Raw genomic sequence first — 57034 nt, 5'->3', positions numbered from 1 at the left:
CGGCTTCTTTCTCAGAGTTAGAGTTATCCTTCTGAAGCGTGTTGTAGATAATAGCGTAATCAGCGATGTTCACGTTCTCGCGGTGCAGGATAATGGACTGCACCCCTGAGTTAAGTATAACATCAATATCGTCCGGACTGATCTCAGAGTCGCGCTCCAGAAGTACTTCGTTACGATCGATAGAAACTACCTCTCCTGTATCCTCATCCACGAAGTCCTCTGTCCATGTGCGCAGAACACGGGCAGCCAGTCGGCGTCCGATGGAGTTCTTCAATGTGCTCTTATCTGCCGGCACCTCCTCAGACAGCCCAAACAGGTCAAGGATGTCTTTGTCTGTACCGTAGCCGATGGCGCGTAGCAGCGTCGTTACCGGGAACTTCTTCTTACGGTCGATATACGCGTACATCACGTTATTCACGTCTGTCGCGAATTCTACCCAAGAGCCTTTGAAAGGTATGATTCTGGCGGAATAAAGCTTTGTTCCGTTAGTATGCTTGCTTTGTGCAAAGAACACGCCCGGGGAGCGGTGCAACTGCGATACAATAACACGTTCAGCCCCATTGATCACAAAGGAGCCTTTTTCGGTCATGTATGGAATGTTGCCCAGGAACACCTCCTGTTCAATCGTCTCAAAATCCTCGTTATCCTCATCGTTGCAGATCAGGCGAAGCTTTGCTTTTAACGGAACAGAGTAGGTAAGGCCCCTGTCGATGCTTTCATCCACAGAGTATTTTGGAGGATCTATATGATAGTCGATAAACTCCAGTACGAAGTTCTCGCGTGAATCTGAGATAGGAAAGTTCTCGGCGAACACCTTGAACAATCCTTCCTGCGCTCTATTCTCGGCCGGTGTCTCCAGCTGAAAGAAGTCCTGGAATGACTGCACCTGAACATCCAGAAAGTCAGGGTAGTCAATCACCGACTTTATAGAGGCAAAATTGATTCTATCTGTCGTTTTATTCTTAGCCAAAGCTTTGGAATTTTACGTTTATAATCATTTACAAGCACACAGAGTCCAAAACAGCTGTGGGCAAAAAAAAGATCCAATTAATTTGAATCTGTATACAAACAGGAAAAGACCTGACGAATATGCCAGGTCTACCTGTTTTCGGTATGTTGATAAAGCGGGATTATTTTACCTCCACTTCAGCACCAGCTTCTTCCAAAGATTTCTTCAGTGATTCAGCTTCGTTCTTGTCAACACCTTCTTTCAGTGCTTTAGGGGCGCTGTCAACTAATTCTTTAGCCTCTTTCAGACCAAGACCAGTCAGTTCTTTTACAAGCTTAACTACTGCTAGTTTCTGAGCACCAGCTGCCTTCAGGATTACGTCAAAAGAAGTTTTCTCTTCTGCAGCAGCTCCTCCTTCAGCAGCACCACCACCAGCAACCATCACTGGAGCAGCAGCAGCAGGCTCAATGCCATACTCATCCTTAAGGATAGTAGCTAGTTCGTTAACTTCTTTAACAGTCAAGTTTACTAACTGCTCAGCGAATGCTTTCAAATCTGCCATTTTTATAGAAATTAAAAGTTACTTATTGATTACGTTTTTTTAAATTATTCTTTTTCTGATAATGTTTTCAAGATGCCCGCTAGCTTACCGCCGCTGCTCTGAAGTGCGGAAACCACATTCTTAGCAGGCGACTGAAGAAGACCGATGATCTCGCCAATCAGCTCGTCCTTAGACTTAATCTCCGTGAGGGTCTTCAGTTGCTCATCGCCAACGAAGATCCCGCTGTCGATAAAAGCTCCTTTCAGGAGAGGTAGCGGATTGCCTTTTTTTCTGAAATCCTGAATCAGTTTCGCTGGTGCATTGCCTGACTCTTTTGAGAACAGGATACCGGAAGCGCCCTTTAAAACATCATCAAGCGCAGAAGTATCAGCTTCTAAAGTATCTAGCGCTTTCTTAATAAGTGTATTTTTGTACACTTTGTATTCGATACCACGATCGAATGCCATTCTTCTGAACGCGTTGATACCAGCTACGCTCATAGTAGAGGCATCAGTAATATAGAAGTAGTTTGTATTAGCTAACTTCTCGCTCAGGTCTTTAACAATTATCTCTTTTTCTTCCCTGGTCATGTTCTTAGATAGTTGCGTTCTTGTCAACGATTACGGCCGGGCTCATTGTACTGGACAATGTGATGCTCCTGATGTAAGTACCTTTAGCGGAAGAAGGCTTCAGACGGTTAAGTGTCTGAATTACCTCGTGTGCGTTGGCAGCAAGCTGCTCTGCAGAGAAGGAAACTTTACCAACACTCGTGTGGATGATACCGAATTTATCAACCTTAAAGTCGATCTTACCGGCTTTCACCTCTCTCACAGCTTTAGCTACATCCTGAGTTACTGTACCCGACTTAGGGTTTGGCATCAGGTTACGAGGACCCAGAATTCTTCCCAGACGACCAACTTTGGCCATTACGGCAGGCATGGTGATGATCACATCAACATCTGTCCAGCCTTTCTCGATCTTCTGGATATAGTCATCAAGGCCAACGTAGTCAGCGCCGGCGTCTTTTGCCTCCTGCTCTTTGTCAGGGGTAACTAACGCAAGTACCTTTATTTCTTTACCAGTTCCGTGCGGGAGCGTTACGATTCCACGAACCATTTGATCGGCCTTGCGTGGATCTACGCCCAAACGTACATCAATATCAACAGAGGCATCAAATTTTGTGAAGGTAATGTCCTTTACAACTGAAGCGGCATCTGTTAAAGAATACTCTTTTGCTAGATCGGCTTTGGCTAAAGCCGCTTTTCTATTTTTTGAAATCTTCGCCATTATCCTTTAACTGTTATTAAGCGTTCCACGGAGCTGTACCAGAAACTGTGATGCCCATGCTTCTTGCTGTACCGGCAACCATTTTCATAGCTGAGTCCAGTTCGAAAGCGTTCAAGTCAGGCATCTTCAGTTCCGCTATCTCACGAACCTGATCCCATGTAACTGAACCCACCTTGTTACGGTTTGGCTCTTTCGAACCACCCTTAATCTTAGCAGCATCCATTAACAATACCGGAGCAGGGGGCGTCTTAATAACGAAGTCGAAAGACTTATCTGCATATATTGTAATCAACACTGGTAACACTTGCCCGGGCTTATCCTGTGTTCTGGCGTTGAACTGCTTGCAGAACTCCATGATGTTAAGGCCTTTAGAGCCAAGTGCAGGTCCAATCGGTGGCGATGGGTTCGCGGCACCTCCCTTTACCTGAAGTTTCAGGTAACCTTTTATTTCCTTTGCCATTCTATGTATTTACTACGATTCTTTTTCTACTTGCATGTAGTTCAGCTCAACCGGTGTGTTTCTTCCGAAAATTTTCACCATCACGTTAAGCTTCTTACGCTCTTCAAACACTTCCTCCACTGTACCGGAAAAACCGCTGAACGGACCGTCCATTACCTTCACGATCTCTCCCACTACAAAAGGCGTGTCCAACACTTCTGCCTGCTCTTCTGCCTCATCCACAGTGCCCAGTATCCTGTTCACCTCCGATTGACGCAATGGAACCGGCTTCTTGCTAGGTGAGCCCTTCTCATCTGTCCCCAGAAACCCTATGACTCCTGGTGTACTGATAATGATATGCTCTGCTTCTCCATGTGATAGATCTGCATGAACTAATACATACCCTGGAAAGAAGCTACGCTCTCTGATCCTTTTCTTCCCGCCACGCATCTCGTATACTTTCTCAGCAGGGATAAGCACCTGCGGGACGTACTCCCCGAGATTGTGGCGCATGATTTCGTTCTCCAGGTAAGCTTTTGCTTTTTTCTCCTGGCCACTAACGGCGCGCACTACATACCACTTTAAATCAGTCATGTATCTCTAATTTAAAACTGGTTGTAAAACCAAGTCAGCACGGTATCGAACCCAAAGTCCATAGCGCCAACAACCAAAGCGAAAATCAAGGAACCTATTAACACCAGCACGGAGCTGTTCTGCAACTCTGCATAAGAAGGCCAGGAGACCTTGTTCTTCATCTCCTCTACAGTGTCGTTAATATAAGTTCTAATATTGCTCATCGCTTCGCTTACCAGATAGTGAAAATAATTGCACGGGTGGAGAGACTCGAACTCCCAGCCAATGGTTTTGGAGACCACTACTCTACCAATTGAGCTACACCCGTAAAAAAATGCACGCCAATTTTAATTGGAGTGCAAATTTATTCATAAGTTTTATGAAAACAAACCCGATCTCGAAAAACTTTCAAGATCGGGTCTGAAACATAGTATTAGCTAAGGATCTCTGTTACCTGGCCGGCACCTACAGTTCTACCACCCTCACGGATAGCGAAGCGCAGACCTTTCTCCATGGCTACAGCGTTGATCAGGTTTACCTCGATGGTGATGTTATCACCTGGCATAACCATTTCTACACCTTCTGGCAGCATGATCTCACCAGTAACGTCTGTCGTTCTGAAATAGAACTGTGGACGGTACTTGTTGAAGAATGGCGTGTGACGACCACCTTCTTCTTTAGAAAGTACGTAAACCTCCGCCTTGAATTTCGTGTGAGGCTTCACTGAACCTGGCTTACAGATTACCATACCACGACGGATATCGGTTTTCTCAATACCACGCAGCAACAGACCTACGTTGTCACCAGCTTCACCTCTGTCAAGGATCTTACGGAACATCTCCACACCAGTAACTACTGACTTCAGGTTCTCAGCACCCATACCCAGTATCTCTACTGCTTCACCTGAGTTGATTACACCACGCTCGATACGGCCAGTTGCAACTGTACCACGACCAGTGATAGAAAACACGTCCTCTACAGGCATCAGGAATGGAAGGTCAACCAGACGCTCTGGAAGTGGAATCCAAGAGTCAACGGCAGCCATCAGCTCCTCGATTGTCTTCACCCACTTCTCGTCGCCGTTCAGGCCACCAAGAGCAGAACCCTGGATCACCGGAATGTTATCGCCGTCGAAGTCATAGAAGGAAAGAAGCTCACGGATTTCCATCTCAACAAGCTCAAGAAGCTCCGGATCGTCCACCATGTCTACTTTGTTCATGAACACTACAAGCTGAGGAACACCTACCTGACGGGCAAGCAGGATGTGCTCACGCGTTTGTGGCATTGGGCCATCAGTTGCAGCAACTACCAGGATAGCGCCGTCCATCTGGGCAGCACCAGTAACCATGTTCTTCACGTAGTCAGCGTGACCTGGGCAGTCAACGTGAGCATAGTGACGGTTTTCTGTAGCGTACTCAACGTGTGATGTATTGATAGTAATACCTCTTTCTTTTTCTTCAGGAGCGTTGTCGATTGAAGAGAAGTCACGCATTTGAGCAAGGCCTTTCTTTGCCAGTACAGTAGAAATTGCAGCTGTCAAAGTTGTTTTGCCGTGGTCAACGTGACCGATAGTACCGATATTTACGTGCGGTTTGGAACGGTCAAATGTTTCTTTAGCCATTGTATGATATTAAATTAAGGTTAAAACGTTTAAGTTTATGTCGCGCTTTTAAATATACACGTAACGGACTGTGAGCCAACGATGGGAATTGAACCCACGACCCCTTCCTTACCAAGGAAGTACTCTACCCCTGAGCTACGTCGGCTTTTAAATCCGCCAGAAAACTACACCTCTATTTACACTAAAAAGGAAGCTCATCTGCATGAATTTCCTTCTCCAGTTCTTTAGTAGCAAGCATTTCTGACTTTAAAGAGCGGGAGACGAGGGTCGAACTCGCGGCCTATAGCTTGGAAGGCTATCGCTCTACCAACTGAGCTACTCCCGCTTACTTTACAATTCTGAATGGGTGAATAAACTTCACTTAACTCACTCATTCAATTACTCTAAATCAAACTGTGGGGAGAGCAGGATTCGAACCTGCGAAGTCGTAAGACAACGGAGTTACAGTCCGTCCCATTTGGCCGCTCTGGAATCTCCCCGAAGCTAATTCTACATCAAATCAGCAGAACTTTTCCTTAGCGACCCATCGCCTTCGCCATGTTCTTTGTTCTAAGGAGATGCAAAATTAAGCCCTTTTTGTTTCAAGTCAAATATTCGTGCAAAAAAATGCGAAAAAATTTCCTGCCGCCTACATTTCATACATCTGCAGAAGCCGCTCATCCTTCTCCTGGGCCTTAATTTCCTGCATCAGCCGCTCTACCTCCGGGTTCTCCGACATCACCATAAGTGCCTGATAGGCAGCGGCCCGCACGTAGTAGAGACGATGCTCCTTGGCAATACCGCCCAGTATGGCGATCACCTCCGGCGTGTTGGTCTCGCTGTTGCTGGCCAGGTAGGCGCCGAAGCTCTGCAAGAGGTAGTATAACTCCCCGCTACTGGCAGATTTCAGTTTCTGCAGGAACCAGTCATACTTCTCCGGCCCTGCCTGCACGGCATAGATGGTGGCCAGGGCCAGCACCACTTCCTCGTTGCTCTCGTCCTCAAACTGGGCCATCCGCTGCTTTGCATCGGCGGCGCCCGTGCTAGCGTAGCCAAGTATGGCTGCTGCCGCAACCTGGTAGGAGCTGTCGTTCATGGCCTGCCGGAACAGGTCCTGATACTTACCTCCGCCCCATCCTGCCAGAGCAAGTATGGCCTCGGCGCGCACGGAACCCTTCTCGTCATTTACCGCCATTTGCTTTATCGTTGGTTCCAGCGATGCCACCTGCCCTTCTTTTAGCCTGCTCAATATACTTAACGCTGTGCTGCGCACTGCCCAGTAATCGTCCTTCAGCGCCTCCTTGTAAATGCTTTGCACCTGCGGTCGGCTCACCTGCTCCTGCAGCTCCGACAGCGCGTCCAGCTTTGGAGCCAGGTGCCCGGCATGGCGGAACTGGAATAGCAACTCCTCCTCTGTCTTCTCGTGCTCCACCGTTCCCAGCAATTGCTGCTCCGCGTCGAACAGCACCAGCTGCGGCTGCGCGGCTACATCAAACGTGAAGGTTTGGTTCGCCTTCTCGACCACAACCGGGTGCAGCTGCTTTTTCCCCTCTGCCCAGATGGCTATCTGCAGGGGCAGGCGGTATACAGGTGAATAGGTGGTATCCTGCAGCTGCTGCACGTTTAGCTGCAGTTGGCCTTTGTTGTAGCGTTGCGTTACGAGCAACTCGGGGTGCCCGGGCTTCATGAACCATTGGTCGAAAAACCACATCAGGTCATGCCCCGTCACATCCTCAAAGGCCATGCGCAGCTCCGCCACCTCCACGTCGCTATACTTGTTGCGCGTTAAGTATAAGTTGAGGGAGGCCCACCAGGCGTCGTCGCCTACGATTTTGCGCAGCATGTGCAGCACGCGGCCGCCCTTGGCGTAGGAGTGGCTGTCGAACATGTCCTCGCGGTCTTTGTAGTGATAGCGGATGAGCGGCTCACGCTTCGTCTGGGCTTCATCCAGGTACTGCCCCAGTTCCTCCAGGTGCAGGTAAGCGGCCTCGTCCGCGCCATACTTGTGCTCCGCCCACAGGTACTCCGAGTAGTTGGCGAAGGCCTCGTTCAGCGGCAGGTTGGCCCAGGACTCCGTCGTAACCAGGTCGCCGAACCACTGGTGGAACAGCTCATGCGCAATGATGCCGTCCCAGCTCTTGTCCAGCACTTCGCGCTCATTCAACTGCAGGTCCTCCATAAAGGTAGAAGCCGAAGTGTTCTCCATCGCCCCGGACACGAAATCGCGCACCACCACCTGCGCGTACTTGGCCCAGGGGTAGTCCACACCCAGCTTCTGCGAGAAGAACTCCATCATTTCCGGGGTGTTGCCAAACACCTTTCTGGCGGTGCTTTCATACGCCGGCTCCACATAGTAATTCACTTCCAGGTCGCGCCACTTATCCTCCACCACGGCAAACTCGCCTATGGCCAGCATGGCCAGGTAGGGCGCGTGCGGTTTCTCCTGCTTCCAGTAGTCGGTCTTGGTGCCGTCGGCGTTCTGGCGCGAGTAAACGAAGGTGCCGTTGGAGAGCGTGGTATACTTTGGGTCGATGTTGATGTAGATGTCCTGGGTCATGCGCTCGTTCGGAGCATCGATGGTCGGGAACCAGGCGGAGCTGGCCTCCGTTTCGCCCTGCGTCCAGATCTGCTGCGGCTTGTTCGGCTCCTCCCCCAGCGGGTTGATAAAGTATAGTCCCTTATCTTCGGTGATGGCATCGGAGCCGCCAGAGGCCAGTTCGTTCGGCTTGGCCGTGTAGTCTATCTCCAGTTTATACTTTTCATCGCGGGTGTATTCCTTGCCCAGGTCGATGGTGAGTTTCTGGCCGTCATACTTGTACTCCAGCGCGGTCCCGTCAAAGCCCTGCATCAGGTGCACACTATGGATGTCCATGCCCTTGGCATCGAGCGTGAGCTGGCGCTGAGGATAGAAGTATGGCTTCAGGGTGAGTTCGGCCAGGCCGTGCAGATACTGCTTCTCCCAGTCGAAGCTGACGCGCAGGGTGGTGTGCAGCAGGTCGTGCTCGCGGGTGCGCGAGGGGTTGAAGGCATGCTTCTTAGGCGCCCAAGCTGGTAAAGCATCAGCTAAAGCAGGTGCTGTTTTACCTACAATTACCTTCTCTGCACCTGCCTCGCCAGTGCCCCGCGGTTTGAACACGCCACAACCACCTGTAAAAGTCATGGCCGCAACCAGCCCAACTATACTTAGAAACCTATGATTCATGCGCTGAAAGTTTTAAAATTTGAGGTGAAGTTCTAAAATTACTCTGAGAAAACACTAACTTTAAGGTCGAAACCACACGAAAAGAAGATGCTCCAGGTAAAAACCGGTAACGGCAAAACATGGCAGGTTGATATCCAAAAAGATACTATACTTCTCAACAATACTCCTTTCGACTGGGACATCTCCCCTATCGGGCCTAACACGTTTCACATCATCAAAGGCGCGCGCTCCTTTACCGCAGAGGTGGTTTCAGCCAACTACCAGGAAAAATCCTTTACGTTTAAGATAAACGGCGCCATACAAACCGTTAGCGTGAAAGACCGCTTCGACCTGCTGCTCGACCAACTGGGCATGAGCAACGCCAACGCCCACAAGGTAAACGACGTAAAAGCGCCCATGCCAGGACTTATACTTGACGTGAAGGTGCAGCCGGGCCAGGAGGTGCAGAAGGGCGACCCGATCATGATCCTGGAGGCCATGAAGATGGAGAACATCCTCAAGTCGCCGGGCGATGGCGTGGTAAAGGAAGTAAAAGTGCAGGTAAGGCAGAACGTGGAGAAGAACCAGGTGCTGATCCTTTTCCATTAACTTAGATACCCGCGCGTAAGCGGCTGCCACGGTAGCCGCTTTGTTGTGTTAAAAAGAATTCATAACCTATACAGATAGTTTACCGTGAAGTATAAACGAATTTTGCTGAAGCTGAGTGGCGAGGCGCTGATGGGCGAGCAGCAGTATGGCATCGACTCCAACAGACTGCTGCAGTATGCCAAAGAGATTAAAGAAGTAGCCGCCCTGGGTGTGGAGGTGGCCGTGGTGATAGGCGGAGGCAACATCTTCAGGGGGGTGCAGGCCGAGCAAGTGGGCCTGGACCGCGTGCAGGGAGACTACATGGGCATGCTGGCCACGGTGATCAACAGCATGGCGCTGCAGAGCGCCCTCGAAAAGCTGGGCGTTTACACGCGCCTGCTCTCGGGCATCAACATCCAGCAGGTATGCGAGCCCTACATCCGCCGCCGTGCGGTACGCCACCTGGAGAAAGGCCGCGTGGTGATCTTCGGCGCCGGCACCGGCAACCCATACTTCACCACAGACTCTGCCGCCTCGCTCCGGGCCATCGAGATTGAGGCGGACGTGGTACTGAAAGGCACCCGCGTGGACGGCATCTACTCCGCTGACCCGGAGAAGGACCCGGACGCCGTGTTCTACCGGAACATCTCCTTTAAGGATGTGTTTGAGAAGGGCCTGAACGTGATGGACATGACCGCCTTTACGCTTTGCAAGGAAAACGGCCTGCCGATCATCGTATTCGACATGAACACACCGGGCAACCTGAAACGACTGGTGGAGGGCGAGCAAGTGGGCACCCTGGTAAGTATGGATGACCTGGGCGACACGCTGAAGGAAACCGTAGACAAACTGCAGCCAAGTGCCAAGACGGACAAAATATAATTTGCTATTTTTGACCCTAAATTTTTCAGAACTCAATAAGTAAACCGATATGACGGAAGAAATTCAGTTTTACCTAAGCGAGGCAGAGGAGTCTATGCAGAAGGCGGTGCAGCACACCGGCAACGAACTGTCTAAAATCAGGGCGGGCAAGGCCTCGCCTGCCATGGTCGAGCACCTGCGCGTGGATTACTACGGCAACCCGACCCCCATCTCTCAGGTGGCGAACATTGTTGCACCCGATGCGCGCACCCTGCTCATCAAGCCTTGGGAGAAGAACATGCTGGGCGAGATCAACAAAGCCATTAAGAACAGCGACCTGGGCCTGAACCCGCAGCAGGAGGCCGACGCGGTGCGTCTGAGCATCCCGGCCCTGACCGAGGAGCGCCGCCGTGACCTGGTGAAACAGGTGAAGGGCGAAACGGAGAGCGGCAAGGTCAGCATCCGCAACATCCGCAAGGATGTGAACGACACGCTCAGGAAACTGCAGAAGGAAGGCACCGCCGAGGACGCCGTTCGCGACGCAGAGGGCAAGGTGCAGAAGCTGACAGACAACTACATCGTGAAGATCGACGAGCTGCTGGCCAAGAAAGAGGCCGAGATCATGACGATCTAAACTCGTATCTCGTAGAACGTATCAAGACACACGATAATAGAAAAGCCCTTCGATCAAGATCGAAGGGCTTTTCTATTTTTCCCTCAAGCTTTTATACCTGGTCGTGCTACGTGCGTCGTGCTACATGATACGCAGAAGAGCTACAGGTATAGCCGATGCACCTTTATATACTCGGCTACCTCGTCGGGCAGCAGGTATTTTATACTTTTCTCCTCGCGGATGCACTGCCGGATAAACGTGGCCGAAATGTCCAGTATGGGTGCTTTCACGAACGTGATGCCGGGCATGTCCGGCAAATCGGTAGTGATGGAGCCGGTGCGCGGGTACACGTATACTTTATGGTACTCCAGGATGCGCTCGTAGTTCTTCCACTTCGGAAACAGCGGCAGGTTGTCCTCCCCCATGATCAGCACAAACTCATAACTGGGGTACTTCTCCTGCAGGTACGTAAGCGTGTCGATGGTGTAGCTGGGCTTGGGCATGCTGAACTCGATGTTCGACACGCCCAGGTTCGGGTTATCCGCTATTGCCAGGCGTGCCATGTGCAGCCGGTCGAACTCGTGCTGCAGCGTGTTGCTGGGCTTGAACGGATTCTGCGGCGAGACCACCAGCCACACCGTGTCCAGATCGGTGTTGGTGGCCATGAAGTTGGCAAGTATAAGGTGCCCGATGTGGATGGGGTTAAAGGAGCCAAAGAGCAGCCCTACCTTCATACGATCGCAGGTTCTGACTTCAGGAAATCGTTGACCAGCTTCTGGGCCTCGGCGCAGGCACGCTCCAGGTCATCGTTCACGATCACCTCATCGAACTGGTCCTCGAAGCCCATCTCGAACTTTGCCTTGAAAACGCGGCTGCTGATGCTGGAGGCCGAGTCGGTGTTGCGGGCGGTCAGGCGCTTGGCCAGTTCGTCTATACTTGGCGGCTTCACGAAAACGGCCAGTGCTCTATCTCTGTAAAAATGCTTTATACTTAATCCTCCTTTTACGTCTACGTCCAGTATCACATGCCTGCCGCTTTTCCAGATGCGCTCTATCTCCGACTTAAGCGTGCCGTAAAAAGCACCCTCGTATACTTCCTCCCACTCCACGAACTCGTCGTTGGCGATCTTCTGTTTGAATTCCTCCGGTGTTATGAAGTAATAGTCTTTGCCGTTTTCCTCGGAGCGGCCGCGCTTGTCGCGGGTGCAGGCCGAAATTGAAAAGCTCAGCTGGGGGTTTGTGCTGAGCAGGTGCTTTACAATAGTGGTTTTGCCGGCGCCGGACGGCGCCGAGAAGATGATAATCTTGCCTTGCATTAGGGGTTATAACGTTTCTTGAATCCTCGCTTTAATTGACCGCACCAGGCTTTGTGGCACAATCACGCGCTTCAGGTGGCCGGAGACCAACCCTTTCAAGAGCTTCTGTTTCTGATGGTTCTCAAAGCAGTTGACACACTCCTCAATGTGGTCGTTAAAGAACCTTTGCTCCTCAGAGGAGGCTTCACCGTCAATCATCAGGTCCAACATGTCGGACACTCTCCCGCATTCAGCCTCCCTGGCCGCATCTGGTGCCTTTGGATACGCTTCTGTAAATTTTGCTTCCATCTTAGCTCAAACTCTTAAATTTCTTGTCTAACTGTTATATCCCATGCTTTTCGCATACTTCTCCAACTTCTCTTTCAAAGAGTTCCGGGCCCTATGCAGCCTTGAGCGAACGGTACCGATCGGGATATCCAGTATCTTGGCCATCTCCTCGTAGGTAAAGCCCTCCAGGTCGCAAAGTATGATCACGGTCCTGAAGTCCACAGGGAGTGCGTTCAGGGCACTGGCCACCTCGTCGCCGATGAGGTCCTGCACACTTTCGGTGCGCATGTCGGTGGTGGTGGCCACGCCGCCCTCACCCTCTACGTCGTCGGTGTTGTAGTACCCCTCTACCTCGCTGTAGTCCACTTTGGCGGGCTGCTTGCTCTTTTTCCGGAACTCGTTAATGAAGGAGTTCTTCAGGATTCGGAACAGCCACGCTTTTGCATTAGTTCCTTGCTCGAAGTAGTCGAAAAAGCGATACGCCTTGAGATAAGTCTCCTGCACCAGGTCGTTGGCGTCGTCCTCGTCTAAGGTAAGCCTGTAGGCAAAATTGTACAGGGGGTCGAGCACGGGCAGCAACTCGGCCTCGAACCGTGCGTCTTTTTCCTCCTTACTCAGCTGTTTACCTGTTTGATCGCTCATCTACTTAACTGGATTTTGTACTTTGGTGAAGCCCTCCATCGCGCGTTAGACGCAAATATAGGAATTTTAATTACATACCTCGCTTGGCGCTTTAGGGTTGCACTACGGGTAATGAAACGGCACGGCACATCTGACTTGTTGCACGAGGCACGAGCATATTGTTAAAGCTTTTACGTGTATACGGTTTATTCGATGAAGTTTATGCACGAAATGCGTCTAACTTCGCCAATGCGTCTACATTTATGGTACTTTTACATCCCGGAACTCCCTTGAGTGTTCCTGCATCAAAAAGATAGCCCATGCGCATATTACACATAGCTTCCGAGAAAACATGGAGAGGGGGTGAGCAGCAGATAGCCTATCTGATAGAGGAACTGCAGCAGCAACAGGTATACAACTACGTCGCCTGCCGTTCCGGCTCCGCTTTTGAGGCTTACTGCAAACAACATGGCATACCTCACATATCACTTTCTTTTGCCAAGCCCCTCCTGCCCCTGAGCGCCCTACGGCTAAAGCAATATATAAAGACTAACGGCGTACAGCTCGTACACATGCACTCCAGCCTGGCTCACACGCTGGGCGTGCTGGCTCACCTGGCGGGTGCCCGGGCCGGACTTATCCTCAGCCGCCGGGTAGAGTTCAGTATCGGCACGAATCCATTTTCAACCTTCAAGTATAATTACAGCGGCGTGAAGCGCATCCTCTGTGTAGCCGATAATGTTCGCAGGGCAATGGTAGCTAGCATAGCGGACGGGAGCAAGTGTGTGACGGTGCACAGCGGCATTGACCTGAACATATTCAGCCGCTATAACAGACAGAATGCCTCCTTCCTGCGAATCACTTACAACATTGAGGAAGGCTATACTTTGATTGGGAATGTTTCGGCTCTGGACAAGCACAAAGATTACTTTACCTTCCTGGACACAGTATACTTGTTAAAGCAGAACGGATTAAAGGCGAAATACTTTGCCATCGGGAGCGGATCGCTGGAACAGGAGATAAAGGCATACGCCAGCAAGCGCGGCCTACAGGACGATGTTATATTCACTGGCTTTCTAAACAATGTAAGTGAGGTGCTCCCAGAGCTAGACCTTTTCCTTACCACCACGCTTAAGGAGGGCTTGATGAACAGTGTATTGAACGCCTTCGCCTGCCGAACCCCTGTTGTGGCCACCAGCGCCGGGGGCATACCGGAAATGGTGATTGACGGTGTGACAGGCATGCTAGCCCCCATAAAGTCGCCTGAGGTTCTGGCACATAAATGCCTGCAGGTGTTACAAAACCCGCGCTTGCGCGAGCAACTCATTGAAAATGCCTCTCTGAAGGTACTAGAGTTCACCAAGCAGCAAACTGCTATTAAGACACTGGCCGTTTACAAAGATGTTTTGTCTTCCTGATCTTTCTGCAGCATGTGCAGCTTCATATACTTGGTGTACACCACAAAGGCGGAGCTGACGGCAATGTAAAAGCCTTCCTTCCCATCCAGGAAACCCAGCTTTAGGATGTAGGATTTAAAAAAGCGGAATGGCGCTTTTATGAGCAGTGCAGCCCACGTTGCTTTCTTCCCCTTTTGGGCCATAGCCTTAGACGAGGCATCCGTAAACTTGTTGATCTGCCCCAGGTGCTGCGACACGCTATAGTAGGAGTAGTGCAGCAGATCGCCGGGAAGGTGCTGCAGCGTGGCTCCCTGGCTCAGGATAATCTTGTCGTGCGGGTTCTCGCCGCCCCAAACGGCCTTGCTGCGGTCGAACAGGCGCACCTTGGTGTCGGGGTACCAGCCGGAGTGGCGGATCCATTTGCCGCAGTAGTTAGTGAGGCGGTTCATACTATAGGCATCAGCCTGCCAGTTATTTTTAGCCGCCAGCACCGCCTGCTCCAGCTCGGGTGTCAGCGCCTCATCCGCATCCAGCGACAGCACATGCGGGTACGCCGCCTGCGTAAGGGCGTAATTCTTCTGCTCAATGTGCCCCTCAAAGGAATGCTCCACAAACCTGGCGCCGTAACTCAGACAGATCTCCCTGGTGCGGTCTGTGGAGAAGGAGTCCACCACCACGATCTCATCCGCCACGTTTTTAACGGACTCCAGGCAGCGGGCAATGTTGCGTTCCTCGTTAAAGGTGATGACAACGACAGAAAGTTTTACAGGCATAACAGGGGGCTCCGGCAAGGGAAGCAAGTATAGTTCGTCTTTTTCTGATGCCAGGCAGCGCCGGCACCTTCATACTTCAAAGCTATATAAAATCGGGACTAGTTCCCCTCACCGGCTAAAACTATACCTTTTACACGATAGTTGTTCCTCATCGCCATTAAAATGTAACCCTTGCCGCCATACTTTTTAGCCTTTCCTGCGTAAGCATTTATACTTTAACTGCTCCTGTGTTGGATATTGGAAAGAAACACCTGCCACCCAGGCTTTTGTACGGAGACTGACGATGTACCTACCGCGTATTTTCCTAATCCTGTGCCTGCTGCTGGCCACTGCCGCCGCGCATGGGCAGCAGTACAACATCCGCAGCTGGACACTGGAGCAGGGCTTGCCGCAGTCGCAGGTGATGGCCATACAGCAGGACCACAGCGGGTTTCTCTGGCTGGCCACCCGGGCGGGCCTCAGCCGTTTTAACGGCATCAACTTCCATACCTACACCAAAGACGATGGCCTGAGCAGCCACAACATCGCCACCTTATACATAGATAGCCGCCGTCGCCTCTGGATCGGCACCTCCGACGCCGGGCTGCAGCTTTTCGATGGCTCCTCGTTTGAGCAGTATGGCCCGGACCAGGGGCTGGACGCCCAGAACATCGCCGGCATCGCCGAGGGCAAGGATGGCAAAGTATGGCTGGCCACCGACAAGGGCGTTTACTACCTCACCGACACCCGCGTACAGAAGTATGATGCCCTGCCTGCCATCAGCTATACGTCCATCCTGCATACCCCCTCCGGCGATATGTGGGCCGGCAGCCAGCAGGACGGACTTTACAAGGTGTCGGGAAACAGTATCTCGCATTATACTTCTGAGGAGAGCGCGCTGCCGCACAACCAGGTTACGGCCCTCACCTATGCCAGGGGCGGCACCGTTTGGGTAGGCACGGCAGCGGGCCTGGCAAAGGTCAGCGGCGACACGCTCAGCCAGGCACAGCTGCCCGGGCAACTCGACAACAGCCACATCACCAGCTTCACCCACGACCGCTACGACAACCTCTGGATAGGGATGCAGCGCGACGGCCTGCTGAAGTATGACGGCAGCAGCTTCACGTACATCACCCGCCGCAGCGGCCTGCGCACCAGCCGCATCACGGCGCTGGCCGCCGACACGGAAGGCAATGTATGGATTGGCACGAACGGCTACGGTCTGCAGCAGTACAGGGCGCCCTGGTTTGTGCATTACTTTGATTTCGGGGCGATCTCGGAACCGCGCGTAACGGCTGTGGGCCAGGACAATAACGGCGTCGTTTGGTTTGGCACCGACGAAGGGGAACTGGCCCGGATGCTGCCGCAGGGGCCCGAGTGGCTCGCCTCCACGCCATGGCCTCGCGGCGCCACGATCTACAGTTTTCTGCCCACGGCTGATGCAATGTGGGTGAGCACCAGCAACGGCATCTGGCGCCTGGGCCGCGGGGCTCCCAAACGCTACGCCGACGAGCAGGGCCTCCCCTCCCCCGACGTATACCAGGGCGCCACCGGCCCCGACGGCAAGCTATACTTTGCCACCGCAGGCGGCGTGGTTACGCTGGCGCAAGACTCGCTCAAGCCTGTTCCCTATGCCAACGGCAGCATCAAGGCCAACACCCTCTTCCGCGACAGCCAGGACAGGCTGTGGGTGGGCGCCGACCAGGGGGCTTTCCTGGTGGAGCAGGGGCGCCTGGTGCAACCGCCGGCGCTACAGGATCTTCACCTGACCGAGATCCGCTCCATCACGGAAGACAAAGAAGGAGTGCTATACTTTGCCGCCTTCAATAGCGGGCTGCTGCTGCTCCGGGATAACAAGCCAACGCTTTATACTTCCTCCGAAGGATTACCGAACGAGGCCATCAAGAGCGTGTATGCAGATGCCAAAGACAACCTGTGGGTAGCCACCAACCGCGAGCTGCTGAAGGTGCAGCTGCCGTTGTTGCGCCGGCAGGGCAAGTTCGCTTACCGCCTCTATACCAGCCCCAGCGGCTTCCGGGGCCAGGAAGTATGCGACAACGCCATGCTGCAGACACCCGACGGCCACATGTGGTTTGGTACGACCAAGGGCCTCTCGCATTACCTTCCAGACCTGGACCGCCAACACCCGCTCTACCCCCAACTGGTGCTTACCAACGTGTTGCTCCACTCCAGCCCCACCAACTGGCAGGCCCTTGGCTACAGCCTGGACAGCCTTACCGGCCTGCCCCGAGACCTGCGCCTGCGCCACACCCAAAACCACCTGTCGTTCAACTTCCACGGCATCTCCCTCTCAGACCCCGAGCAGGTGGTTTACAAGTATAGGCTGAAGGGCTACGACGATACCTGGTCGCAGGTGACGGAGCGGTCCTTTACCACCTACGCCAACCTCTCGCCGGGAGACTATACCTTTGAGCTGCTGGCCCGCAATACCGACGGCGACTGGACACCCCAACCCCTGACCTATACCTTCTCCATTGTGCCCCCCATCTGGCGCCGCGAGTGGTTTGTGGGGGTGCTGCTGCTGGTGTTTGCCGGTGCCGTGCTAAGCGTGGTGCGGCTGCGCGAGCGAAGCCTGGTAAAGATGAACTCCCTGCTGGAGATGAAGGTGGACCACCGCACCCGCCTGCTGGAGCGCCAGAACCGCGAGAAGGAGATCCTGTTGCAGGAGATCCACCACCGGGTGAAAAACAACTTGCAGATCGTGATCAGCATGCTGAACCTGCAGGCCCGCCACGTGCAGGACCCCGAGGCCAAGGACGTGATGCAGGCGCTGCGCAGCCGGGTGCGCTCCATGTCGCTGCTGCACGAGCGCCTTTACCGCCACGACGACCTGGAGCAGATCAGCCTAGAAGAGTACTTTCTGGAGATTTGCGAAAGCCTTTATGCCTCGTATGGCGTAAGTATGGATAGAGTTGAGTTAGAATTAGATATTCCTTATACAAAAGTAGACTTAGACGCCGCTATTACGTTAGGCTTAATTGTAAACGAACTGGTATCCAATACTTTGAAATATGCCTTCCCAGATGGGAAGCACGGGGTGCTGTGCATCAAGTTGGTAAAACACGACGAGGTGCAGTACACACTAACTATCAGCGACAACGGGCGTGGTCTGCCAGAGGATTTTTTCGAGAAACAACAGAACGGACAGTCGTTTGGGCTCAAGCTGGTGCAGTCGCTAAGCAGGAAGCTTGACGGGAACATTAGTTTTTATAATACACATGGCACAAAATCAATATTATATTTTGTTTTGCCATCATAATATTTTTTTATACGTATGTACCTAATGCTATGACAAAACCTAAAATCCTTATATCGGAAGATGAGGTCATCATCGCGGAAGATCTTGCGGCAAGCCTGGAAGAATTAGGTTATGAGACGTGCGCCATAGATACGGGGGAAGACACGATCGACATGATACGGGAGACGCATCCCGACCTGGTACTGCTGGATATCAACCTGCGAGGCGATGCCGACGGCGTGGATATTGGCTCCCGCATCCGCGAGGAGTTCGGTATACCGTTTATCTACCTCACTGCCTATGCCGACCCGGCCACCATTGACCGCGCCAAAAAGACTGAGCCCGATGGTTTCCTTGTGAAGCCCTTCGATGAGAAGAGCCTGCGCTCCGCCATCGAGATCGCCCTGTACAAGCACGACAGCAACCAGAAAGACAGCAAGCCTTCGAACGGGGCGAACCATAACGCAAAGGACAAGGACGTGGCCACTGACTACATCTTTGTGAAGGTGAAGCACCGGATCATTAAAGTGCATTACAGCGACATTCTCTGGGTGGAGGCTTATGACAACTACTCCTTTATCGTTACCGCTGACCAGAAATACCTGGTAAGCTCTACCCTGAAGGATATGGAACAGAAGCTGCCCTCGCAGAACTTCGTGCGGGTGCACCGCTCCTACATTGCCAACCTCGATAAGATCGAGGCGCTGGAGGAGAATTCCGTGGTGTTCTCGAAAGGCGAGGTCCCAATTGGCAAATCGTACAAGAAGGCGCTGATGTCGCGGTTTAACATCATCTAAGTATACACACTGCCTCCCCCGCAGGCGTTAGCAGCTACTACTAAAAAGAAAAAGGCCAGGGCTTTGCAGCACTGGCCTCTCTTTATACTTACAGCAGGTATACTTAGTAGCGGTAGTACTCCGGCTTGTAGGGGCCCTCTACCTCCACGCCGATGTAGCTTGCCTGGTCTGGCGTCAACTCATCCAGCTCCACCCCGATCTTACCCAGGTGCAGGCGGGCAACTTTCTCGTCCAGGTGCTTGGGCAAAGTATACACCTTGTTCTCGTAGGCATCGGTGTTTGTCCATAGCTCCAGTTGGGCCAGTGTCTGGTTCGAGAAGGAGTTAGACATCACAAACGATGGGTGGCCGGTGGCGCAGCCCAGGTTCACCAGGCGGCCTTCTGCCAGCAGGATGATATCCTTGCCGTCGATGTTATACAGGTCTACCTGCGGCTTGATCTCATCCTTGGTGTTGCCGTAGGCCTTGTTCAGCCAGGCCATGTCGATCTCGTTGTCGAAGTGGCCGATGTTACACACGATGGCCTTGTCCTTCATCAGGCGGAACTCACGCTCCCCGATGATGTCTTTGTTTCCGGTGGCGGTTACCACAATGTCAGCCTCTTTTACGGCGTCCACCATCTTCTTCACAGCGAAGCCATCCATAGCAGCCTGCAGCGCACAGATCGGGTCGATCTCGGTCACGATCACACGGGCACCAGCGCCTCTAAGCGAAGCGGCAGAGCCTTTACCTACGTCGCCGTAACCAGCCACTACAGCCACTTTACCGGCCATCATCACGTCCGTGGCACGACGGATCGCGTCAACCAACGACTCCTTACAGCCATACTTGTTATCGAACTTAGACTTGGTAACTGAGTCGTTTACGTTGATGGCAGGCATAGGCAATGTGCCGTTCTTCATGCGCTCATACAGGCGGTGCACACCGGTAGTAGTTTCCTCTGAGAGGCCTTTAATGCCGGCAGCCAGCTCCGGGTACTTGTCCAGCACCATGTTGGTCAGGTCGCCACCGTCGTCCAGGATCATGTTCAGCGGCTGGCGGTCTTCGCCAAAGAACAGCGTCTGCTCGATGCACCAGTCAAATTCCTCGGCGTTCATGCCTTTCCAGGCGTAAACCGAGATGCCGGCAGCAGCAATGGCAGCCGCGGCGTGGTCCTGGGTGGAGAAAATGTTGCAGGACGACCAGGTAACCTCGGCACCCAGTTCCACCAGCGTCTCAATCAGCACAGCGGTTTGGATCGTCATGTGCAGACAGCCGGCAATGCGGGCGCCTGCCAGCGGCTTGCTTGCGCCAAACTCCTCCCGGATCGCCATCAAACCGGGCATCTCCGCCTCAGCCAACCTAATCTCCTTGCGGCCCCACTCAGCCAGCGCTATATCCTTTACTTTATACTTCAGATATGTCTCTACCATCTTTCTCGTTTTTTCAATTAAAACACAAATTTACGCAATTTGTTGCACTTCATCAATACTAACTAGTTTATAGCCTGTGCCGGGTGGCCGGCAACAAAAAAACAGCGCCCGCCATACTTTGGCGGGCGCTGCAGCTATAGGTAGTAAAGGAGTCTCTTACTCTTCGTTCACGATTATCTGTGCTCCTAGTGTGTTGGTGTTGCCCTCCGGCGCCTGCAGGAAGCCTTTGGCAAATACGGTGTAAATCATATCGTCACGCAGCTCCACGTCGGGAATGGTGAGCGCCACGGTCATGGTGCCGGCGGGGCGAACCTCCAGCGTATAAGTTCCGGCCGCTACCGGGGTAAAGTCGGTGGCTGACTTAAAGGCCCTGTTGCTGAACAGCACCGGACCACCCGCCACGGCAATATCCACTGCCGGGGCATCCGGCGACAGGTGCACAAAGCGCACGTGCGCCATACCGGCGGCCGGGTCGGTCAGGTTATCCTCCAGCACCAACGCCTCTATGTTATCCAGGGTATTGATGGCGAACACTGTGTAATCCTTGTCCTGCTTCAGGTCCAGGTCCGCCTCTATCACGGTGGTAGCGGTTCCGGCGGCGTTCACCTTCACGTTTTGCATACCCGCAGGCACCTCCAGGTAGCCGGTGTTGTTAGGATAGGTAAGGGCGGAGGAATTCACCTTCACATCATTGATCAGCAGGTCAACGCCGGGGGCGTCGGGGGAGGCATGCACCACCATCACCTCGGCGTTGTCCACCTCCAGCACCACATCGTCATCGTCGTCATCGCAGCTTGCCAGGAACAGCATGGGTACTACCGCCAGCACTGTCATTTTCATCCAATACTTCATAGCCTCAAAATTTAAAGTTTAAAATTCGTTCTATTGCTTTAACTGCTCCTGGGATATTTTGTTTAACATTTATGAAAAATTATTAAACAAAATATTTTACGGAGGTCTCTTTTTGATTTAAGTATCTTTGCCGGAAGCACAGAAACAAAGCAGCCATGCGCACTTTTACCCCCAAGGAGCAGGAGTTTATACTTCGCCACCAGCAGCACGATGTGGCCCAGCTGATGCTGCAGGCCAGCCGCTACCCGCAGCTGCCGGTGCAGGAGCTGGTGCAGCAGATAAAGGCGCGGCAGAAGGCGGCCCAGAAGCTGCCGACCTGGGTGCAGCACCCGCAGGCCGTGTTTCCGGCGGCGCTGTCGGTGGAGCAGAGCTCGTCGGAGGAAACGGCGGCTTTTAAGGCCAGCCTGGTAAGCGGCAGGCTATTAGTTGACCTGACGGGCGGCTTTGGGGTGGACAGTTTATACTTTGCCCGCCGCTTTGACGAGGTGGTACACGTGGAACAAAACCCGGAGCTGCAGGAAGTAGCCGAGTATAACTTTGGCTTGCTGGGCGCTGCCAACATCCAAAGTATAAACTCCACCGCCGAGGACTTTCTTCATACTTTTGAGGGCAGGGCCGATGTTTTATACTTAGACCCCGCCCGCCGCGGCCACCACGAGCAGAAGCTGCACCTGCTGCAGGACTGCGAGCCGGACGTGCTGCACCTGCTGCCGCTGCTCTTCCAGAAGGCCGACGCCATACTTTTGAAAACCTCGCCGATGCTGGACATTGAGCAGGCGCTGCAGGAGTTAGGACACGTGGTGCAGGTGTGGGTGGTGGCGCTGCAGAACGAGGTGAAGGAGGTGTTATACTTGCTCAGGCCCACCGCTCCCGCCCCGGCCGATGTGCCACGCACCGCCGTAAACCTGCTGCCCAACGCAGAGCCGCAACTGCTTTCCTTTACCCGCACCCAGGAAGACGCTGCCATTCCCGTTTATACCGACCCGCTGGAGTTTGTGTATGAGCCGAATGCAGCGATATTGAAAGCGGGCGCTTACCGCTTCCTGGGCCAGCACCTGCAGCTCAGCAAACTGCACCCCAACAGCCACATTTATACTTCCGCCCAGCTCCTGCCCCACTTCCCGGGCCGCAGCTTTCGGTGCCTGGGCGTGAGCCGCTACAACAAGAAGGAACTGCTGAAACACCTGCCGCAGAACAAGGCCAACATCACCGTGCGCAACTTCCCCGAGTCGGTGGCTGAGATCCGCCGCAAAACAGGGATAAAGGAGGGTGGCCATACGTACCTGTTCTTCACCACCGACAGGCACCAGAAACCCGTCGTGCTCCTCTGCGAGAAAGCATAACCCACACCGCAAGCCAAAACAAAGTATAAAAGTATAACAGCCGTGCCCAAAGTATGGCATTTATACTTTGCACGCGCTTCCCGCATCCGCCATCGAGCAGGAAACACTCACAGCATCCAGGTGACATGGTACCCGCCGAAAACAATTCCCATACTGTCAGCGACAGACCCAACTTCCGCACCGAAACAGCCACCGATAACAAAAGGCTCGCTCAGGCGTTGTAACATAACATACACAGCCAACCGCCGTACACCTCTAGGACGGCTATGGCTGTAAGATTTTATGTTTCACCACTAAATAATTGAAAACGGATGAAGGATCAGAAAAACAGAAGCTGGGAATTTCACGGCTTCGCTAGTAACCCTGAGAAATCTTTTGAGGCGGGCAAAAAAGGGAACCGACTGGCCGTGGAGAACTCTCTGCGAAACAGCAACAACACCCCCAATAACCCCGTGGCCCAGGACCGCACCGCTTCCAAAACCAGCAACCAGAACAAGCCATCGCAGGGCAAGGGCTGGCAAAATATGAAAGCAGCATCGAAGGAGGCGGGCAAAAAAGACCAGAGCTCTTCTGAGGAGTAAGCCGTTTGAACCTAACACACACGCATCATGAAAAATCAAGATAAAAATAAAAAGCACGACCTGACCGATACGAGCAAAAGCGACAAGAAGGACATCGGCAACAGCCTGGAGCGCGACGTAACGAGCTCCAAGCAAACCGGAAAGACCCCGCAGGCCCGTACCGACAACGAGCAGGACCGTGAAGTGAAAAAGCGTAAAAGCTAGACGCTGACACTATACTCCCCTAAACAGCCACAGCACCCCATGCTGTGGCTGTTTTGCTTTAGCCATTTCTGCGATTATGCGTATCTTTCCTGTACCCATACTTTAGCGCTTACAACTATGAGAAACGCCATCCTGCTCCTGCTTTTGCTGCTCTTCGCAGTGGCTGCCCCGGCCCAAACCCCTACCGAGAAAGTAGTGACGTTTATGCTGCACACGCCCGGCCTGCCCGACACGGCAAAAGTGTACATCACCGGCAACGCCCCCGAGCTGGGCAACTGGAACCCCGCCAAAATAGAGATGGAACGCTCGGGCGACGATACCTGGGAGAAAGAGATCGTGCTGCGCGACCCGATGCTGCTGGAGTACAAGTATACTTTGGGCAGCTGGGAGCAGGAGGCAACCGACAGCACCGGAAGTCCGCTCCCCAACTTTACCGTGAAAGTGGAGAGCAGCCTGCAGGTGAAGAACCAGGTGACGCACTGGCGCAACGGCAGCAAAGGCAAGGCTCCTGTTACCGGAGGCGTCACAGGGGAGCTGGCGTATCATGCGGAGGTGGGCAAAGACACTGCCATCCCTGCCCGCGATCTGGTGGTGTGGCTCCCTCCAAACTACGGGCAGGACAGGAAGAAACGCTACCCGGTGCTCTACATGCACGACGGCCAGAACCTCTTCGACCCCAACACCAGCTCCTTTGGCGTGGACTGGCGCCTGGATGAGACGGCCGACAGCCTGATACGGGCCGGAGAGATGGAGCCGATCATCATTGTAGGCATCAACAACACCGAAGACCGCATGCAGGAATACACGCCCGGCGAAAAGGGAACTGCCTACATGGCGTATGTGGTGAATACCGTGAAACCCTTTATCGACAGCACCTACCGCACCCGGCCCGGCGCAAAGTATACAGCCACCGGCGGCTCCTCGGCGGGAGGCACCATGGCCTTTATGCTGGCCTGGGAGCACCCGGATGTTTTCTCCAAGGCCATCTGCATGTCGCCGGCCTTCAAGATACAGCAGATCGATTACGTGGACGATGTGCAGGCGTATAAGGGCCGGAAAAAGCCACTATATTTTTACATCGATAACGGGGGTGTGGAACTGGAGGAGCAGCTGCAGCCGGGCATCGACGAGATGCTGCAAACCCTGAAACAGAAAGGCTACCGCGAGGGGAAAGAGTATACCTGGGTGAAGGAGGAGAACGCCAAGCATTTCGAGTCGGCGTGGGGCAAGCGCATGCCGCAGGCGCTGAAGCTGCTGTTCCAGGCGAAATAGGCTTTCTGCCGGCTCCAAAATTAGCACTCTCTTAACACCGGCAGCTTTTACGGTTGCCCGTTTATAGTTAAATTGCTTCTCCCCCTAGTTGAAAAAGCTGTGGGAAGAAATTAATCCGAAGGCAATGTTTGAGATCCGATACTTGTACGAGGCCCCCCAGCACTTCGACACCGTGGCCGACTGGATTTACCGGCAGTGGTGGCAGAAGCCCGGCAACACCGCCGAGGTGGTAAGAACGCCCCTGCGCGGGCACCTGCAGCCGCAGCCTTTGCCTGCTGCGTTTGTGGCGCTGGATGGTGAGATGCCGGTTGGGTCGGTGTTGCTGATCGAGAGTGATGGTATAGACGCCCTGCCCGACCTGAAGCCGTGGCTGGCTGCGCTCTACGTGCTGCCCGCGTACCGGGGCCAGGGCGTGGGCAAGCAACTGGTGCAGGCGCTGGAGCAGCACGCCTGGCAGGAGGGTTTTACGGACCTGTACCTGGTGGCAACCGACAGGGTAAGCTTTTACTACGAGCTGGGCTGGCGCGTGTACACCAAGCTGGTGGGCAAAAACGGCATCACCATTATGCACAAAAGTATGGCCGCAGCCCCTGCCGCCTCAGCCTAACTCCAACGGGAAGTATAAAATAGTCGTTTGTGCTGAAATATAGTTTGTAGGGAATACCTCGTTTTAAAAATTCTGCCATACTTTCTTTCTACTGGTCTATGCTGCAAAAAATCTTACGCACTGATGATGCCCGGACAACCATTCTGATCCGGCTGATGGTAGGCGTGGTGTTCCTGTCGGAGGGAATACAAAAATTCCTGTTTCCGGACATCCGTGGCGCGGGTCGCTTTGAGAAGATCGGCCTTCCCTCGCCCGAGTTCCTGGGTACTTTCGTAGGCTTCTTCGAGGCCAACTGCGGCGCTTTAATTATACTTGGGCTGTTCACCCGCTTGGCCAGCATCCCGCTTATCATCATCATGTTAGTTGCGCTGGCCACCACCAAGCTGGAGATCCTGGCAAACGATGGGCTGTGGGAGATGCTACATGCCTTTCGTACGGATTGGGCGATGTTGCTGGGCAGCATTTTTCTGCTGCTAAAAGGCGGCGGTAATTGGTCCGCTGATAAAATACTGACGCATGGAGCCTAGAAACGGAGAGCTAAAAGAAGTTGGCAAACTTTTCCTGAAGCTCGGCGCGATAGCCTTCGGTGGCCCGGCCGCGCACATTGCCATGATGGAGGACGAAGTGGTGAAGAAGCGGAAATGGATGACGCACGAGCACTTCCTGGACCTGGTAGGCGCTACCAACCTCATTCCCGGCCCCAACTCCACCGAAATGACCATGCACTGCGGCCATGAGCGGGCGGGCTGGAAGGGCCTGGTGGTGGCAGGAGCCGCTTTTATACTTCCGGCGGTGCTGATTACAATGGTGTTTGCCTGGCTCTACAGAAAATACGGGCAACTGCCACAGGTGGAGCCTTATATCTACGGCATCAAGCCTGCTGTTATCGCCATCATACTTTCCGCCCTGATCAGCCTCGGCCAGAAAGCGCTGAAAAGTATAGCGCTCTGGATTCTGGGCATTTTAACTACGGCCGCCGCCTTGCTTGGGGTGAATGAGATTCTGGCGCTCTTCGGCTGCGGCTTTGCCGGGTTGCTGCTATACTTTATCCGGAATCGCGCTACAACAGCCAACGGCTTTGCCCCGCTCCTCCTCTTGCAGGCACCGCTGCTGGCAGTCCAGAGCAGTAACCTCAAAATCTGGCTGATCTTCCTGAAAGTGGGCGCCCTGCTCTATGGCAGCGGCTATGTGCTGTTCGCTTTTCTGGATGCGGAGCTGGTGGCTAAAGGTCTGCTGACGCGGCAGGAACTGATCGATGCTGTAGCCGTGGGGCAGTTTACGCCAGGGCCGGTGCTCTCCACCGCCACCTTTGTAGGCTGGCAGCTGAATGGTTTCTGGGGTGCGGTGGCCGCCACCGTAGGTATTTTCATTCCTTCCTTTGTTTTTGTAGCCCTCCTCAACCCGATCATCCCCAAACTGCGGAAGAGCAAGGCCATATCTGCCTTTCTGGATGCCATCAACGTGGCCGCTGTCGCCGTTATATTTGCCGTTGCCGTCGAAATGAGCCGCGACACCCTTACCGACTGGCGCACTGTGCTTATTGCCGTGGTCAGCTTTGCAGCTGTGTTCCTTTTTAAAAAGCTGAACAGCGCCTTTATTGTGGTTGGCGGGGCTGTACTGGGGTATTTGCTGACGCTGGTGTAGCCCCCACCCCGGCCCTAAAAATAGGGTAGAGCTTGATGCAGCACCGGGTCAAACCACCCCTGCCCCTCCTTAGCCAAGGAGGGGAATCTTTCACCCCACCCCAACCCTCCCCTAAAAACAGGGGAGGGAGCTCGGTTCAAGTTGCATAAGCAGCAGCTATCGAATTAGATCCCAGCCTTTGGGTTGAGCGCCTTGTGAGATTCCGGTGCCCGTAAGGGCATTGCGACCGGAGGGTAGCAAAGGAAGGGAACACAGCGCGATGCCAAAGAGAGTTTACCCCGATGCATATCGGGGAGCCCTCTCGGGCTTGAGAGCACCAAAGCCGGAAATGAAACAACTAAGGTAGTAAGGCTGTGGATCAGCAGTGGCTAATAAGTATAGCTTGTGTCCGCTTGCGGGAAGCAGTGGCTATGGAAAGTATTGCTCAAGTATAAGTATAGCTTACGCGGATTCGGAAATCCGCAGCAGTAGTTCCGGACAAGGTGTTCGGAACAGCAAGTATAAAAAGGCACAAACGGACGCTTGCGCCAGCGGGAGAGTAAAAGTATAGCTCAAGTATAAGTATGGCTTTTCAAGCCAGTCAAGTTGCAAGCTTGACCTCATTGTAGGACACAAGTCTGAAGACTTGCGCCATGAAAGAGAAGTATAAAGTAAATCTCTGCAAGCCAGAACCTCGACCTCACTTCTTCCTACTCACCCACTTATTCCCCTTTACCCAAAACCGCCAGGGCAGCAGGGCGTCTTCCCCGGCATAGTCTACCCCGATGCGGGGGCCGGCGGCTATACTTTCTTCTGGCAGCACCAGGCCTTTATCCTCCAGCCAGATGGTGTCACCCGTCAGGTCGGCGCCGTAGAGTTTCCTGTCTATGCCAAGGGCTATACTTAGCACACCCGGACCGGCCGTGAGGTTGGGTTTTATACTTTGAAAGCCGCGGCGCAGCAGCATCTCTTCTATTCCTCCCTCCGGGGCAATAGCCCGTATCAGCACGGCATCGGCTTTGTCTTGCTCATTGGTGATGATGTTGAATAGGTGGTAGATGCCGTAGATGAGGTACACGTAGGCTACGCCGCCTTCGCTGTACATGATCTCGGTGCGGGACGTGCGGCGGTTGAGGTGGGCGTGGCAGGCGCGGTCGTTCTGGCCCGAGTAAGCCTCTGTCTCCACAATCATCCCGCCAGTTAAAATGCCGTCCACACAAGTATAAAGGTGCTTGCCCAGCAGCTCCTGCGCCAGTTGCACCACGTCGGGCCGGGTATAGAATTCCTTCGGAAGCTTCAAGTTGATAATTATTAATGAGTAATGATGAACGAATAATGTTTAACATCTCTACGAAGATTATACTAAAATCTTTTACTCTCCTATCCTTGCTTTATTTGATACTCATTACTTATTCCTCATCACTCACTACACATTAGTCATTACTCATTAATAATTATTCATTAACTTCGCACCAGATTGGTGGCTGTAGAACTATCGTTGTATGGCCTTAAAAGGGAAGCAGGTGTGAGTCCTGCGCTGTTCCCGCAACTGTCATCTTCTTAAAAAGGGTTAGCCAACACCTTAGCCACTGTGCCGCGCACGCTGCATGGGAAGGCGCGCTAACTGAAGAGAGCCAGGAGACCTGCCAGTCCGACACCAGATTTGTCGTATGCTTTCGGGTAAAAAAGCTGCACGGCCACCGCCATACTTTAGCGCGTTTGCTGTTCCTGCCCCTTTGCCCTGTAGCATGCTTCGGGATGTAAGCAACGTTTGTTTTGGCTAAATTCTCCTTTTTAAAAGTATGGCTCTGTGCCTGCCTGGGCAGCGTGCCTGTCGCGGCGATGGCGCAGCAGGACACCACGCAGCACCAGTTGCGCACCGTGGAGGTGTTCGGCAAACCCGCCGAAGTATACGCCACCGGCAGCCGCGTGGTGCAGCTGGATAGCGCCTTTCTGAGCACCTACAGCTCCGGCTCTCTGGCCGAGGCATTGCAGGCCCGCACGCCTATTTACTTTAAAAGCTATGGCGTAAGCGGCAGCTCCTCGGTAGCTTTCCGGGGCACCAACGCCTCTCAAACCGCTGTGCTCTGGAACGGGCTCCACATCGCCTCTCCTACCCTGGGCCAGTCCGATTTCTCTGTCCTGCCCTTGAGCGGTATTGGGGAGGTGGCGGTGCAGCATGGCGCGGCAGCGGCAAGCTACGGCAGCGGAGCCATAGGCGGGGCTGTTTTACTCAACTCCCCCAAGTATAAAACAGAAGGCATTGGCGGCGACGTGAAACTGGAGACAGGCAGCTTTGACCGCTACTTTGGCAGCGGCAACCTGGGCTACGGCAGCAAAAAGTTCAGCTATGCCCTCAGCGCCTACGGCCACCTGGCCGAAAACACCTTCAAGTATAAAGACCTGAGCCGCTTTGGCACGCCCGAAGTACAGCAGGAACACGCACAGGTGCAGCAGCACGGGCTTACACAGGATTTGAACTGGCACATCTCCCCCGCTACCGAGCTGAGCCTGCACGGCTGGTATACCTTCTCGGACCGGGAACTGCAGCCAGCCATGGGCGCTGTGAATACCAATGCCCGGCAGCTGGACGAAAGCCTGCGCCTGATGGCAGGGCTGCAGCACCAAAGCCAACTGGGCCAAACAGACGTGAAGCTGGCTTACTTTAACGACTTCCTGCACTACACCGATAATAGCAATGACTCTGAGGCGGATGTGGATACTTATCAGTTGCAGGCGGAGCAGACCTATACTTACGGCACGCGCTGGAGCCTGCGCGGCGGCGTCAACCTACAGCACTTTGTGGCAAGGAATGATGGCTACGCCCGTGAGCAAGAGGAAAGCCGCGCCTCTCTGTTCGCCCTTTTCCGCTACGACCCGGTGCAGCCCCTGCAGCTCACCCTGAATTTGCGCCAGGCGCTGGTCGAAAACTACAATCCGCCGCTCACCCCGGCACTGGGCTTTAACTGGAAGTTTTTGAACAGCAACCAGCACCAGGTATCGCTGAAAGGCAATGCCAGCGGCAGCTACCGCGTGCCCACCCTCAACGACCGCTTCTGGGCAGGTGCCGGCAACCCCGACCTCAAGCCGGAGCAGGGCTGGAACTACGAACTGGGCCTGCGCCACGTGCTCGTGCAAGGCAACGCCTTCCTACTGGAAACGGAGGCGACCGGCTACTACATGCTCATCGACGACTGGATTCAGTGGACCCCGAACTACACCGGCCTCTGGCGACCGACCAACCTGCAGAAGGTGGAGAGCAAGGGCATCGAACTGAGCACAACGGCGACCGCTACGCTTGGCGAGGTCAAGCTCAGCTCCACGGCAGGCTATACCTATACATCGTCGGTGCAGGCAGCAGTATACGAGGGCAGCGGAAGCGATAAGGGCAGGCAGCTCATGTACGTGCCGCGCCACAAAGCCATACTGGCTACGGAGGCAAAGTATAAAAGCTGGAGCCTGCTGGGCAACCTGAACTACACCGGCCTGCGCTATACGTCCAACTCCGAAACCAGCCACCTGGATGATTTTATACTTTTGAACCTGGCCCTGAGCCGGAGGCTGCAATTGGGGCCAAACACGCTGCTGCTCACGCTCCGCTCCGATAACCTGACCAATGCCGCTTACCAAACCATGGCCTACCGCGCCATGCCACCACGTGGTTATACGTTTAGTCTGCGCTTTATCCTCCCATAAATCATACTCATACCTAAACCATAATGAAAAAATTGAACTACTTCCGCAGCTTTTTCCTGGCTGCCACGCTTGCCGTTACCTCCCTTGGCTTTACCAGTTGCGATGACAAGGATAATATAGAACCGGAGCTGCCTGCAGAGGTGCGGGGGCCGTTTGACCAGAAGGGGGTGTTTATACTGAACGAGGGAAACTACACGCACACCAACTCCTCCGTTTCCTTTATGAGCGACAGTACCGGCCACGCGGTTGCCAATCATATTTTCAGCAAAGCCAACGCAGACAGGCCACTGGGCGATGTGCTGACCGACCTGGATTTAGTAGAGGACCGCGCCTACCTGACGGTAAACAACAGCAACAAGATTGAGGTGGTGAACGCTTATACCTTCAAGACCGAGGCGGTGCTGGAAAACCTGAAGCAGCCGCGCTACTTCACAGCCCTGGATGCCGACAAGGCCTATGTTACCGAGTGGATCACGTATGGCGCGCCGGGCCAGGTATCAGTTATCGACCTGAAAACGATGAAAATAACGAAAAGCATACCGGTGGGCATTCAGCCGGAGGAGCTTCTACTTGCCGGCGGCAAACTCTACGTAGCCAACAGCGGGGCGAACACGATTACGGTTATCAACACGGCCACCGACGCGGTGGAGAATACCATCACCGTGTCTGATTCCCCAATGAACCTGGCCCTGGACCGCAACAACAACCTGTGGGTGCTGAGCGCGGGGAAAATTGTGTATACTTCCGACTGGTCGGCGATCGACTACACGCTGACCACTGCGGGCGCCCTTAGCAAGGTAACCCCAGCCACGCAGAACGTGGAAACCTATACCTTTGACAGCAACAGAACCATACCTACTAACTTGGTTATCAACGGAAGCGGCGACAAGCTATACTTTATCTATGACGGCAAAACCTTTGTGCAGGACATTAATGCTTCCGGCCTGAGCAGCACCGTGTTCATCAACAGTGGCTTCCATGGCCTGGGCGTAGACCCGGAGACTGGCAACATCTACGCGGGTGATCATAATAACTGGACCGGCGACGGCACAGTGCGCGTGTACAGCCCGGATGGCCAGCAGGTGAGCAACTTTAAAGTGGGCATCGGGCCGCGCGGCTTCGTGTTTAACTAAAATCACCAAGCCTGCAATGTATAAAGCCAGCCTGCCCCGGTATGGGAAAGGCTGGCTTTATACTTTTTATACTTAAAAATCGCGGCTATTGCTGCTCCTTCACGTCATCGCGGTCGGTGCCATCGCTTTTACCGTCGCCGGCATGCACAGCGGAGCCTTCCTCGGTGCGCTCATAATACTGCTCCATGGTGTCGCGCTCCGCCTCCGTTTGGTCCTTGGTATCGTCCCCTACCATACTTCCTTCTTCGTGATGGTCGCTGCGTTCCACGTTGGTATCGCCGGGCTGGGTGCCTGTGTCGCAGGCCGAGAGGCCAAAGGCAGCCACGGCGGTTAGCGTGAATGCAAAAAATACGGTTCTTATAGTTGGCGTGTTCATCATCCTGATTTCTTTCCGGTTAAACATACTTGCCAGGGCCATGTATACTTTACCCCGACCTTAAGCATGTACGTTGCGGCTCAATTAATTGTTGAAATCCGCACCGGCAGGCAGCTTTGCCCGTACATGAGCACATAACCATACTTCTACCTGCCATGGAAGAGCAAAAGCCGAAGCAGCCACCCCAGGAATCCACCAAAGACGACTCCTCCGACGTGGAGAAAGTACGACAGGACAAGCAGGCCCCGCCACCGGAGCCCGCGCCAGAATCCGCTGACGAGCAGTCCGAAGAGGAGAGCGAAGCAGAAAAAGGCCACTCCTGATTTTTTAATGTGCCGGTCTGCCGCCTATCTTTGGGCTTACAGCAAGTATAACTATGGCAAAGCCCCTCTTCAAATCGCACCTGCGCCGCAAGCTGCTGCTCATTGCCCTCATCAGCCTGCTGCTGGCCATGGCATTGGAACTCTACACCTTCGGCCTGCACGCCGATTTTCCGGGGCGCTTGCTGCGCAGCTTCCTGGTGCTGTTTCTGATGATCGCGCTTACGGTGCTGGCCATTGTGCCGGGCGTGAGCAGGGCGGTGGATAAAGTGATGAAGTAAACGCGAAACGACCTATACTTTGGAGAAATAAAAAAGCCTGCGTATAACAACGCAGGCTTTTGTTTTACAGGGTTATAGTTGGTAAGGGTATCCTTTAGTAGAGGGAGGCCGCCATCTGCCTGGCGGAGTCTGCCTGCAGCAGCAGGAGTGGCCCGAACTGCAGCACCTGCCCCACATGTCTTGGGTGGATCTGGCCGGTGCGGGTATTGCCGCCCTCCGCTGCCTGCAAGGCATGCTGCAGACAGCAACCTGCATACACGGGCTCTTTAACAGGCGCAGCCGCCACCTTGCTTTTCTGACCGACGCCTTCCTGCCAATCCTGGGCAAGTACGGCAAGCACCAACAGCAGGGTGGTCAGCACCATCTGCAGGGTTTTCAGGGTGTTTATGGTAGTAGGCGTTTGCATGGGCGTAGCAGGTTAACTTCCTCAGCAACAATTGTCTTTCACTAAACAAATGTAATCACCTAAATCAATAATACCAAATATTTTATATAAAATATATTTTAAGTATAACACAGATTTACATACTGGATTCAGCGATGCGTGGTGTTTGTGTCGGGGCCGTGGTGAACCTCTAGCCCTGCCTGGGCTGTTGCATAGGCAGCGGCTCTTAATTGTGCGCCATTATCCGTACTTTTGTGCTTTGGCCCCGCCGCCATACTTATACTTTTAAAGCTGATTTATACTTTGGAGAAGAAGCCAATTATCCTGCTCATTACCCCGCCGCTCACGCAACTGAACACGCCCTACCCCGCCACCGCCTACCTCAAGGGCTTTTTAACAGGCCGCGGCTATGAGGTGGTACAGGCCGACATGGGCATTGAGTTGGTGCTGCGCATGTTCTCCCGCCAGGGGCTGCAGCGCATTTTTGAGGCCGTGGAGCAGGGCGGTTATGAGCTGTCGGACAACAGCCTGCGCATCCTGCACCTCAAGCGGGAGTACCTGAACACGGTGGAGCCGGTTATCCGGTTCCTGCAGAACAAGGACCTGACGCTGGCGCAGCAGATCAGCTACAGCCGCTTCCTGCCCGAGGCCTCGCGCTTTGACCAGGTGGAGGACATCGACTGGGCTTTCGGAAGTATGGGCATCACCGACCGGGCGCGCTACCTGGCCACGTTATACTTAGAGGATCTGGGTGATCTGATCAAGGAAACCATTTCGCCCTACTTTGCCTTTAGCCGCTACGCCGAAAAACTGGCACTGTCGGCCACCTCTTTCGACCCGTTGGAGGAGGCGCTGCAGCAGGCTCCGAGCCTCGTGGACCTTATGTTACTGGAGCTGCTGGAGGAGCATCTGCAGCAGGTACAACCCGATGTGGTGGGCCTTTCCATCCCTTTCCCGGGCAACCTGTACGGCGGCCTGCGCATGGCAAAGCACATTAAAGAAACACACCCAAGTATAAAAACGGCCATGGGTGGCGGCTATCCGAATACCGAGCTGCGCAGCCTGCGCGAGCCGCGCCTGTTCAAGTACATCGATTTCGTGACCCTGGACGACGGCGAGGGCCCGTGGCTGAAACTGCTGGAGCACCTGCAGGGGCAGCGCGAGGCGGCACAACTGCAACGCGCGTTTATACTTGCTGATGGCGAGGTAACGTACATGAACAACTGCACCGACCCGGACATTCCGCACAACGAAGTAGGTACGCCCGATTACAGCGACCTGCCTTTGCGGGATTACCTGTCGGTAATCGACGTGATCAACCCGATGCACCGCCTCTGGGGCGACGGCCGCTGGAACAAGCTCACCATTGCCCACGGCTGCTACTGGAAGCGCTGCTCCTTCTGCGACGTGACGCTGGATTACATCAACCGCTACGATGTGGCTCCGGCCACCCTGCTGGCAGACCGCATCGAGCAGATTATCGCCCAGACCGGGCAAACCGGCTTTCATTTTGTAGACGAGGCGGCCCCTCCCGCCCCCCTCCGCGACATGGCCATAGAGCTCATCCGCCGGGGCGTAAAAATCAGCTGGTGGGGGAACATCCGCTTCGAAAAAACCTTTACGCCGGACCTGTGCCGCCTGCTGGCTGCTTCGGGCTGTATTGCCGTGTCGGGTGGTCTGGAGGTTGCTTCCGATAGACTGCTGCAGCTCATGGCCAAGGGCGTCAGTATAGAGCAGGTGGCCCGCGTAACGGATAGCTTCACACAGGCGGGCATTATGGTGCATGCTTACCTCATGTATGGCTTCCCGACGCAAACGGCCCAGGAAACGATAGACTCGCTGGAGGTGGTGCGGCAGCTCTTCGAAACCGGCGTGATCCAGTCAGGTTACTGGCACCGCTTCAGCATGACCGCACACAGCCCCATCGGCAAGAGCCCCGAGAAGTATGGCGTGGTGAAGGTGGGCCCTCCGGAAGGCGATTTCGCCAACAACGACCTGTGGCACGATGACCCGAAAGGCACCGACCATACTTTATTTGGCGAGGGCCTGAGCAAGGCCCTCTATAACTACATGCACGGTGTGGGCCTGGAGGAAAAGCCCTCGTTCTGGTTCGACTTTAAGGTACCCCGCACCACCGAGAGCCCCAACCTGATTGCCGAGGCGATCTCCGCCCCGCACCGCCCCGACAGCACCCGCCCCAACGCGCGCGTACTCTGGCTCGGCAACACACCGACCATCGACTTTACTATGATCGCGCAGAAAGGCCAAACTCTTGAGCGCTGCCTGCTCACCTTCTTCGAGAAAGGCGAGGACTTTGAAGTGAAGACCACCGCCACCATTGGCCAGTGGCTGTTCGAGGTGCTGCAAAAAGTAACGCCGGACAACCCGGAGGCCATAACGCTAAAGCAACTGGAGGCAAGCTTCCCGGCCGAGGCGCACCTGAGTTTTGATGAGTTCCTGAACTCGCCCAGCTGGTTTGATTTGCGGGAGAAGGGGTTGTTGTTACTGTAGGGGATAGCGGACTGGACTTTGTGGTGGCGCAGCTACCGTAAAGGTGTGGTTAAGCTACCTACTTTGTTTTAATTTGTCTGCAAAGGGTACAGTCATTGGCAGATAGTTAATACTATAATGCCCCTTAATGACGATGTTATTATTCTTGTCAAGCTCAATTTTCTTGTAGATGGTGTAGAAGAATTCATTATCAGAATCAGTACTATCTATCTCTTCTTCAAGAATCAGCTTATTATCTGACTGCACGCTTAGTACTGAAAGAACCCTTTCTCCAACAAACCGGGCCAAAATACTTACTTTAACAGAGTGATCATGAATCTGGAAGTTTGCGCTTCTCATAACAAAGTCTTCATTTAGGCCCATTTCTATGCCTTTATTATAAGCTGTAGCTGCACTAATCTCCAAGGTGGAATTTCTTGTGTCTCGTGCAATTATCTGTAATATTTCACACGATATCTTCCAAAGTAATTTCTTTTGTTCTGAAAGAGCTAAAACATCGAATTCTCTCCTGTTGAATAAGGCGTTATAGTGGACGTGTCCCCCATAGCTGTGGGTGTAGTTTAACTCCGTCTGTTTGTATACTTCGAATGACTTTTGTGTGTAGAAATAAAGGTTGAGAAACTTTATTTTCTTTCCTTCATATGTCTCATTTAGCAACCGATTTAAGAGCATTGCCAAAGGGCCAAATTGTTTGGAATACTCATGAAGACTCTCTTCTCCGTCTTTAAACCAAATTAGTAACCTACCTATCATCCCTAATTTATTATCCGATGAACCTTGACTCGATAAATACATCATTGTGACATATAGTCACCTTATGAGTGAGCTATGTAAACCCAGTGCAATCTCCAAAGTATAGCCACATCAAGATATAAACTATATGGTAAACCTACTCCTTCATACTCCTATAAAATCTAACCAAAGTCATTTTTCAGGATAACCAAAATCATATTTCCTGAAGTGTTTGTGTAGCAATATTGTACTTACAAAACACTTCAAACGAAAGGATATGAAAAGGATTTTACCAATGGCCTTTATGATAGCAACAGGTGCTGCGCTGGCCGCTTGCAATTCTACGGAAGAACAGACTACTGCCCAGGAGGTGCAGCAGGAAGCTACAGCCGCCGCAGGCCAGTCCGGCGTGCAGGACGATGAGTCGCAGAAGAACGTGGTGCAGGTGGCCGCCTCCTCTCCCGACCACACCACGCTGGTAACAGCCGTTAAAACAGCCGGGCTGGTAGATGTGCTCACCAACGCCGGGCCATTCACCGTGTTCGCGCCCACCGATGAGGCCTTTGAGCAACTGCCTGCCGGTACGGTAGACGGCCTGCTGAAGCCCGAAAAACGCAGCGATCTCCGCAACATCCTGCAGTACCACGTGTATGTGGGCGTGCTGAACGCAGACAGGTTTGAAGATGGCCAGAGCCTGGGCCAGGTAAACGGCGGCCGCGTGACCATGGGCGTGAAGGACGGTAAGGTGACTGTGAACGGTGCCAACATCGTGGCATCCATCCCAACGTCAAACGGCGTGATCCACGTAATCGACAAAGTGCTGCTGCCGCAATAAGTATAAGTATAAGTATAAGGCTGACAGAAGGGGCGCCCGCGGCTGGCATGTAGCTGCGGGTGCCCCTTCTGTTTTTATTTGAAAAATTTTAATACCCCTTGCAACCCCCGCCCCGGTTTTGGCATCTTACTATCGGAAGCCGGCACTAAAGCTGCCAGCTTTCAGACTACTACCTTTTTCTGCTACCAAATAAAACTATGATGAAAACCTGGCCCTGCTCCTGCTCCGTGTGAGACAGGAGCAGGAAAACCAGGCCTTCCGCAGCGCCTACCCCTACTCTATATAAACGGAAAGCACCTACAGCCCAGGCCGCAGGTGCTTTTCTACTTTTTATACTTCAGTTTATATTTTATACTTAATACTTACTTTTTATACTTTCTAACCTTCTAACTTTTTAACTTTCTAACTTTCTAACTCAAGACGCAATCGCGTCTCTCCAACTCTCTAACTCCCAAACTCTCTAACTTGCCTCAGTCCCGCTTGGTCTTCAGCAGCTTCCGGAGCTCCGCCAGTTCGTCTCTATACTTGGCGGCCTGCAGGAAGTCGAGGTCCTTGGCGGCACCTTCCATCTGCTTCTCCGTTTTCTTAATCAGTTTCTCCAGTTCGTCGCGCTTCATGGTTTGGATAATCGGCTCGGCAGCAATCGACACCTCCTCCGGACCGGCGTACATCTTCACTTCCTTCTTCTTAGAGTCTGCCACAGAGGTCTGCTCGTAAATCTCGTCGCTGGTTTTAAGGATGGTGCGTGGCGTAATGCCATGTTCTATGTTATAAGCCATCTGTGTGGCGCGGCGGCGGTTGGTTTCGTCAATCGCGCGCTGCATAGAACCCGTCATACGGTCAGCGTACATGATCACTTTGCCTTTCTCGTTTCGTGCGGCGCGTCCCATGGTCTGTATCAGCGAGCGCTGGTCGCGCAGGAAGCCCTCCTTATCCGCATCCAGTATGGCCACCAAACTTACTTCCGGCAGGTCCAGGCCTTCGCGCAGCAAGTTCACGCCTATCAGCACGTCAATAATACCTAAGCGCAGTTCACGCAGAATCTCCACCCGGTCCAGTGTTTTCACTTCGGAGTGCAGGTACTTTACCTTTATATTGAGGCGCTCCAAATACTTGGCCAGCTCCTCCGACATGCGTTTGGTAAGGGTGGTCACCAGCACGCGGGCGCCCTGCTTCACGCGCTCGTCTATCTCATCCAGCAGGTCGTCCACCTGATTTGTACTTGGCCTGATCTCGATCTCAGGGTCCAGCAGGCCGGTCGGACGGATGATCTGCTCTACGATCACCCCTTCGGATTTCTGCATCTCGTAATCGCCTGGGGTGGCGCTCACAAACACCACCTGGTGCATCATACTTTCGAACTCGTTGAAGGTGAGCGGGCGGTTATCCATGGCGGCCGGGAGCCGGAAGCCATACTCTACCAGCGCCACCTTCCTGGATCTGTCGCCGCCCCACATGGCGCGCACCTGCGGCACGGTTACGTGGCTCTCGTCGATCACCATCAGGAAATCATCCGGAAAGTAATCGAGCAGACAGAACGGGCGGGCACCCGGCGCGCGGCGGTCGAAGTAGCGGGAGTAGTTCTCGATGCCCGAGCAGTAGCCCAGCTCGCGGATCATCTCCAGGTCGAACTCGGTGCGCTCCTTGATGCGCTTGGCCTCTGCCGGCCTGTCCTCCTTCAGAAAATACTCGTGCTGCGCCACCATGTCGTATTGGATCTCGGAGATAGCCTGCTGCAGCGTGTCCTTACCGGTCACGAAGAGGTTGGCCGGGTACAGCGTGACGGCTTTCTCATCCGATAGCTTTTTACCCGACTGCGGGTCGATGCGGTGTATCTGCTCCAACTCGTCGCCGAAGAAGTATAAACGGTAGGCAAAATCCGCGTAAGCCGGGAAAATATCCACCGTGTCGCCCTTCACCCGGAATGTTCCACGTGTGAACTCGGCCTCGGTGCGGCTGTAGAGGATCTGTACAAACGTATACAATAAATTATTGCGGCTGTAGCGCTGCCCGGGCGCCAGGTGAATCACGTTCTTACCAAACTCCTCGGGGTTGCCGATACCATAGATGCACGACACCGAGGCCACTACCACAATGTCGCGGCGGCCCGACAGCAGCGCAGACGTAGTATGCAGGCGCAGCTTCTCGATCTCCTCGTTTATTTGGAGGTCCTTTTCTATAAACACATCCGAAGAAGCGATGTATGCCTCCGGTTGGTAGTAATCGTAGTAGGAGATGAAATACTCCACAGCGTTATCGGGGAAAAACTGCTTAAACTCACCGTACAGCTGCGCGGCCAGCGTCTTGTTGTGGCACAGCACCAGCGTTGGCTTGCCGGTGTTCTTGATCACGTTGGCCATGGTAAAGGTTTTACCGGTTCCTGTGGCACCCAGCAAAACCTGTACAGGCTCCCCGTTGTTTATACCTTCTGTGAGTTGTGCAATGGCCTTGGGCTGATCGCCGGTCGGCTCGAACTCGGATGTAAGTCTAAAATCCATTCGCTTGTTTTACAGAATAGTAAAGATAAACTATAACAGTTAAAAGATGCCGTAAGTTTACCTTGGCGCCAAATTATACTAGCGCTACGAGGGCGTCTGCAAAAGGCCAGGGGCAAAGAAAAAGCCTGCTGCAGAACAACAGGCTTAGTGCACTCTATTACAGAAAATCATACTTAAGATGGGCGCCCTGATGACGGGCGGCAAGCACTCCAAGGCGGGCGCCTCTATAGGCATAACCGGCTACTGCTCAGTTAGGTTACAGACAAGTATAAAAAAACAGCCCGGCTTTGCTGGCCGGGCTGTTCTGCTTCTTGTGTGCGTTAGCTGCTATTCGTTTGCCACCGTTGGGTTCAGCTGCCACAGGTCGTCGAAACGCTGGGCGCCGCTGTTGCCGAGGCCGATGTAACCGAACTCGCCTACGCCAAACCCAATGGCTGCCTGTCGCATTCCTCCCTTAAAATCACCAAGCTTCGTCCAGGTGTCGGTGGCCGGGTCAAATTTCCAGACGTCATTCAGCGGAGCGCCGTTGGTGCCTCCCACCAGGTACGCATTGTTGTGGATGGTGAAGGTAGTGGCATAGGAGCGCGGCCCCGGGAAAACCTTATCCGGGCGCTGCTCTTCCGCTAGGGTCTTCAGCTCTTTCCACTGGCCGGTGGCCGGGTCAAACTCCAGCAGGTCGGTCTGGTACACGTTGTTGTTCTGGCCGCCTCCTACATAGCCCTTGCCGTTCACCATGAACGTAAAACCATTCACGCGCTTGGCTCCGATCAGGCCAATCTGCTCCGACCAGGTGGCGGATGCCGGGTCATACTTCCAGAAGTCTTTCTGGTAGTTGCCGTCAAAGCCCGCGCCTATGTAACCCGCGTTGTCGAAAGACATCGAAATAGCCCCGTAACGCGCCGTGGCCGGAAAATCCTCGATCTGTGTCCAGGTATTCGCGGCAGGGTCATACTCATAGAAATCCTTCAGGTAATCGGTGCCGTCGTAACCGGTGCCGATGTAGCCCTTGCCATTGGCCGTAAAGCCGACCGCAGCGCTGCGAGCTGCCCCCGGGAAGTCCGCCTTTCTTACCCAATTATTCATGGCAGGGTCAAACATCCAGAAGTCACTCAGGCGCCTGGAGCCATCGTGGCCGGTGCCAACATAGGCTTTACCGTCTATCACGAAGTTTACTGCGCCACTGCGGGCCACACCGGCAAAATCAGACTGCTTCTGCCATTCTCCCAGCAGCACTTCGTCGTCACTGTCGCTATCGCAGGAGGAAAGCATGCCCACCGACAGCAGCAAGGCCACCATCATAAACAGGCGTGTGTTTTTAAAGGGATTTTTCATAGTAGTAGGTTATTGGATAGTAGTATAGTAGATGCGGAGGCGTACATTCTTGATATCCTTGTTCTGAGCGCCTACCACCAGGCGGCTGGCCCCATTCTTGAATTCCGATGCAGTTGGTGCCAGGTAGAGCGGCAGGTTGGTGCGGTAATCGTTCTTCAGTTTGTTGATCAGGAACTCCGTGATGGAAAACTCGTAGCGGCCGTCTGTCGCCGTCTCGCTGGACTTGATGAAGTTCGAAGCAAGCGGAAGGCCGTCCGGGTTATACTCCGTCACCAGCGGCGAGTAGAGCAAACCACTCATGCCGGTTTCGTACAGCCCGATAGGCGGCGCCGGGAAAGGATATACCGTTGTAGCGCCTCTGAATGGCTCCACCACCAGCGTCACCTTGTTGATGAACTCCGGCTTCACTTTCTCTTTCAGTTTCTCCAGGTATGGAATCTCCAGTTTGATCATCAGGCCAGTGCCTGCCTGCGCCACGCTGATGTCGTTGGTGATGCTGGTGGGCAGCTCACCGCTTTCCTGCAGGCCATCCAGCGGGGAGCCCGTGAAATCGCCCTCAAACTTGTTGAACTGCAGGCTTGGGTTGATCAGCGGGAAAGTATACATTTTAACTGTTCTGGCTCCGCCCGAGGCAGATGGCTCGGAGTAGTACAGGGTTACCACAGCACCCGCGGCCGGAAAGCCGAGCACGGCGTTTCCGCTGGTGGCCGTAAGGCCCAGGCCCTTAAAGTAGGCGGCAAAGTTGGCATTGTCCTTCAGCTTTTCATCACCGGCCTTTTGCAGGTCGAACCACTGCTGGCCCAACTCATCGCTCAGGTCTATGGCCAGCGTGTCTTTTCTTACCGGTCTTGGCGCAAAAGTATGCGTTCCAATCGGCTCCGGTTTCACCGCTACGTTGGTTTTGTTGTAAAGCGCGGGGTTCTGGTAAAAGTATGAGTTCGGATCCTCGTTCGGGATGGTTGGCGGCAACGCACGTGTCGAAAGCGTAGAGGTAACCTCGTGTATGCTGAGCGTTACAGCCTGCGTGGTATCACCATAATAATATCCTGATGTAGGCAAGAACAGCTTCAGAGAGTCGTAGGTGGCTTCGGCTGCCGGCGCGGCCAGCGAACCTCCGGGACCTACCTGGAAGTAGGAAGCGGCATGCAGGGTGCCGGATTGCGGCGTGGTGTACTGCCCCGCCACCATGTTTCCAGTTCCGGAGGTGGCAATGGAGTCCACCATCACCGTGGACAGGTTGATGGTCAGCGTATCCGTAAAGGTGCCGGACACGTTGTCCTCTACCAGCGCCAGGCCCAGTTCGTTCGGGTCCTCGCAGGAGGACAGCAGCAGGACTGCACCCAGGCAGTAAAACAGGTAATTAAACTTTTTCTTCAAGAGGGATTTCGTTGCGGGAAATAACATATAATGGCCGTGAAAAACAGGTTTTCCTCAATCTACCGCAGTGGCGCTTACAAGCTTGCCTCACCCGGATTTGAAGAGAAACATCGTGTATAGATTCCTTACTAAATTATAGCCACAAAGCCACAATTTATTCAGCCTCAAATATAACACTATATTTTCTTCAACAGAAAGATATTACCTTCTGTAAACTGCAAACACTTCAGATTATTGCACCGTGCAGGGCATGGAGTATAGCCTGCACCAGTACGTGAGGCAAACAAAAGACCCGCCATGCAGGCCTTCTGTATTCGCTCACCTTAGTTAATCAATCACATTACACTTAACAATTCACTTTTATCGATGTGTGCGCTCCGGCTCCGTGCATACCTCCACCACCTTCACGGCGGGATACATCATGTAGTTGGCGGTGCAACGGGGGCCGTTTGAGCCGTCCAGGACCATCCGAAGGCTTACCTTTGCGCCTGCCTCCCGGTACTGTTCAGGCAGGTTATGGGTGGTAACGAAGCCACCGTGCAACTGCCCCACATAAGCACCGCTCTTGCCGGCTATCTCCTCCGAGTCATCCTCCAGCTTAAGTATAAACCAGCCGGGTTGGCAGTCCTGGGCTACTACCTCTGCCGTGGTACAGGCTGGCACGGGTGCCGTTTTGGCACAGCCCGAAGCCAGCAGGGCAAGGCAGAGGTAGAGTATGGTGATGCAGCCCAGGGTTTTCATAGTTAGCTTAGGAATGGGAATGGACAAACGTATACTGGACTGCCTGGCAGCGGCAGGCTCTGTTCATAGCTTAGAAGATAGCACCGAATTAAAGTATGGCGAAGAGCAGCAGCGCCAGCAGCAGGTACCACCCGTACAGGTTTTCGCGCGCCGCGAAGGCGCAAAGCTCCATCAGGTTCAGCAGTGGTTTCATAGGCAGCAGGCTTTTGTCTTCTACACCTTTATGACCCCAACGTATACCTGCGCGTTGCAAGCTCCCCGAAAAATAATCGTCTATCTGCGGCCCGGCCCCAGGTCGTAGTTCAGGGCCATGTTGATGCCCATGGTGTAGGGCTTGCCCTGCGGCGCCTGCGCCTTCTCCGGCGAGGAAAGCATGGTATCGAAGTAGCCCCTGTACTCCGGCCCAATGGCGATGGACAGGTTGTTGGAAAGGCGCTTGCCCACACCGGCAGTCACGTTGCCAGACCACTGCAGCTTACGGAACGGGGAGTTGTCGTCGCTGAGCTCGTAGTCCGTGTCGCGCACCTCGGCCGAGGAGGCAAGTATGGACGTCTGGAGCAGGATGTTGGCTGCCACGCCACCACCGGCAAACCAGAACCAGTCTTTGCCCAGGTTGCCCTCGTACTGCACGCCCACCGGTACGGTGAGGTGGCGGTAGCGGTACAGCACGTTAAACTCATTGGTTTTGGCTACGCTGAGCGAGTCGGAGGCGAAGTTGCTGCTGAGCGACGGCACGAAGATCGTGGAGGCTCCCGGCGATTCCGTTTTCCCTGTGCCTGGCTTGCGCCAGAATTGCTGTATCACGTAGCTGGATTTGGAGCGGGCGGTGTTCTGCGTAAAGCCCAGGCCACTCAGTAATTTCCATTTTCTGCCCAGCCTGAAGCCCGCCTTGGCCTCTATCCCGAATGAGAAGCCCGGCTCTACCTCCTCCTCATGCTCCTCGCGGGCTTCGTCCATCATGCGGGCCGACTGCTGCATGGCGGTGGCGGGGGCGAACGAAGCGAAGCTGTTCATGGGCCCCATCATCTGGGATGGGATGCCGATGTTTTGCTCGAAGTAGCTTGGCGCGTAGGCCATACCCAAAGACCACCTTCCGGCGGAGGTATTCTCTTGTTCCGTGTCGGCAGTGGTAGCGGCAGCCAGTGCTTTTTTCTCTGCTTTATACTTCTGCTGCACCGCCTCCTGCTCTGCCTTCAGCTGCTTCATGCGGCTCATCACAATTTCGTTCAATGTCCTGAAATCCTCCGGAACCTCCTGTGACGCCCCGGCAAGGGCAGGCGCGCCGGCAGCAGCAAAACCGGAAGTACCGGTGGGGCGTTCTGTAAACGCCCGGCTCATACTTTCCAGCCTGGAGAACATGCTCCGGGCATTTATACTTTCACGGCCGCCGGTGTAGCTTTGTGCAGCAGCATGATACTTGCCGGCCGGCACGCTATGCCAGGCACTGGGGTCAGGGGTGGCGGCTGTAGTGGCGGCAACGGCAGTAGGGTTGGTAGCGGCCGCTGGTTTTATACTTGCAGCCACCGGCTCTTTGCCCGCTTTTGCGACCTTAGCCATACTTTGGCGGGATGCTCCGGGTTCTAGTGGTGCTGGCTCCTGCACTGCCTGCTGCATGGCGGCGGCAATGGCCTCCTCGGACACAGCGGCTTCTTCCGCGGCGGGTTGTACGGCGGCGATGGTTTCGCTTGGCTGCCCTACCCGGGCCACGGGCGCCACGGCAGGCCCACCGAAATAGTAAGCGGCAAAACCGCCCGCTACCAGCAGCAGCGTGATACAGGCGGCCGCCAGCTGCCGGTAAAACAGCATGCCCCGCTTATACTGCCCGTTTTCCTGCACGGTCAGGCTGTGGTCTATGCGGGCCCAAAGGTCTGCGGACGGAGAAGCCTCAGCGTCCTGCATGCGGTGGCGGAACTCTTCCTCCAACCCTCCGCGATTATGGTTAGTTGCTGATGACATGTTCCTTTAGTTTTTCTTCCTGGCGCAGCAGCATACTTTGCAGTATGGCCCTGGCGCGTGAATATTGCGATTTTGAGGTCCCCTCCGATATGCCCAGCATCTCGCCGATCTCCTTGTGGTTGTAGCCCTCTATGGCGTAGAGGTTGAACACCATCCGGTAGCGGGGCGCCAGGCTCTGGATCATGCCCAGGAGCTCGTCCATGGTATAGCCGCTCAGGTTCATATCCCCGGAACTGATGTTGGCCACCTCCTCCGCCTCGTGCGACACGGTGAGCAGTTGCTTGCTGCGCAGGTGCTTCAGGGCGGTGTTCACCATAATGCGGCGGATCCAGAACTCCAGCGGGCAATCCTTTTTGAAGTTTTGGATATGGTTGAACACCTTGATGAAGGCATCCTGCATGATATCCTCGGCTTCGAAGGTTGTGGGGGCGTAACGCAGGCAGACTACCATCATCTTTTTAGAGTACAGGTCATAGAGCAGGCGCTGCATGTCGCGCTTGCCCGCGATGCACCCTTCTATGAGCCTCTCCTCGTCTGACTTTGGTTTGGTAAAAAGCTTCAAATGCAGCCTGCTTTACGTTTGTTTTATACTATGATTCCTGCCAGGCGCGTAAGGTTGCAAGCAGGTGAAAATTATTTTCAGGGATGGGGCAAGCCTCTGGGAAAGACCCGCTTCTGTGGGTTAAAGATAGGAAAATAACAGTGCCGCAACAGCTGCCCCTGCTATGATTATTTTAAAGTTTACTGATTTAAGTACCAGCTAATGCAGAGATAGATTTATACTTTGGGAGGGGAATATCCGCAGGTATACGAAGAGAAGTATAAACGACAGTTGCCGGAAGCAGAAAGTATGAGGGCCTCACGACTCACACAAAGTATGAACCCTCTAAAAAAGTAAAGCCTCCCGGGCAGGAGGCTTTCTTCTTTCGCAGCAAGCTTTTCAGTAGTTGTAAATCATCTTAAACCTCGCTCAAAAGATCTTATATACCTTAGTAGGGCAGATGCAGGAACTTGTAAAAAAGTATGCCGAACAATGTCAGCAGCAATACCCAGGCATAGCTAATGGCCTTGATGGCCAAAACGGACTGTCCCATTTCCTCATACGCCTGCAGCCTTGCCTCCTGCAGCACCGCCCTGGGCAGCAGCCTGTACGAAACCGACAAGCCCAGCGCCACGATCACCACATCATCCAGGTACCCGAAAACCGGAACCAGGTCGGGCAGCAGGTCAATCGGGCTAACGGCGTAGGCGATGGAAACCGCCAGCAGCACCCGTACATACCACCTCACGCGGCTGTCGCGGTAGGCCAGGTACAGGGCGTAGATATCAGTGTGGAACGAATGTGCTTTTTGTTTTAGGGTGTATAGTTGCGTCATGCAGTAGGGTTTAAGTGCTCGTAGTACTTAAACGCATATAACACCGGGTAAAGTTGCACTGTTCCGACCTTTTTTATACCTCCGTCGATTGCAATATCAAATATTAAGCATTCCAGATATCCCAGGCGGCTTCGGCCTGTAAGTGCAGCATGGGCAAGCCGTTTAGTGTCTTGGCCCCCTGTGCGGCGCAACGCTGCAGAAAAAGCGTTTGGATTGGATTGTACACCAAATCGTAGCAATAGTGCCCGCCGGTTATGTGCTCGTACGGCAGCGGCGGCAGCTCCTGCACATGGGGGTACATACCTAGCGGCGTGGTGTTGATGATGAGGTTATACTTAGCCAGTAGCTCTGCCGTTAGCTGCGCGTAGCTCAGCTGCCCCTCCGCCTCTGTCCTGGAAACGCGCAGGTACGGGATGCGCAGCGCGTCCAGCGCGGCCCATACGGCCTTGGCTGCTCCGCCTGTGCCCAGCACCAGCGCCTGACCCCGCTCCTGCTCCGGGTAAAACTCCTCCAGCGAGCTCCTGAAGCCGATATAGTCTGTATTATACCCCTTGGTGCGCCCGTCGCTTACCTTGATCGTGTTCACGGCTCCGATGGCGGCAGCCGCCTCGTCCAGCTCATCCAGCAAGGGGATTACCTGCTCCTTGTAGGGCACGGTCACGTTCAGGCCCGCCAGCTCCGGCTCCTGCCGCAGCAGTTCCGGGAGCTCCTCCACCCCAGGCAGCTCGTAGAGCCCGTAAACGGCGTCGGTGATGCCTTCGCGCTCATACTTCTCTGTAAAGAATTTTTTAGAGAAGGAGTGGCCAAGCTTTTTACCGATGAGCCCGAATTTGCGCATAGCGTTTATAGGTGTGATTTATACCCGCACCTGCTGAGTGGCGGTGTTGTCGGAGTAGCGGTCCAGCAAGTATACCACCAGGAAGCCGAAGATGGCCAGCAAAGTGCCATAGAACAAGTATGGGTCATGGCCGGTGAGGGCCTCGTAACTGCCCGGCAGCACGTTCTCCTGCACCAGCGGCTTCACCTCGCCATGGCGGTCGGTGTAGGTCTCAAGCGTTTGTTTCCAGGGCCATACTTTGTTCAGAGAGCCAATCATGAAGCCCGTGAGCAGCGCCACCGTAACGTTGTGGTATTTCTTGAGCATCCAGTTAAGCACATGCGAGAAGGCGAGGATACCGGTTAAGCACCCAACCCCGAACGTGAGGATAATGCTTAGCTTCAGATCCTTAAGCGCCAGCATAATGAATTCATACTTGGCCAGCAGCACCAGTATAAAGCTCCCGGAGATGCCCGGCAGGATCATGGCACAGATGGCAATGGCACCGGAGAGAAAGATGAACCAGTAGTCGTCGGGAGTCTGCGCGGGGGTAGCCACCGTTATATAAAAGGCGATGGCGGCCCCTAGCAATCCCGCCAAGATAACGCCCGGGGTCCAGCGGGTGATCTTCTTGGCCACCACTACGGCAGATGCCACGATCAGCCCAAAGAAGAAGGCCCACAGCATCTCCGCGTGAAACTCCAGCAAGTATAAGATCAACCGCGAGAGGGAAACGATAGACAGGCCGATTCCCGCCAGCAGCACCACCAGGAAGTTCCCGTTGATGTGCTTCCAGACCCCCTTCAGGTCGAAACGCAGCAGCAGCTTTACGGCCTGCCCGTTCACAGAGCGAATGGAGTCCAGCAGTTCCTCGTAGATGCCGGTGATGAAGGCAATGGTGCCTCCTGACACGCCAGGCACCACATCGGCGGCGCCCATGCTCATACCCTTGGAGAACAGCAGTAAATACTCTTTCAGCGATCTTCTTCTCATAAGAACTGGTACTTCTATACCTGGTGTAGCTTCCTCTAAGACACAGATTGCCCGCACGGCCAAACCGGCGGGCAATCTATATGTTCAATGTTATACTTTAAATCTTCTTCCCCGCCTTCTCCATGTTCAGGAAGTGGTCGAACGTGTCACCGCGCAGGCCCAGGCGGATCGTCTCCAGCGGGATTACCTCGCTCGGCGCGATGTTACCCAGGTTCACGTTGGCGCCCAGGAGCTTGATGAACCATACCTGCTGCGCCTTCTGCGGAGCCTCCCACAGGATCTTCTCGAACGGCACCTGCGTCAGGATCTCCTCCACCAGGCCGCTGCGCACCTCGCCGGTGGAGCGGAACAAACCTACGTTACCTCCCTCGCGGGCCTCCCCGATCACTTTCCAGGCGCCGGCCTCCAGCTCTGCCTTCATCAACCTGATCCACATGTAGGGCGGAATGATCTTCTCGGCATCCTTGGAACCCACCTCCGACAGCACCGTTACCTGTTCTGCCAGCTTGGCGATGTAGGCGCATTTCTCGTCGTGCGGCATTTCCAGCGATCCATCCGACACCTCGGCGAACGTCATCTGGTACTTGTCCAGCACACGGCGGTAATCCTCGAACTGGTTGCGGGCGATGAACGCCTCAAACAAGGTACCTCCGAAATAAGTTGGGATACCGGCCGCCCGGTAGACATCCAGCTTCTTGGCAAGGTTAGGCGTAACGAAAGACGTGGCCCAGCCTAGTTTCACAATATCTACGTACTCTCCGGCTACCTCCAGGAAATCCTCCACCTCCCGTATGCTCAGGCCTTTGTCCATGGCCATGGTAAATCCACGCTCACGGGGCTTGGCCGCACGCTCCGGAATGCTCTTAAGGGTATAGTTCATCTGATTTTATTTGCGGTACTGATCTATTAATCGGGCTAATGCGCGCTGCGACTCCAGCTCAGGGAAGAACTCGAATAGCAGCCTGTGCTTGTCGAAGTCCAAAATTAACGCATTTTCCAGATAATTGTAAGCTTCGCGGTATTTTCCTGCAGAAAGCATGTAGGCGCAGGCCCTGTAATAGAGCTCCGCCTCCTTCGGCTGCAGCTCTATCGCGTTCAGTATGATGTCAGTGGCCTCCTCAAAGTTGCCCTGCTCAAAAAGTATAACCGACCAGTTCAGGTAGATATTCTTGTCGTCGGGGCGGATCTCGGAGGCGCGCTCGTAGCTCTCCAGCGCCGACACCACATGGCCTACGTGATATTCGGCACCGGCCAGGGCCACCCAGTAATCGGCACTGTCGTCGTACAGCTCCACGGCCTTCTTAAAAAAATGAACCGCCTCGTACCACTTGCCCTGGGCGTCCAGTATCACCCCGATGCCGAACCACGCCTCGTCCATCTCCGGGTCCAGGTCCACCGACTTCTGGTAGTAGCGCCGCGAGAGGTCCCACTGCTGCATCTTCTCGTAGCACTCGCCGATGTTGCAGTAGACCTCGGCGTTCGGTTCCCCATGCTCGATCATGGAGTTGAAGGCCTCGATGGCCTTGGTATACTCGCCCGTGTACACCAGGGCGTTGGCCATGTTGTTGTAGGCTGTAATAAAATCGGGGCGGATGATGGTGGCGTAATCGTAGGCGGCAATGGCCTTGTCGTAGGCACCCATCTTGTTGTACACGTTGCCCAAATTAAACCAGGCAACATACGAGTACGGGTCGTCGTCCACGAACTTCTGGAAGAACGCCACACTCTCGCCCACGGAATTCGTCACGTCCAGGCAATAGAGTATCTCCTGCATGGCCGCCTCGTTTTCGGGGTTCAGCTCCACGCACTTCTTGTAGTACTTCACCGCCGAGGCCAGCTTGCCCCAGGTCTGGTAAGCCAGGGCGATGTTGAAGTATATATCGTCGCGGTCATCGGCGTAAGCCAGGGCCTTCTTAAAGTAATCGATGGCATCGCGGAACTCGCCCCGCTGGGTATAGATGATGCCGCGCGTCAGCTGCACATCGGCGTTTTCCGGCTCTACCTCCGCCACCTTGTTGATCAGCACCAGGGCCTCCTCAAAGCTGCCCGACATGGCCAGCAGCTGCGCCTTGTCTATCTGCAGCTCCGTGGAGAACGGGTACTGCACCAGGGCCGAGTTACAGGCGGCCAACGCCTTCATGTACTCAAAGTTTGCGGTATAATGATCTATGATGTACTCAAAATCGGTGAGGTCGAAGAAAGCCGCTTCGTTGTTGCCGAGCATGCGCTCGTAACGCTGTATCAGTTCCAGCTCCTCGCTGTGTTCGTCAAAGTTTTCTTTCATCTCCGGTATCCAACAAGCTGCGCAAAACAGCCTTTTCCTTACTACATTTTAACGCTGCAAATAGTTTATCCAGCCCCCTGCAGACTGCTGACGGCCATTTGCCCCTGCAGCTCCCGGCAAACCCAAGCCACTGATTCTGAAACAGGTCTGAACTCTATCCCGATGGCCTTTCGGATTTTATTGTTGCTGAAAAAGTGGGGCTTTCGGGATACCCGGGCCGTGTCTTTGGTGATGAGCGGGCGGGCGCCGGTAAGCCAGGCGCGGGCATGCTCCAGCCGCCACACCACTTCGGCCAGCGCCGCCGGCACTCGCATGCCGGGCGCCTTCCTGCCGAAGCAGGCGGCCGTTTTCTCGAAGAAAGCCTTGTAGCTCATCCGCTCCGCATTCAGGATAAACCGCTCTCCGGACATGCCTGAGAACGTGAGGCGCAGCATGGCTTCCACCACATCGCGCACATCCACAAAGTTGGCCTCGCCGGCAGTATAGAAGGGGCGCTCGCTGTACACGTACCGGAACAGTTGCGTGCTGCTGCGGCTCCAGTCGGCGGGGCCAAGTATGATGGAGGGGTTCACGATGACGGCATCCAGGCCCTCGGCCACGCCGCGCCATACTTCCAGCTCCCCGAAGTACTTGGAGCTGGCGTAAGCCGACACCTCTGCCGCCGGGTCCCACTTGGCGCTCTCGGTTAGCACCTCCGCATGCTTGGGCCTGCCCACCGCCGCGATCGAGCTCACGTGGCAGAGCTTTATACTTCCGGCCTCCAGGCAGGCGTCCACGATGTTGGCGGTGCCCTCTATGTTCACCTGCTTCAGCAGTGCTGCGTCCTGCGGCGCGTACGACACCAGCCCCGCACTATGGAAGACATACGCTACGCCCATCAGCGCCTCGCTCAGCAGGGTCGGGTCCAGAATATCGCCCTCCACCCACTGCACCTGCTCTGCACCGGCCACAGCTGGCACCTGGCCGCGGTAAAGCGCCTTTACCTGGTGCCCCTGCCGCAGGAGCTCCGGAATCAGAAAACTACCGATCAGGCCACTGCCGCCCGTTACAAATACCATGGTTTGTGGAAGTATAAAGTATGAAATGAGGAAAAACTAGAGCTGCCTGTTGCGCAGCGGCAAGGCCAGCGCCTTTACCAGGTACTTAGACCCCAGCACCTTGTGCAAGGTAGCAATATGCTTCATGCCATGGGTATCGGTGCCCAGAAAATCGACGAGACCCTGCTCTACCAGCCGCTCAGCCACATCCCTGGCGCCCGGCGAGTAATAGCCCACCAGCGAGTTCAGGTTCGGCTGAAACAGCACGCCATGCTCCCGCAGCGCCACCAGTTCCTCAAACTTGCCATAAAAGTAAGTATACCGCTCCGGGTGCGCCAGCACGGGCTGGTACCCTTTGGAGCGCATCTTAAAGATCGTCTCCCGCAGGTTAAGGGGCTCGTTCAGGAACGATGTCTCGAACAGGAGGTAGTTCTTGCCGAAGGTCAGCAGTTCCTCGTCGTTATCCAGTTTATCGAGCAGGCCCTCGTCCAGGTAATACTCCGCCGCGCAATCCAGCTCCATCTCTATGCCCGCATCCGCTACCGCCTGCCGCAGCAGCTGCAGCTTCTCGCGGATAATCTCCGGCGTGTTTTTGTAAAAGTCGCTCATGATGTGCGGCGTCATGATCAGTTTGCGGTAGCCCAGCTCCCTCATCCCCTGCACCAGCTCCAGCGATTGCTCCAGGCTCTCGGAACCATCGTCTATGCCGGGAAGTATGTGCGAATGCATATCCGTGCCGAGCTCGCCAAGCGAGACCCCCAGCGCGGACTCATTCCCCCCAAACAGGTTCTTCAAAAACTGTATCATCTTACCCAAACTGATTCCGGTGGCCCTGCTGCAAAGGACAGCACAGCAAAACAAACTTCAAAATAACAGAAATTAAAATCACGGTCAAAATAAAGCTACCGCCACGCAGTCGCCTCTATTACATACGATTAAATATATATACATGATTGGTGCTCTACCCATATTTATATAGCTTTGTAAACAACGGATAGTGCAAAACCGTTATACTAGCTGCGCATCACCTAAATTAAGAACCCAAAACTATACATGGAATTAAAAACAACTGAAAACCAGCGCATGATTGCGGACATGGTCCGTGATTTCGGCGCCAAGCACATTAAACCTAAGATGCGGGAATGGGACGACTCGCAGGAGTTTCCGGTGGAGGTCTTTAAGAAACTCGGGGAACTGGGCCTGATGGGCGTGCTCGTGCCTACGGAGTATGGCGGCTCGGGCTTCGGCTACCTGGAGTACGTCACGGCCATCGCGGAGCTTTCCAGGATCGATGGCTCCATCGGGCTATCCATGGCGGCGCATAACTCTCTTTGCACCGGCCACATCCTGGCTTTCGGCAACGAGGAGCAGAAAAGAAAGTACCTGCCCAAGCTGGCCACCGCCGAGTGGATCGGGGCCTGGGGCCTGACGGAGCCAAACACGGGCTCAGACGCGGGCAACATGCGCACCGTGGCCGTACAGGACGGCGATTACTGGGTTATCAACGGCGCTAAGAACTTCATCACCCACGGCAAGTCCGGCAACGTGGCCGTGGTAATTGTGCGCACCGGCGAGGTGGGCGACTCGCATGGCATGACCGCTTTTGTGATAGAGAAAGGCACTGAGGGCTTCAGCGCCGGCCGCAAGGAGGATAAACTGGGCATGCGCGCCTCCGAGACCACTGAGTTGATCTTCCAGGACTGCCGCGTGCACAAGGACCAGATCCTGGGCGAGGTGGGCGAGGGCTTCGTACAGGCCATGAAGGTGCTGGACGGCGGCCGTATCTCGATCGCAGCACTTTCGCTGGGCATTGCGCAGGGCGCGCTGGATGCCGCGCTGGCTTACTCTCAGGAGCGCCACCAGTTCAACAAGCCCATCTCCAGCTTCCAGGGCATCGCCTTTAAGCTGGCCGACATGGCCACCGAGGTAGAGGCGGCCTCTTTGCTAACCTACCAGGCAGCCGACATGAAGAACCGCGGGCTGAACGTGAATAAGGAATCGGCGATGGCGAAACTGTTTGCCTCAGAGGTAGCGGTGAGGGTGGCCAACGAGGCCGTGCAGATCTTCGGCGGCTACGGTTTTACCAAGGATTACCCGGCAGAGAAGTACTACCGCGACGCAAAGCTCTGCACCATAGGCGAGGGAACCAGCGAGATACAGAAGCTTGTTATCTCCAGGGCCATGTTAAAGTAAAAAAGCGGTGGGAGAGGCTAATTAAGGTCTTTTCCCCTGCTTTTCTTGTGAAAAACAGGCAGACTGATAAATATTTAGCAAACAAGTTGATTATTAAGGATAAGATTGTTTAAATTTGCAACCCTAAATCCAAAGAGAAGCGAGGAAAAATATGATTATTGTAAACGTAAAAGATAACGAGTCTGTAGACCGTGCTCTGAAGAGATTCAAGAAGAAATTTGAGAGAACCGGTGTTTTGAAAGAACTGCGCTCAAGAGCGTATTTCGAGAAGCCTTCTATTGCTAAGAGAAAGCAAAAGGAGAGAGCCGTGTACAAGCAGCAAATGTTTGTAGACCAAAACTACTAGTATATCTAGCGATACACTTTATTTTTCCATACATTCGTAGACCCTGCCACACCCAGCAGGGTCTACGAATGTATGGATTTATTTTTCAAGTACCTGCAGTACGAAAAGCGGTACAGCCCGCACACCCTTACCTCCTATCACACTGATCTGGGTCAGTTTTCCGGTTACCTGAGCGAAGTATACCAGATTAACGATGCCGCCGAGGCCGACCACACCATTATCCGCTCCTGGATACTGACGCTGGTGCAGAACAACATCAAGCCGCGCTCCATCAACCGCAAGATTGCCTGCCTCCGCTCCTACTACCGGTTCTTACTGGCACAGGAACGCATCAAAGCAAACCCCATGCTGCGCATTAAAGCGCCGAAGAGCGGCAAAAAGCTGCCGGCCTTTGTGCAGGAGGAGCCATTCAATAACCTGCTCGACACCTTTACCTTTGAGGATAATTTTGATGGCCAGCGCGACAGGCTCATCCTTGAATTCCTCTATGGCACCGGCATACGCCTTGCCGAACTGATAAACATTGAACCCACCGACATAGCACTTAGCGCCAAAACAGTGCGCGTGCTGGGCAAGGGCAACAAGGAGCGCATTGTGCCCCTGAACGACTCGCTGCTGCTGGCGCTGGATGCCTACCAAGCTGAGAAAAGTCATTTTTTTGGTGATAACAATTCGGTAAAATTGCTCGTTACCAATAAAGCGAGGCCCCTTTACCCGAAGTTTGTTTATCGTGTCGTAAAAAAATATATCAGCTTGATCACTACCTCCGAACACAACAGCCCGCACGTCCTGCGACACTCCTTCGCCACTCATCTGCTAAACAAGGGTGCCGATCTTAACGCGATCAAAGATCTCCTGGGGCATGCCAGCCTGGCGGCTACCCAGGTTTACACGCACAATTCTATCGAGCAGCTCAAATCTATTTTTGAGAAGGCTCACCCAAAAGCATAATAAGTTTAACTTTTAAATGTAAAGCATATGAAGCTACAGATGCATTCCATCCACTTCGAGGCAGACCAGCAACTTGCTGATTTCGTTCAACAGAAAGTAAACAAGCTCGAGACATTTTATGATCGCATTGTAGAAGGCGAAGTGTTCCTCAAACATAACAACAAGGAAGGCATAGACAATAAGACCGTGGAGATAAAGCTGTTTGTACCGGGCTCTACGCTGTTCTCCGAGGAGGATGCCCCCTCCTTTGAAGCCGCCGCCGATGCGGCCGTAGAAGCCATGCGACGCCAGCTAAAACGCTTCAAGCAGAAGCAGATGGCTCACTAGGCATACTTGCAGCAGTATAAAAACAGCGCGGCCAGCTAAAGTATAGCTGGCCGCGCTGTTTTTATACTTGGGTATACTTGTGGGCTATAAGCCAAACTCCGCTTGTATCTTATCCACGTAATCGAGCTTCTCCCAGGTAAAGGTCTCAAACTCTCTTGTCTCTTTCTTGCCGTTCAGGGAGATTTCCACCAGCTTTTTGCCAGGCGTCCTGCCCATGTGGCCGTAGGCGGCGGTTTCGGAGAAGATCGGGTTCTGCAGGCCAAAGCGCTGAACAATGGCATAAGGGCGCATGTCAAACAGCTTGCTCACCTTCTCAGAAATCTCACCGTCGCTCATCGTGTTGCCGCTGGCGTCTTTTACCTTGGTGGAGCCATAGGTGGTAACGTACAGGCCCACCGGCCTGGCAACCCCAATGGCGTAGGCCACCTGCACCAGCGCCTGGCCGGCCACACCGGCTGCCACCAGGTTTTTGGCGATATGGCGAGCAGCATAGGCTGCCGAGCGGTCTACCTTAGAGGAATCTTTGCCGGAGAAGGCGCCGCCACCGTGTGCTCCCTTGCCGCCGTACGTATCTACAATAATCTTGCGGCCGGTCAGGCCTGTATCGCCGTGCGGACCGCCGATCACGAACTTGCCCGTTGGGTTGATGTGGTAGGTGATGTCTGAATTGAACAGCCGCTGGATGCGCTCCGGCAGTTGCTTCAGCACGCGTGGCATCAGGATGCTGTTCACATCCTCCTTGATCTTCTCCACCATCTGCCGCTCTGCCTTGTTTCTGGCTTCGCCGCTATCACCCTCCGCCTTCACAAACTCGTCGTGTTGCGTCGAGATCACGATCGTATCGATCTTCTCGGGCACGTGGTTATCGCTGTAACGGATGGTTACCTGAGATTTTGCGTCCGGGCGCAGGTAGGTCATCTCCCTGCCCTCTTTGCGGATGGCGGACAGCTCCTGCAGCAGCAGGTGCGAGATGCTCAGCGCAAGCGGCATGTAGTTGTCTGTCTCGTCGGTGGCATAGCCAAACATCATGCCCTGGTCGCCGGCACCCTGGTCCTCCGGGTTTGCGCGCTCCACGCCCTGGTTGATATCTGCGGATTGGTCGTGTATGGCGGAGATAACGCCGCAAGCATCCGCATCGAACATATATTCTGATTTAGTATAGCCAATGCGCTTGATCACCTCACGGGCCACCTTTTGCACGTCTACGTAAGCTTCCGTCTTCACTTCTCCGCTCAGCACCACCAGGCCTGTGGTTACCAAAGTCTCACAGGCAACCTTAGACTGCGGGTCCTGCTTCAGGAACTCGTCCAGAAGGGCATCCGAAATCTGATCGGCCACTTTATCCGGGTGTCCTTCTGACACAGACTCAGATGTAAATAGATAAGGCATTTTTTCTTTGGGTTTAGGTACAAAGTATAAACCAGCTGCCCCCCTTGGCAGCGGGTACAAAGCTAAGACAAATCCGCCATACTTGAAACTGAATATCAGGCCCGCACAGTTGCTTGTAACGTTTTATTGGCAAAAGGTTGCGGCCCAAAGTATACTTTCAGGGCGCCCGCCAGCGGAGAGGCAGCAGGTGCCCCGGCACAACCTTTTAAATTTGT

At 54.1% G+C, this 57034-nt stretch carries 57 protein-coding genes, 4 tRNA genes and 1 riboswitch (1 of these 62 only partly in view); of the genes, 23 read left to right on the top strand and 38 right to left on the bottom strand.

The annotated features are described in order from the left end of the window. The 13 genes from rpoB to A3841_RS16085 all read right to left on the bottom strand — a co-directional run. Positions 1–970 carry the 5' portion of a DNA-directed RNA polymerase subunit beta gene (gene rpoB, locus A3841_RS16145; RefSeq protein WP_073853781.1) on the bottom strand. 2903 nt of this gene lie to the left of the window's left edge, so 970 of the gene's 3873 nt are visible here — the first part of the coding sequence; its start codon is at positions 968–970; its stop codon lies off the left edge, out of view. A 160-nt stretch (positions 971–1130) separates the two neighbouring features. Continuing rightward, positions 1131–1511, bottom strand: a complete 381-nt coding sequence (rplL, locus tag A3841_RS16140) for a 50S ribosomal protein L7/L12 (RefSeq protein ID WP_073853779.1) — start codon at positions 1509–1511, stop codon at positions 1131–1133. A gap of 44 nt (positions 1512–1555) precedes the next feature. Continuing rightward, positions 1556–2080: a 50S ribosomal protein L10 gene (gene rplJ, locus A3841_RS16135; RefSeq protein ID WP_073853777.1), complete on the bottom strand. Its 525-nt coding sequence runs from the start codon at positions 2078–2080 to the stop codon at positions 1556–1558. 4 nt (positions 2081–2084) lie between these two features. Next, positions 2085–2777 (bottom strand): 50S ribosomal protein L1, encoded by a 693-nt coding sequence (gene rplA / locus A3841_RS16130; RefSeq protein WP_073853775.1) that lies wholly within the window; start codon positions 2775–2777, stop codon positions 2085–2087. Between the two features lie 16 nt (positions 2778–2793). Then, complete coding sequence (gene rplK / locus A3841_RS16125; RefSeq protein ID WP_073853773.1) at positions 2794–3237, bottom strand: 50S ribosomal protein L11; 444 nt, start codon at positions 3235–3237, stop codon at positions 2794–2796. 12 nt (positions 3238–3249) lie between these two features. Beyond that, positions 3250–3810, bottom strand: coding sequence for a transcription termination/antitermination protein NusG (nusG, locus tag A3841_RS16120; protein WP_073853771.1), 561 nt, complete (start codon positions 3808–3810; stop codon positions 3250–3252). 11 nt (positions 3811–3821) lie between these two features. Next, positions 3822–4013 carry a preprotein translocase subunit SecE gene (gene secE / locus A3841_RS16115; RefSeq protein WP_073853769.1) on the bottom strand — a complete coding sequence of 64 codons (192 nt, stop codon included), beginning with the start codon at positions 4011–4013 and terminating at the stop codon, positions 3822–3824. A 31-nt stretch (positions 4014–4044) separates the two neighbouring features. Beyond that, positions 4045–4117: transfer RNA gene (locus A3841_RS16110), tRNA-Trp, on the bottom strand. A 105-nt stretch (positions 4118–4222) separates the two neighbouring features. After that, positions 4223–5410 carry an elongation factor Tu gene (gene tuf, locus A3841_RS16105; protein WP_073853767.1) on the bottom strand — a complete coding sequence of 396 codons (1188 nt, stop codon included), beginning with the start codon at positions 5408–5410 and terminating at the stop codon, positions 4223–4225. A gap of 73 nt (positions 5411–5483) precedes the next feature. Next, positions 5484–5555, bottom strand: a tRNA-Thr gene (locus A3841_RS16100). Between the two features lie 107 nt (positions 5556–5662). Further along, positions 5663–5735: transfer RNA gene (locus A3841_RS16095), tRNA-Gly, on the bottom strand. A gap of 71 nt (positions 5736–5806) precedes the next feature. Next, a tRNA-Tyr gene (locus tag A3841_RS16090) sits at positions 5807–5889 on the bottom strand. Positions 5890–6038: 149 nt separating this feature from the next. Then, entirely contained in the window at positions 6039–8591 is a 2553-nt protein-coding gene (locus A3841_RS16085; RefSeq protein WP_073853765.1) for a M1 family aminopeptidase, read from the bottom strand. An 87-nt stretch (positions 8592–8678) separates the two neighbouring features. Here A3841_RS16085 and A3841_RS16080 point away from each other — a divergent pair, with 87 nt between their 5' ends. From A3841_RS16080 to frr, 3 genes are all read left to right on the top strand, one after another. Further along, on the top strand, positions 8679–9179 hold the full coding sequence (locus A3841_RS16080) for an acetyl-CoA carboxylase biotin carboxyl carrier protein subunit (protein ID WP_073853762.1): 501 nt from the start codon (positions 8679–8681) through the stop codon (positions 9177–9179). Positions 9180–9263: 84 nt separating this feature from the next. Then, positions 9264–10040 carry a UMP kinase gene (gene pyrH, locus A3841_RS16075; protein ID WP_073853760.1) on the top strand — a complete coding sequence of 259 codons (777 nt, stop codon included), beginning with the start codon at positions 9264–9266 and terminating at the stop codon, positions 10038–10040. 49 nt (positions 10041–10089) lie between these two features. Continuing rightward, positions 10090–10653 (top strand): ribosome recycling factor, encoded by a 564-nt coding sequence (gene frr / locus A3841_RS16070; RefSeq protein WP_073853758.1) that lies wholly within the window; start codon positions 10090–10092, stop codon positions 10651–10653. A 140-nt stretch (positions 10654–10793) separates the two neighbouring features. Here the strand turns inward: frr and nadD are convergent, their stop codons facing one another. Genes nadD through A3841_RS16050 form a run of 4 tightly spaced genes read right to left on the bottom strand, consistent with a single transcriptional unit; the run spans position 10794 to position 12856 of the window. After that, positions 10794–11366 (bottom strand): nicotinate (nicotinamide) nucleotide adenylyltransferase, encoded by a 573-nt coding sequence (gene nadD, locus A3841_RS16065; RefSeq protein ID WP_073853755.1) that lies wholly within the window; start codon positions 11364–11366, stop codon positions 10794–10796. After that, entirely contained in the window at positions 11363–11947 is a 585-nt protein-coding gene (gene gmk, locus A3841_RS16060; RefSeq protein ID WP_073853753.1) for a guanylate kinase, read from the bottom strand. The genes nadD and gmk overlap by 4 nt, the downstream gene beginning before the upstream one ends. A 6-nt stretch (positions 11948–11953) precedes the next feature. Continuing rightward, positions 11954–12235: an anti-sigma factor family protein gene (locus A3841_RS16055; protein ID WP_073853751.1), complete on the bottom strand. Its 282-nt coding sequence runs from the start codon at positions 12233–12235 to the stop codon at positions 11954–11956. 27 nt (positions 12236–12262) lie between these two features. Further along, positions 12263–12856 carry a sigma-70 family RNA polymerase sigma factor gene (locus A3841_RS16050; protein WP_073853749.1) on the bottom strand — a complete coding sequence of 198 codons (594 nt, stop codon included), beginning with the start codon at positions 12854–12856 and terminating at the stop codon, positions 12263–12265. Between the two features lie 299 nt (positions 12857–13155). Between A3841_RS16050 and A3841_RS16045 the strand changes: the two genes are divergently transcribed. After that, the gene (locus tag A3841_RS16045) at positions 13156–14253 is read left to right on the top strand and encodes a glycosyltransferase family 4 protein (protein WP_073853747.1); all 1098 of its coding nucleotides are present in this window, start codon (positions 13156–13158) and stop codon (positions 14251–14253) included. On the opposite strand, the gene A3841_RS16040 is transcribed toward A3841_RS16045, so the two are convergent. After that, positions 14229–15005 carry a glycosyltransferase family 2 protein gene (locus tag A3841_RS16040; RefSeq protein ID WP_073853744.1) on the bottom strand — a complete coding sequence of 259 codons (777 nt, stop codon included), beginning with the start codon at positions 15003–15005 and terminating at the stop codon, positions 14229–14231. The genes A3841_RS16045 and A3841_RS16040 overlap by 25 nt on opposite strands. Before the next feature lie 283 nt (positions 15006–15288). On the opposite strand from A3841_RS16040, the gene A3841_RS16035 reads away from it, so the two are divergent. Together A3841_RS16035 and A3841_RS16030 are read left to right on the top strand one after the other, a co-directional pair. Beyond that, positions 15289–18264, top strand: a complete 2976-nt coding sequence (locus tag A3841_RS16035) for a ligand-binding sensor domain-containing protein (protein ID WP_073853741.1) — start codon at positions 15289–15291, stop codon at positions 18262–18264. A 29-nt stretch (positions 18265–18293) separates the two neighbouring features. Continuing rightward, positions 18294–19040, top strand: coding sequence for a LytR/AlgR family response regulator transcription factor (locus A3841_RS16030; RefSeq protein ID WP_073853739.1), 747 nt, complete (start codon positions 18294–18296; stop codon positions 19038–19040). A gap of 103 nt (positions 19041–19143) precedes the next feature. Here the strand turns inward: A3841_RS16030 and ahcY are convergent, their stop codons facing one another. Together ahcY and A3841_RS16020 are read right to left on the bottom strand one after the other, a co-directional pair. Further along, positions 19144–20451 carry an adenosylhomocysteinase gene (gene ahcY, locus A3841_RS16025; RefSeq protein WP_073853737.1) on the bottom strand — a complete coding sequence of 436 codons (1308 nt, stop codon included), beginning with the start codon at positions 20449–20451 and terminating at the stop codon, positions 19144–19146. A gap of 156 nt (positions 20452–20607) precedes the next feature. Then, positions 20608–21303, bottom strand: coding sequence for a DUF4397 domain-containing protein (locus tag A3841_RS16020; protein ID WP_073853735.1), 696 nt, complete (start codon positions 21301–21303; stop codon positions 20608–20610). A 155-nt stretch (positions 21304–21458) separates the two neighbouring features. Here A3841_RS16020 and A3841_RS20400 point away from each other — a divergent pair, with 155 nt between their 5' ends. The 7 genes from A3841_RS20400 (at position 21459) to chrA (ending at position 26954) form a co-directional block, all read left to right on the top strand. Next, a complete protein-coding gene (locus A3841_RS20400; RefSeq protein ID WP_073853733.1) occupies positions 21459–22646 on the top strand; it encodes a THUMP-like domain-containing protein in 1188 nt (395 codons plus the stop codon). A gap of 311 nt (positions 22647–22957) precedes the next feature. Further along, complete coding sequence (locus A3841_RS16010) at positions 22958–23227, top strand: hypothetical protein (RefSeq protein WP_073853731.1); 270 nt, start codon at positions 22958–22960, stop codon at positions 23225–23227. Between the two features lie 27 nt (positions 23228–23254). Beyond that, a complete protein-coding gene (locus A3841_RS20395) occupies positions 23255–23431 on the top strand; it encodes a hypothetical protein (protein ID WP_170866219.1) in 177 nt (58 codons plus the stop codon). A 117-nt stretch (positions 23432–23548) separates the two neighbouring features. Beyond that, a complete protein-coding gene (locus A3841_RS16005) occupies positions 23549–24703 on the top strand; it encodes an alpha/beta hydrolase-fold protein (RefSeq protein ID WP_073853729.1) in 1155 nt (384 codons plus the stop codon). A 124-nt stretch (positions 24704–24827) separates the two neighbouring features. Then, positions 24828–25310: a GNAT family N-acetyltransferase gene (locus A3841_RS16000; protein ID WP_139307989.1), complete on the top strand. Its 483-nt coding sequence runs from the start codon at positions 24828–24830 to the stop codon at positions 25308–25310. A 98-nt stretch (positions 25311–25408) separates the two neighbouring features. After that, positions 25409–25837, top strand: coding sequence for a DoxX family protein (locus A3841_RS15995; protein WP_073853725.1), 429 nt, complete (start codon positions 25409–25411; stop codon positions 25835–25837). Then, positions 25827–26954 carry a chromate efflux transporter gene (gene chrA / locus A3841_RS15990; protein ID WP_073853723.1) on the top strand — a complete coding sequence of 376 codons (1128 nt, stop codon included), beginning with the start codon at positions 25827–25829 and terminating at the stop codon, positions 26952–26954. Before A3841_RS15995 ends, chrA begins: the two co-directional genes overlap by 11 nt. 679 nt (positions 26955–27633) lie before the next feature. Here chrA and A3841_RS15985 read toward each other — a convergent pair. Beyond that, on the bottom strand, positions 27634–28233 hold the full coding sequence (locus A3841_RS15985) for a DNA-3-methyladenine glycosylase (RefSeq protein ID WP_073853721.1): 600 nt from the start codon (positions 28231–28233) through the stop codon (positions 27634–27636). 161 nt (positions 28234–28394) lie between these two features. After that, positions 28395–28598: riboswitch (cobalamin riboswitch) on the top strand. Positions 28599–28709: 111 nt separating this feature from the next. On the opposite strand from A3841_RS15985, the gene A3841_RS15980 reads away from it, so the two are divergent. Next, positions 28710–30629 carry a TonB-dependent receptor plug domain-containing protein gene (locus tag A3841_RS15980; protein ID WP_139307988.1) on the top strand — a complete coding sequence of 640 codons (1920 nt, stop codon included), beginning with the start codon at positions 28710–28712 and terminating at the stop codon, positions 30627–30629. A 23-nt stretch (positions 30630–30652) separates the two neighbouring features. Next, positions 30653–31762 (top strand): YncE family protein, encoded by a 1110-nt coding sequence (locus A3841_RS15975; RefSeq protein ID WP_073853717.1) that lies wholly within the window; start codon positions 30653–30655, stop codon positions 31760–31762. Between the two features lie 85 nt (positions 31763–31847). Here A3841_RS15975 and A3841_RS15970 read toward each other — a convergent pair whose 3' ends face one another. Further along, complete coding sequence (locus tag A3841_RS15970; protein ID WP_073853715.1) at positions 31848–32180, bottom strand: hypothetical protein; 333 nt, start codon at positions 32178–32180, stop codon at positions 31848–31850. A gap of 113 nt (positions 32181–32293) precedes the next feature. On the opposite strand from A3841_RS15970, the gene A3841_RS20390 reads away from it, so the two are divergent. After that, on the top strand, positions 32294–32461 hold the full coding sequence (locus A3841_RS20390; protein WP_170866218.1) for a hypothetical protein: 168 nt from the start codon (positions 32294–32296) through the stop codon (positions 32459–32461). Positions 32462–32514: 53 nt separating this feature from the next. Beyond that, a complete protein-coding gene (locus A3841_RS15965; protein WP_073853713.1) occupies positions 32515–32739 on the top strand; it encodes a DUF2798 domain-containing protein in 225 nt (74 codons plus the stop codon). A 94-nt stretch (positions 32740–32833) separates the two neighbouring features. Here A3841_RS15965 and A3841_RS15960 read toward each other — a convergent pair whose 3' ends face one another. Next, positions 32834–33145, bottom strand: coding sequence for a hypothetical protein (locus A3841_RS15960; RefSeq protein ID WP_073853712.1), 312 nt, complete (start codon positions 33143–33145; stop codon positions 32834–32836). A 282-nt stretch (positions 33146–33427) separates the two neighbouring features. Between A3841_RS15960 and A3841_RS15955 the strand changes: the two genes are divergently transcribed. Beyond that, positions 33428–35635 (top strand): B12-binding domain-containing radical SAM protein, encoded by a 2208-nt coding sequence (locus A3841_RS15955; protein WP_073853710.1) that lies wholly within the window; start codon positions 33428–33430, stop codon positions 35633–35635. A 54-nt stretch (positions 35636–35689) separates the two neighbouring features. On the opposite strand, the gene A3841_RS15950 is transcribed toward A3841_RS15955, so the two are convergent. After that, positions 35690–36433, bottom strand: a complete 744-nt coding sequence (locus tag A3841_RS15950; protein ID WP_073853708.1) for a hypothetical protein — start codon at positions 36431–36433, stop codon at positions 35690–35692. A 211-nt stretch (positions 36434–36644) separates the two neighbouring features. On the opposite strand from A3841_RS15950, the gene A3841_RS15945 reads away from it, so the two are divergent. After that, complete coding sequence (locus A3841_RS15945) at positions 36645–37202, top strand: fasciclin domain-containing protein (protein WP_073853706.1); 558 nt, start codon at positions 36645–36647, stop codon at positions 37200–37202. Between the two features lie 470 nt (positions 37203–37672). Here A3841_RS15945 and uvrB read toward each other — a convergent pair whose 3' ends face one another. From uvrB to A3841_RS15880, 13 genes are all read right to left on the bottom strand, one after another. Further along, positions 37673–39700, bottom strand: a complete 2028-nt coding sequence (uvrB, locus tag A3841_RS15940) for an excinuclease ABC subunit UvrB (protein WP_073853703.1) — start codon at positions 39698–39700, stop codon at positions 37673–37675. Between the two features lie 327 nt (positions 39701–40027). Further along, positions 40028–41032: a Kelch repeat-containing protein gene (locus tag A3841_RS15935; RefSeq protein ID WP_073853701.1), complete on the bottom strand. Its 1005-nt coding sequence runs from the start codon at positions 41030–41032 to the stop codon at positions 40028–40030. Between the two features lie 9 nt (positions 41033–41041). After that, positions 41042–42409, bottom strand: a complete 1368-nt coding sequence (locus A3841_RS15930) for a DUF4270 family protein (RefSeq protein WP_073853699.1) — start codon at positions 42407–42409, stop codon at positions 41042–41044. Between the two features lie 360 nt (positions 42410–42769). Further along, the gene (locus tag A3841_RS15925) at positions 42770–43150 is read right to left on the bottom strand and encodes a hypothetical protein (protein WP_073853698.1); all 381 of its coding nucleotides are present in this window, start codon (positions 43148–43150) and stop codon (positions 42770–42772) included. Between the two features lie 273 nt (positions 43151–43423). After that, complete coding sequence (locus A3841_RS15920; RefSeq protein WP_073853696.1) at positions 43424–45106, bottom strand: outer membrane beta-barrel protein; 1683 nt, start codon at positions 45104–45106, stop codon at positions 43424–43426. Continuing rightward, positions 45090–45668, bottom strand: coding sequence for an RNA polymerase sigma factor (locus A3841_RS15915; protein ID WP_083610394.1), 579 nt, complete (start codon positions 45666–45668; stop codon positions 45090–45092). The genes A3841_RS15920 and A3841_RS15915 overlap by 17 nt, the downstream gene beginning before the upstream one ends. Before the next feature lie 427 nt (positions 45669–46095). Then, positions 46096–46482: a YkvA family protein gene (locus A3841_RS15910; protein ID WP_073853694.1), complete on the bottom strand. Its 387-nt coding sequence runs from the start codon at positions 46480–46482 to the stop codon at positions 46096–46098. 103 nt (positions 46483–46585) lie between these two features. Then, positions 46586–47320, bottom strand: a complete 735-nt coding sequence (locus tag A3841_RS15905; protein ID WP_073853693.1) for a shikimate dehydrogenase family protein — start codon at positions 47318–47320, stop codon at positions 46586–46588. 18 nt (positions 47321–47338) lie between these two features. Then, positions 47339–48292: a DUF368 domain-containing protein gene (locus A3841_RS15900; protein ID WP_073853691.1), complete on the bottom strand. Its 954-nt coding sequence runs from the start codon at positions 48290–48292 to the stop codon at positions 47339–47341. A 97-nt stretch (positions 48293–48389) separates the two neighbouring features. After that, positions 48390–49172, bottom strand: a complete 783-nt coding sequence (locus A3841_RS15895) for a phosphosulfolactate synthase (protein WP_073853689.1) — start codon at positions 49170–49172, stop codon at positions 48390–48392. A gap of 6 nt (positions 49173–49178) precedes the next feature. Next, a complete protein-coding gene (locus tag A3841_RS15890) occupies positions 49179–50576 on the bottom strand; it encodes a tetratricopeptide repeat protein (protein WP_073853686.1) in 1398 nt (465 codons plus the stop codon). A 65-nt stretch (positions 50577–50641) separates the two neighbouring features. Next, positions 50642–51634 carry an NAD-dependent epimerase/dehydratase family protein gene (locus A3841_RS15885; RefSeq protein WP_073853684.1) on the bottom strand — a complete coding sequence of 331 codons (993 nt, stop codon included), beginning with the start codon at positions 51632–51634 and terminating at the stop codon, positions 50642–50644. 36 nt (positions 51635–51670) lie between these two features. Then, positions 51671–52420, bottom strand: a complete 750-nt coding sequence (locus A3841_RS15880; protein WP_073853682.1) for a tyrosine-protein phosphatase — start codon at positions 52418–52420, stop codon at positions 51671–51673. A gap of 246 nt (positions 52421–52666) precedes the next feature. Between A3841_RS15880 and A3841_RS15875 the strand changes: the two genes are divergently transcribed. The 4 genes from A3841_RS15875 (at position 52667) to hpf (ending at position 55430) form a co-directional block, all read left to right on the top strand. Next, positions 52667–53806, top strand: a complete 1140-nt coding sequence (locus A3841_RS15875; protein ID WP_073853680.1) for an acyl-CoA dehydrogenase — start codon at positions 52667–52669, stop codon at positions 53804–53806. Between the two features lie 151 nt (positions 53807–53957). After that, the gene (gene rpsU, locus A3841_RS15870; RefSeq protein ID WP_073853678.1) at positions 53958–54152 is read left to right on the top strand and encodes a 30S ribosomal protein S21; all 195 of its coding nucleotides are present in this window, start codon (positions 53958–53960) and stop codon (positions 54150–54152) included. Positions 54153–54224: 72 nt separating this feature from the next. Then, complete coding sequence (locus A3841_RS15865) at positions 54225–55103, top strand: tyrosine-type recombinase/integrase (protein ID WP_073853676.1); 879 nt, start codon at positions 54225–54227, stop codon at positions 55101–55103. Between the two features lie 27 nt (positions 55104–55130). Continuing rightward, a complete protein-coding gene (gene hpf / locus A3841_RS15860; RefSeq protein WP_073853674.1) occupies positions 55131–55430 on the top strand; it encodes a ribosome hibernation-promoting factor, HPF/YfiA family in 300 nt (99 codons plus the stop codon). A gap of 84 nt (positions 55431–55514) precedes the next feature. Here hpf and metK read toward each other — a convergent pair whose 3' ends face one another. After that, positions 55515–56819 carry a methionine adenosyltransferase gene (gene metK, locus A3841_RS15855; protein WP_073853672.1) on the bottom strand — a complete coding sequence of 435 codons (1305 nt, stop codon included), beginning with the start codon at positions 56817–56819 and terminating at the stop codon, positions 55515–55517. Positions 56820–57034 lie beyond the last annotated feature (215 nt).

It is taken from the genome of Pontibacter flavimaris, assembly GCF_001907195.1.
Taxonomy (GTDB): domain Bacteria; phylum Bacteroidota; class Bacteroidia; order Cytophagales; family Hymenobacteraceae; genus Pontibacter; species Pontibacter flavimaris.
Note: the sequence above shows the minus strand (reverse complement) of the source record. Positions and strands in the feature narration are given on the sequence as shown.

Coding starts and splice junctions, on each gene's coding strand:
- A3841_RS15885 (WP_073853684.1), bottom strand. CDS start 51,634: ATGGTATTTGTAACGGGCGGCAGTGGCCTGATCGGTAGTTTTCTGATT.
- A3841_RS16045 (WP_073853747.1), top strand. CDS start 13,156: ATGCGCATATTACACATAGCTTCCGAGAAAACATGGAGAGGGGGTGAG.
- A3841_RS15975 (WP_073853717.1), top strand. CDS start 30,653: ATGAAAAAATTGAACTACTTCCGCAGCTTTTTCCTGGCTGCCACGCTT.
- A3841_RS15910 (WP_073853694.1), bottom strand. CDS start 46,482: ATGACGCAACTATACACCCTAAAACAAAAAGCACATTCGTTCCACACT.
- nadD (WP_073853755.1), bottom strand. CDS start 11,366: ATGAAGGTAGGGCTGCTCTTTGGCTCCTTTAACCCCATCCACATCGGG.
- rplJ (WP_073853777.1), bottom strand. CDS start 2,080: ATGACCAGGGAAGAAAAAGAGATAATTGTTAAAGACCTGAGCGAGAAG.
- A3841_RS16040 (WP_073853744.1), bottom strand. CDS start 15,005: ATGCCTGTAAAACTTTCTGTCGTTGTCATCACCTTTAACGAGGAACGC.
- A3841_RS15935 (WP_073853701.1), bottom strand. CDS start 41,032: ATGAAAAATCCCTTTAAAAACACACGCCTGTTTATGATGGTGGCCTTG.
- tuf (WP_073853767.1), bottom strand. CDS start 5,410: ATGGCTAAAGAAACATTTGACCGTTCCAAACCGCACGTAAATATCGGT.
- secE (WP_073853769.1), bottom strand. CDS start 4,013: ATGAGCAATATTAGAACTTATATTAACGACACTGTAGAGGAGATGAAG.
- A3841_RS16035 (WP_073853741.1), top strand. CDS start 15,289: ATGTACCTACCGCGTATTTTCCTAATCCTGTGCCTGCTGCTGGCCACT.
- chrA (WP_073853723.1), top strand. CDS start 25,827: ATGGAGCCTAGAAACGGAGAGCTAAAAGAAGTTGGCAAACTTTTCCTG.
- A3841_RS15865 (WP_073853676.1), top strand. CDS start 54,225: ATGGATTTATTTTTCAAGTACCTGCAGTACGAAAAGCGGTACAGCCCG.
- A3841_RS15960 (WP_073853712.1), bottom strand. CDS start 33,145: ATGCAAACGCCTACTACCATAAACACCCTGAAAACCCTGCAGATGGTG.
- A3841_RS15905 (WP_073853693.1), bottom strand. CDS start 47,320: ATGCGCAAATTCGGGCTCATCGGTAAAAAGCTTGGCCACTCCTTCTCT.
- A3841_RS16005 (WP_073853729.1), top strand. CDS start 23,549: ATGAGAAACGCCATCCTGCTCCTGCTTTTGCTGCTCTTCGCAGTGGCT.
- A3841_RS16050 (WP_073853749.1), bottom strand. CDS start 12,856: ATGAGCGATCAAACAGGTAAACAGCTGAGTAAGGAGGAAAAAGACGCA.
- rplK (WP_073853773.1), bottom strand. CDS start 3,237: ATGGCAAAGGAAATAAAAGGTTACCTGAAACTTCAGGTAAAGGGAGGT.
- A3841_RS16010 (WP_073853731.1), top strand. CDS start 22,958: ATGAAGGATCAGAAAAACAGAAGCTGGGAATTTCACGGCTTCGCTAGT.
- A3841_RS15880 (WP_073853682.1), bottom strand. CDS start 52,420: ATGATACAGTTTTTGAAGAACCTGTTTGGGGGGAATGAGTCCGCGCTG.
- A3841_RS16080 (WP_073853762.1), top strand. CDS start 8,679: ATGCTCCAGGTAAAAACCGGTAACGGCAAAACATGGCAGGTTGATATC.
- A3841_RS15945 (WP_073853706.1), top strand. CDS start 36,645: ATGAAAAGGATTTTACCAATGGCCTTTATGATAGCAACAGGTGCTGCG.
- A3841_RS20400 (WP_073853733.1), top strand. CDS start 21,459: ATGCGCACTTTTACCCCCAAGGAGCAGGAGTTTATACTTCGCCACCAG.
- metK (WP_073853672.1), bottom strand. CDS start 56,819: ATGCCTTATCTATTTACATCTGAGTCTGTGTCAGAAGGACACCCGGAT.
- A3841_RS16000 (WP_139307989.1), top strand. CDS start 24,828: ATGTTTGAGATCCGATACTTGTACGAGGCCCCCCAGCACTTCGACACC.
- A3841_RS16020 (WP_073853735.1), bottom strand. CDS start 21,303: ATGAAGTATTGGATGAAAATGACAGTGCTGGCGGTAGTACCCATGCTG.
- ahcY (WP_073853737.1), bottom strand. CDS start 20,451: ATGGTAGAGACATATCTGAAGTATAAAGTAAAGGATATAGCGCTGGCT.
- gmk (WP_073853753.1), bottom strand. CDS start 11,947: ATGCAAGGCAAGATTATCATCTTCTCGGCGCCGTCCGGCGCCGGCAAA.
- rplL (WP_073853779.1), bottom strand. CDS start 1,511: ATGGCAGATTTGAAAGCATTCGCTGAGCAGTTAGTAAACTTGACTGTT.
- A3841_RS16055 (WP_073853751.1), bottom strand. CDS start 12,235: ATGGAAGCAAAATTTACAGAAGCGTATCCAAAGGCACCAGATGCGGCC.
- A3841_RS15965 (WP_073853713.1), top strand. CDS start 32,515: ATGGCAAAGCCCCTCTTCAAATCGCACCTGCGCCGCAAGCTGCTGCTC.
- A3841_RS15875 (WP_073853680.1), top strand. CDS start 52,667: ATGGAATTAAAAACAACTGAAAACCAGCGCATGATTGCGGACATGGTC.
- A3841_RS15890 (WP_073853686.1), bottom strand. CDS start 50,576: ATGAAAGAAAACTTTGACGAACACAGCGAGGAGCTGGAACTGATACAG.
- rplA (WP_073853775.1), bottom strand. CDS start 2,777: ATGGCGAAGATTTCAAAAAATAGAAAAGCGGCTTTAGCCAAAGCCGAT.
- A3841_RS20395 (WP_170866219.1), top strand. CDS start 23,255: ATGAAAAATCAAGATAAAAATAAAAAGCACGACCTGACCGATACGAGC.
- A3841_RS15970 (WP_073853715.1), bottom strand. CDS start 32,180: ATGGCCCTGGCAAGTATGTTTAACCGGAAAGAAATCAGGATGATGAAC.
- A3841_RS15995 (WP_073853725.1), top strand. CDS start 25,409: ATGCTGCAAAAAATCTTACGCACTGATGATGCCCGGACAACCATTCTG.
- uvrB (WP_073853703.1), bottom strand. CDS start 39,700: ATGGATTTTAGACTTACATCCGAGTTCGAGCCGACCGGCGATCAGCCC.
- nusG (WP_073853771.1), bottom strand. CDS start 3,810: ATGACTGATTTAAAGTGGTATGTAGTGCGCGCCGTTAGTGGCCAGGAG.
- A3841_RS15920 (WP_073853696.1), bottom strand. CDS start 45,106: ATGTCATCAGCAACTAACCATAATCGCGGAGGGTTGGAGGAAGAGTTC.
- A3841_RS15950 (WP_073853708.1), bottom strand. CDS start 36,433: ATGATGTATTTATCGAGTCAAGGTTCATCGGATAATAAATTAGGGATG.
- A3841_RS15925 (WP_073853698.1), bottom strand. CDS start 43,150: ATGAAAACCCTGGGCTGCATCACCATACTCTACCTCTGCCTTGCCCTG.
- A3841_RS16030 (WP_073853739.1), top strand. CDS start 18,294: ATGACAAAACCTAAAATCCTTATATCGGAAGATGAGGTCATCATCGCG.
- rpsU (WP_073853678.1), top strand. CDS start 53,958: ATGATTATTGTAAACGTAAAAGATAACGAGTCTGTAGACCGTGCTCTG.
- A3841_RS16085 (WP_073853765.1), bottom strand. CDS start 8,591: ATGAATCATAGGTTTCTAAGTATAGTTGGGCTGGTTGCGGCCATGACT.
- A3841_RS20390 (WP_170866218.1), top strand. CDS start 32,294: ATGGAAGAGCAAAAGCCGAAGCAGCCACCCCAGGAATCCACCAAAGAC.
- A3841_RS15895 (WP_073853689.1), bottom strand. CDS start 49,172: ATGAACTATACCCTTAAGAGCATTCCGGAGCGTGCGGCCAAGCCCCGT.
- frr (WP_073853758.1), top strand. CDS start 10,090: ATGACGGAAGAAATTCAGTTTTACCTAAGCGAGGCAGAGGAGTCTATG.
- hpf (WP_073853674.1), top strand. CDS start 55,131: ATGAAGCTACAGATGCATTCCATCCACTTCGAGGCAGACCAGCAACTT.
- A3841_RS15900 (WP_073853691.1), bottom strand. CDS start 48,292: ATGAGAAGAAGATCGCTGAAAGAGTATTTACTGCTGTTCTCCAAGGGT.